At 63.0% G+C, this 57,342-nt stretch carries 49 protein-coding genes (1 of these 49 only partly in view); 28 read left to right on the forward strand and 21 right to left on the reverse strand.

Annotation, left to right across the window (positions count from 1 at the left end; all coding sequences use genetic code 11):
- Positions 1-359: 359 nt before the first annotated feature.
- Positions 360-1,214, reverse strand: a complete 855-nt coding sequence (locus tag JQ600_RS32620; RefSeq protein ID WP_212389176.1) for an SDR family oxidoreductase — start codon at positions 1,212-1,214, stop codon at positions 360-362.
- Positions 1,215-1,431: 217 nt separating this feature from the next.
- Between JQ600_RS32620 and JQ600_RS32625 the strand changes: the two genes are divergently transcribed.
- A complete protein-coding gene (locus tag JQ600_RS32625; RefSeq protein WP_212389175.1) occupies positions 1,432-2,928 on the forward strand; it encodes an aldehyde dehydrogenase family protein in 1,497 nt (498 codons plus the stop codon).
- A 156-nt stretch (positions 2,929-3,084) separates the two neighbouring features.
- On the opposite strand, the gene JQ600_RS32630 is transcribed toward JQ600_RS32625, so the two are convergent.
- The gene (locus tag JQ600_RS32630) at positions 3,085-3,462 is read right to left on the reverse strand and encodes a winged helix-turn-helix domain-containing protein (protein ID WP_212262959.1); all 378 of its coding nucleotides are present in this window, start codon (positions 3,460-3,462) and stop codon (positions 3,085-3,087) included.
- Positions 3,463-3,599: 137 nt separating this feature from the next.
- Here JQ600_RS32630 and JQ600_RS32635 point away from each other — a divergent pair, with 137 nt between their 5' ends.
- The 3 genes from JQ600_RS32635 (at position 3,600) to JQ600_RS32650 (ending at position 7,557) form a co-directional block, all read left to right on the forward strand.
- Positions 3,600-4,727 (forward strand): alkene reductase, encoded by a 1,128-nt coding sequence (locus JQ600_RS32635; protein WP_212389174.1) that lies wholly within the window; start codon positions 3,600-3,602, stop codon positions 4,725-4,727.
- 162 nt (positions 4,728-4,889) lie between these two features.
- Positions 4,890-5,402, forward strand: coding sequence for a GFA family protein (locus JQ600_RS32640; protein ID WP_249136204.1), 513 nt, complete (start codon positions 4,890-4,892; stop codon positions 5,400-5,402).
- Positions 5,403-5,892: 490 nt separating this feature from the next.
- Entirely contained in the window at positions 5,893-7,557 is a 1,665-nt protein-coding gene (locus JQ600_RS32650) for a thiamine pyrophosphate-binding protein (protein WP_212389172.1), read from the forward strand.
- Positions 7,558-7,676: 119 nt separating this feature from the next.
- Here the strand turns inward: JQ600_RS32650 and JQ600_RS32655 are convergent, their stop codons facing one another.
- Positions 7,677-9,065, reverse strand: coding sequence for an LLM class flavin-dependent oxidoreductase (locus JQ600_RS32655; RefSeq protein ID WP_212389171.1), 1,389 nt, complete (start codon positions 9,063-9,065; stop codon positions 7,677-7,679).
- Positions 9,066-9,249: 184 nt separating this feature from the next.
- On the opposite strand from JQ600_RS32655, the gene JQ600_RS32660 reads away from it, so the two are divergent.
- The 10 genes from JQ600_RS32660 to JQ600_RS32705 all read left to right on the forward strand — a co-directional run bounded on the left by JQ600_RS32660 (position 9,250) and on the right by JQ600_RS32705 (position 18,499).
- Entirely contained in the window at positions 9,250-10,635 is a 1,386-nt protein-coding gene (locus tag JQ600_RS32660; RefSeq protein WP_212262955.1) for a M20 family metallopeptidase, read from the forward strand.
- A gap of 164 nt (positions 10,636-10,799) precedes the next feature.
- Complete coding sequence (locus JQ600_RS32665) at positions 10,800-11,645, forward strand: IclR family transcriptional regulator (RefSeq protein ID WP_212389170.1); 846 nt, start codon at positions 10,800-10,802, stop codon at positions 11,643-11,645.
- Between the two features lie 205 nt (positions 11,646-11,850).
- Positions 11,851-12,264, forward strand: a complete 414-nt coding sequence (locus JQ600_RS32670; protein WP_212389169.1) for a hypothetical protein — start codon at positions 11,851-11,853, stop codon at positions 12,262-12,264.
- Positions 12,264-13,118, forward strand: a complete 855-nt coding sequence (locus tag JQ600_RS32675) for an alpha/beta fold hydrolase (protein WP_212389168.1) — start codon at positions 12,264-12,266, stop codon at positions 13,116-13,118. Before JQ600_RS32670 ends, JQ600_RS32675 begins: the two co-directional genes overlap by 1 nt.
- 20 nt (positions 13,119-13,138) lie before the next feature.
- A complete protein-coding gene (locus JQ600_RS32680) occupies positions 13,139-14,050 on the forward strand; it encodes an amino acid ABC transporter substrate-binding protein (protein WP_212262952.1) in 912 nt (303 codons plus the stop codon).
- Positions 14,051-14,130: 80 nt separating this feature from the next.
- The gene (locus JQ600_RS32685) at positions 14,131-14,862 is read left to right on the forward strand and encodes an amino acid ABC transporter permease (protein ID WP_212262951.1); all 732 of its coding nucleotides are present in this window, start codon (positions 14,131-14,133) and stop codon (positions 14,860-14,862) included.
- 4 nt (positions 14,863-14,866) lie between these two features.
- Positions 14,867-15,559, forward strand: coding sequence for an amino acid ABC transporter permease (locus tag JQ600_RS32690; protein ID WP_212262950.1), 693 nt, complete (start codon positions 14,867-14,869; stop codon positions 15,557-15,559).
- A gap of 9 nt (positions 15,560-15,568) precedes the next feature.
- A complete protein-coding gene (locus JQ600_RS32695; RefSeq protein ID WP_212262949.1) occupies positions 15,569-16,300 on the forward strand; it encodes an amino acid ABC transporter ATP-binding protein in 732 nt (243 codons plus the stop codon).
- 180 nt (positions 16,301-16,480) lie between these two features.
- On the forward strand, positions 16,481-17,338 hold the full coding sequence (locus JQ600_RS32700; protein ID WP_212262948.1) for a D-amino-acid transaminase: 858 nt from the start codon (positions 16,481-16,483) through the stop codon (positions 17,336-17,338).
- 177 nt (positions 17,339-17,515) lie between these two features.
- On the forward strand, positions 17,516-18,499 hold the full coding sequence (locus JQ600_RS32705) for a tripartite tricarboxylate transporter substrate binding protein (protein ID WP_212389167.1): 984 nt from the start codon (positions 17,516-17,518) through the stop codon (positions 18,497-18,499).
- A 5-nt stretch (positions 18,500-18,504) separates the two neighbouring features.
- Here JQ600_RS32705 and JQ600_RS32710 read toward each other — a convergent pair whose 3' ends face one another.
- From JQ600_RS32710 to JQ600_RS32720, 3 genes are read right to left on the reverse strand one after another with little or no spacing between them, the layout of a single operon-like run.
- The gene (locus tag JQ600_RS32710; RefSeq protein ID WP_212389166.1) at positions 18,505-19,290 is read right to left on the reverse strand and encodes a fumarylacetoacetate hydrolase family protein; all 786 of its coding nucleotides are present in this window, start codon (positions 19,288-19,290) and stop codon (positions 18,505-18,507) included.
- A gap of 15 nt (positions 19,291-19,305) precedes the next feature.
- Positions 19,306-20,673 (reverse strand): LLM class flavin-dependent oxidoreductase, encoded by a 1,368-nt coding sequence (locus JQ600_RS32715; protein WP_212389165.1) that lies wholly within the window; start codon positions 20,671-20,673, stop codon positions 19,306-19,308.
- Between the two features lie 31 nt (positions 20,674-20,704).
- Positions 20,705-21,757, reverse strand: coding sequence for an Ldh family oxidoreductase (locus JQ600_RS32720; protein ID WP_212389164.1), 1,053 nt, complete (start codon positions 21,755-21,757; stop codon positions 20,705-20,707).
- Positions 21,758-22,138: 381 nt separating this feature from the next.
- Between JQ600_RS32720 and JQ600_RS32725 the strand changes: the two genes are divergently transcribed.
- Positions 22,139-26,242, forward strand: a complete 4,104-nt coding sequence (locus tag JQ600_RS32725) for a GAF domain-containing protein (RefSeq protein WP_212389163.1) — start codon at positions 22,139-22,141, stop codon at positions 26,240-26,242.
- Here the strand turns inward: JQ600_RS32725 and JQ600_RS32730 are convergent.
- Positions 26,216-26,557, reverse strand: coding sequence for a hypothetical protein (locus JQ600_RS32730; RefSeq protein WP_212262942.1), 342 nt, complete (start codon positions 26,555-26,557; stop codon positions 26,216-26,218). The genes JQ600_RS32725 and JQ600_RS32730 overlap by 27 nt on opposite strands.
- Before the next feature lie 338 nt (positions 26,558-26,895).
- Here JQ600_RS32730 and JQ600_RS32735 point away from each other — a divergent pair, with 338 nt between their 5' ends.
- The gene (locus JQ600_RS32735) at positions 26,896-27,825 is read left to right on the forward strand and encodes a DUF6492 family protein (protein ID WP_249133088.1); all 930 of its coding nucleotides are present in this window, start codon (positions 26,896-26,898) and stop codon (positions 27,823-27,825) included.
- A gap of 77 nt (positions 27,826-27,902) precedes the next feature.
- Here JQ600_RS32735 and JQ600_RS32740 read toward each other — a convergent pair whose 3' ends face one another.
- The 7 genes from JQ600_RS32740 to JQ600_RS32770 form a co-directional block, all read right to left on the reverse strand.
- Positions 27,903-28,370: a cupin domain-containing protein gene (locus JQ600_RS32740; protein ID WP_249133072.1), complete on the reverse strand. Its 468-nt coding sequence runs from the start codon at positions 28,368-28,370 to the stop codon at positions 27,903-27,905.
- A gap of 185 nt (positions 28,371-28,555) precedes the next feature.
- A complete protein-coding gene (galE, locus tag JQ600_RS32745; RefSeq protein WP_212389161.1) occupies positions 28,556-29,566 on the reverse strand; it encodes a UDP-glucose 4-epimerase GalE in 1,011 nt (336 codons plus the stop codon).
- Positions 29,566-30,387 carry a WecB/TagA/CpsF family glycosyltransferase gene (locus JQ600_RS32750; RefSeq protein ID WP_212389160.1) on the reverse strand — a complete coding sequence of 274 codons (822 nt, stop codon included), beginning with the start codon at positions 30,385-30,387 and terminating at the stop codon, positions 29,566-29,568. The genes galE and JQ600_RS32750 overlap by 1 nt, the downstream gene beginning before the upstream one ends.
- Positions 30,380-32,683 carry an exopolysaccharide transport family protein gene (locus tag JQ600_RS32755; RefSeq protein ID WP_212490308.1) on the reverse strand — a complete coding sequence of 768 codons (2,304 nt, stop codon included), beginning with the start codon at positions 32,681-32,683 and terminating at the stop codon, positions 30,380-30,382. The genes JQ600_RS32750 and JQ600_RS32755 overlap by 8 nt, the downstream gene beginning before the upstream one ends.
- 156 nt (positions 32,684-32,839) lie before the next feature.
- Complete coding sequence (locus JQ600_RS32760) at positions 32,840-33,592, reverse strand: polysaccharide deacetylase family protein (RefSeq protein WP_249136207.1); 753 nt, start codon at positions 33,590-33,592, stop codon at positions 32,840-32,842.
- 2 nt (positions 33,593-33,594) lie between these two features.
- A complete protein-coding gene (locus JQ600_RS32765; RefSeq protein ID WP_212389158.1) occupies positions 33,595-34,401 on the reverse strand; it encodes a bifunctional 2-polyprenyl-6-hydroxyphenol methylase/3-demethylubiquinol 3-O-methyltransferase UbiG in 807 nt (268 codons plus the stop codon).
- 6 nt (positions 34,402-34,407) lie between these two features.
- On the reverse strand, positions 34,408-35,847 hold the full coding sequence (locus JQ600_RS32770) for a lipopolysaccharide biosynthesis protein (RefSeq protein WP_212389157.1): 1,440 nt from the start codon (positions 35,845-35,847) through the stop codon (positions 34,408-34,410).
- Between the two features lie 514 nt (positions 35,848-36,361).
- On the opposite strand from JQ600_RS32770, the gene JQ600_RS32775 reads away from it, so the two are divergent.
- From JQ600_RS32775 to JQ600_RS32790, 4 genes are all read left to right on the forward strand, one after another.
- Positions 36,362-38,257: an acyltransferase family protein gene (locus JQ600_RS32775; protein ID WP_212389156.1), complete on the forward strand. Its 1,896-nt coding sequence runs from the start codon at positions 36,362-36,364 to the stop codon at positions 38,255-38,257.
- On the forward strand, positions 38,244-39,248 hold the full coding sequence (locus JQ600_RS32780) for a glycoside hydrolase family 26 protein (protein WP_212389155.1): 1,005 nt from the start codon (positions 38,244-38,246) through the stop codon (positions 39,246-39,248). Before JQ600_RS32775 ends, JQ600_RS32780 begins: the two co-directional genes overlap by 14 nt.
- A 169-nt stretch (positions 39,249-39,417) precedes the next feature.
- Entirely contained in the window at positions 39,418-40,419 is a 1,002-nt protein-coding gene (locus JQ600_RS32785) for a glycosyltransferase family 2 protein (RefSeq protein WP_212389154.1), read from the forward strand.
- The gene (locus JQ600_RS32790; RefSeq protein ID WP_212389153.1) at positions 40,416-41,729 is read left to right on the forward strand and encodes an O-antigen ligase; all 1,314 of its coding nucleotides are present in this window, start codon (positions 40,416-40,418) and stop codon (positions 41,727-41,729) included. The genes JQ600_RS32785 and JQ600_RS32790 overlap by 4 nt, the downstream gene beginning before the upstream one ends.
- 66 nt (positions 41,730-41,795) lie before the next feature.
- On the opposite strand, the gene JQ600_RS32795 is transcribed toward JQ600_RS32790, so the two are convergent.
- On the reverse strand, positions 41,796-42,887 hold the full coding sequence (locus tag JQ600_RS32795) for a glycosyltransferase (protein ID WP_212389152.1): 1,092 nt from the start codon (positions 42,885-42,887) through the stop codon (positions 41,796-41,798).
- Between the two features lie 261 nt (positions 42,888-43,148).
- Between JQ600_RS32795 and JQ600_RS32800 the strand changes: the two genes are divergently transcribed.
- Together JQ600_RS32800 and JQ600_RS32805 are read left to right on the forward strand one after the other, a co-directional pair.
- Positions 43,149-44,087 carry a hypothetical protein gene (locus tag JQ600_RS32800; protein ID WP_212262930.1) on the forward strand — a complete coding sequence of 313 codons (939 nt, stop codon included), beginning with the start codon at positions 43,149-43,151 and terminating at the stop codon, positions 44,085-44,087.
- A 13-nt stretch (positions 44,088-44,100) separates the two neighbouring features.
- On the forward strand, positions 44,101-45,297 hold the full coding sequence (locus JQ600_RS32805) for a GNAT family N-acetyltransferase (RefSeq protein ID WP_212389151.1): 1,197 nt from the start codon (positions 44,101-44,103) through the stop codon (positions 45,295-45,297).
- A gap of 134 nt (positions 45,298-45,431) precedes the next feature.
- On the opposite strand, the gene JQ600_RS32810 is transcribed toward JQ600_RS32805, so the two are convergent.
- A complete protein-coding gene (locus JQ600_RS32810) occupies positions 45,432-45,743 on the reverse strand; it encodes a hypothetical protein (protein WP_212262928.1) in 312 nt (103 codons plus the stop codon).
- 66 nt (positions 45,744-45,809) lie between these two features.
- Between JQ600_RS32810 and JQ600_RS32815 the strand changes: the two genes are divergently transcribed.
- Positions 45,810-46,664, forward strand: a complete 855-nt coding sequence (locus tag JQ600_RS32815; RefSeq protein ID WP_212262927.1) for a protein-L-isoaspartate O-methyltransferase — start codon at positions 45,810-45,812, stop codon at positions 46,662-46,664.
- Positions 46,665-46,912: 248 nt separating this feature from the next.
- Here JQ600_RS32815 and wrbA read toward each other — a convergent pair whose 3' ends face one another.
- The 3 genes from wrbA to JQ600_RS32830 form a co-directional block, all read right to left on the reverse strand.
- Positions 46,913-47,512 carry an NAD(P)H:quinone oxidoreductase gene (wrbA, locus tag JQ600_RS32820; RefSeq protein ID WP_212389150.1) on the reverse strand — a complete coding sequence of 200 codons (600 nt, stop codon included), beginning with the start codon at positions 47,510-47,512 and terminating at the stop codon, positions 46,913-46,915.
- A gap of 186 nt (positions 47,513-47,698) precedes the next feature.
- Positions 47,699-48,397, reverse strand: a complete 699-nt coding sequence (locus JQ600_RS32825) for a pirin family protein (RefSeq protein ID WP_212389149.1) — start codon at positions 48,395-48,397, stop codon at positions 47,699-47,701.
- 70 nt (positions 48,398-48,467) lie between these two features.
- Positions 48,468-49,220: an SDR family NAD(P)-dependent oxidoreductase gene (locus JQ600_RS32830; RefSeq protein WP_212262924.1), complete on the reverse strand. Its 753-nt coding sequence runs from the start codon at positions 49,218-49,220 to the stop codon at positions 48,468-48,470.
- Between the two features lie 276 nt (positions 49,221-49,496).
- Here JQ600_RS32830 and JQ600_RS32835 point away from each other — a divergent pair, with 276 nt between their 5' ends.
- From JQ600_RS32835 to JQ600_RS32845, 3 genes are all read left to right on the forward strand, one after another.
- Positions 49,497-50,351 (forward strand): hypothetical protein, encoded by an 855-nt coding sequence (locus JQ600_RS32835; protein WP_212389148.1) that lies wholly within the window; start codon positions 49,497-49,499, stop codon positions 50,349-50,351.
- Between the two features lie 41 nt (positions 50,352-50,392).
- Complete coding sequence (locus JQ600_RS32840; RefSeq protein WP_212389147.1) at positions 50,393-51,304, forward strand: LysR family transcriptional regulator; 912 nt, start codon at positions 50,393-50,395, stop codon at positions 51,302-51,304.
- A 261-nt stretch (positions 51,305-51,565) separates the two neighbouring features.
- Positions 51,566-52,555: a tripartite tricarboxylate transporter substrate binding protein gene (locus tag JQ600_RS32845; protein WP_212389146.1), complete on the forward strand. Its 990-nt coding sequence runs from the start codon at positions 51,566-51,568 to the stop codon at positions 52,553-52,555.
- A gap of 9 nt (positions 52,556-52,564) precedes the next feature.
- Here the strand turns inward: JQ600_RS32845 and JQ600_RS32850 are convergent, their stop codons facing one another.
- Positions 52,565-55,195, reverse strand: coding sequence for an autotransporter domain-containing protein (locus tag JQ600_RS32850; protein WP_212490309.1), 2,631 nt, complete (start codon positions 55,193-55,195; stop codon positions 52,565-52,567).
- Positions 55,196-55,480: 285 nt separating this feature from the next.
- On the opposite strand from JQ600_RS32850, the gene JQ600_RS32855 reads away from it, so the two are divergent.
- Both JQ600_RS32855 and JQ600_RS32860 read left to right on the forward strand, forming a co-directional pair.
- A complete protein-coding gene (locus JQ600_RS32855; protein ID WP_212262920.1) occupies positions 55,481-56,461 on the forward strand; it encodes an AraC family transcriptional regulator in 981 nt (326 codons plus the stop codon).
- Positions 56,462-56,700: 239 nt separating this feature from the next.
- A complete protein-coding gene (locus JQ600_RS32860; RefSeq protein WP_212262919.1) occupies positions 56,701-57,069 on the forward strand; it encodes a hypothetical protein in 369 nt (122 codons plus the stop codon).
- On the opposite strand, the gene JQ600_RS32865 is transcribed toward JQ600_RS32860, so the two are convergent.
- On the reverse strand, positions 57,066-57,342 hold the 3' portion of the coding sequence (locus tag JQ600_RS32865) for a YbaK/EbsC family protein (protein WP_212389144.1). It continues 209 nt past the right edge of the window; the window shows 277 of its 486 coding nt (coding positions 210-486); the start codon falls outside the window, past its right edge — the gene reads right to left on this strand; its stop codon occupies positions 57,066-57,068. The genes JQ600_RS32860 and JQ600_RS32865 overlap by 4 nt on opposite strands.

Consider the following 57,342-nt stretch of genomic DNA (forward strand, 5'->3'; position numbering starts at 1 on the left):
GAGAGCACGGCATAAGCCGTAAAGCCATTGCGCAGGGAAGGCCGGGTGTTCTCCGCTGCCCTGTATGCTCGTGTGCACTTTGTTTTGTGCAAACCGCACACGGGACCGCGGGTGCAGCGCGCATCCGGTCTTCCCTGCGCCCTCTCATTGAAGAGGGTAAGGAATTTCTGGCAAAGCTCGGGCGCAATACGTCGCGAGAATGCGAAGGCGTGTTTGCGATGCCCATCCACGTCGTCCCGGCCTTGAGCCGGGACCCATACGCCGCGGCCCATCGGTAAAAGCGCAGGCGTTAGAGACCTCCCGCAACAATAACCGTCACGGAGTATGGGTCCCGGCGTTCGCCGGGACGACACCGAGTTTTATCGCTCCCCCTTCACAAACCGCGCAAACGCCTCCGCATAATCCTTGTGCCAGCGCGACAGCGCGGGGCGGTTATCAACGATGTCGCCGGCGGCCCACAGCATGCGCCGTTCGTCGAGTTGCCGCGGCACGTCATTGTCAGGGCACAGGATGTAGAAATCGCCGGCATCGATGCGTTCAATCATGAAGTCGACGGTCTGCTCGGGCGTCCAGGCACCATCAGGTTTCTCGGTGCGGCCGCGGGAGGTGAGGGCAGTGAAAACGTGACCGGGGATCATCAGGTGCGCGCTGATCTGGCAGCCATCGGTGTTACGCAGCTCATGCTGCAGCGCCTCGGTGAGCGCTTTGACGCCGGCTTTGGAGACATTGTAAGCGGGATTGCCGGGTGGCGTTGTAATGCCTTGCTTGGAGCCGGTGTTGATGATGAGCCCGGGCCGGCCGCGTTCGATCATGTGCGGCGCGAAAACCTGGGTGCCGTGGATGATGCCCCAGAGGTTGACGTTGAGAATGCGCTGCCAGTTCTCCAGCGGCCCAAAGCTGTTGCTGTCGGGGCCGATGCCGGCATTGTTCATCAGGATGTCGGTGCCGCCGAACCGCTTCTGCACCGCAGCTTCGAGCCTGGCGACGTCCTCAAACCGGCTGACATCGACCTCGGCGGTCATCACATCGGCGTCGCCGCCCTTGGCGACAGACGACAGTTTTGTGGCAACCTCCGCCAGCCGCGCGGCGCCGATATCGGCGATACAAACCTTCATGCCGAGGCCGGCGAACCGCATCGCGGTCGCAAGCCCGATGCCGGACGCGCCCCCGGTGATCACGGCGACATGATTGGCGGACATGGCAGGGTGGGGCATGCAGACTTCCTCCGGACACAAATCGGGTTACACTACTTATCAGCCCAAATCTTCATCAGGACAATATCGGCACGTACGAACCGGCATGGCAGGTCTTCATTTCCCGTCCCGCTTCCGGCGGCTCATTCCGCTTTACGGTTCGGAGCCCAACGATATAGTTATACAGATATAACGATCTTCATCACAATAACGGCTATCGATCCAAGGGAGTAAATACATGGCTGTATCACAGGCAATTCCGATCACGCGCCACCCCTATGCGGATGGTTCCTACAAGAAGATGCTGATCGACGGCCAATGGGTCGATGCGGCCTCCGGCAGGAAGTTCGAGACCCATAACCCGGCGACCGGCGAACTGCTCGCCACGGTGGCCGAGGGCGACGCCGAGGACATCAATCGCGCGGTGGCGGCCGCCCGCCGCGCCTTCGAGGGTCCGTGGAGCAAGGTCAAGCCGTTCGAGCGGCAGAACCTGCTGCTGAAGCTCGCCGATCTCGTCGAGAAGAATTTCGAGGAGCTGTCGCAGCTCGATACGCTCGACATGGGCGCGCCGATCAGCCGCACCCGCGGTACGCGGCTGCGCGTGCTCGGCATGCTGCGCTTTTATGCCGGGCAGGCCACCGCGCTGCATGGCGAGACCATCGAAAACTCGCTGCCCGGCGAGATATTCTCCTACACGCTGAAGGAGCCGGTCGGCGTCGTCGGCGCCATCATCCCCTGGAACAGCCCGCTAACCGCCAGCGTCTGGAAGATCGGCCCGGCGATTGCAACCGGCTGCACCGTGGTGCTGAAGCCGGCCGAGGAGGCGCCGCTGGCACCGCTGCGGCTCGCCGAACTCTGCATGGAAGCCGGCATTCCGCCCGGCGTCGTCAACGTGGTGCCGGGTTACGGCGAGACCGCGGGCGCGGCACTGTCCTCGCATTCCGGCGTCGACAAGGTCGCCTTCACCGGCTCGCACGTGACCGGGCAAGCCATCGTCAGGGCCTCCGCCGGCAACCTCAAGCGCGTGTCGCTGGAGCTCGGCGGCAAATCGCCTGATATCGTGTTCGCCGACGCCGACCTCGATGCGGCGGTGCCGGGTGCGGCGATGGCGGTGTTCGCCAATTCCGGCCAGATCTGCAGCGCGGGCACGCGGCTGTTCGTCGAGCACAAGATCTATGACGAGTTCGTCGGCCGCGTCGCCGAATTCGGCAAGAAGCTGCAGGTCGGCAACGGCCTCGATCCCAATACCCAGATCGGACCGCTGGTGTCGGCGGAGCAGATGAAGCGCGTCTCCAGCTATCTCTCGATCGGCCAGGAGGAGGGCGCCAAGGCGCTGACCGGCGGTACGCCGCTGACCGAAGGCGCGCTGTCGAAGGGCTATTTCGTGGCGCCGACGGTGTTCGCCAATGTGCAGGACAATATGCGGATCGCGCAGGAGGAAATCTTCGGCCCGGTGATTTCGGCGATCTCCTTCAAGGACACCGACGAGCTGATCGCGCGCGCCAACGCCACCACGTTTGGATTGGGCAGCGGCGTCTGGACCACCAATGTCAGCAAGGCGCATCAAATTGCAAAATCGCTGCGCGCCGGCTCGGTCTGGGTCAATTGCTACCAGGCGATGGATCCGGCGGTGCCGTTCGGCGGCTACAAGATGAGCGGCTACGGCCGCGAGTCAGGCAAGCAGCACCTTGAGGAGTATCTCAACGTCAAGGCGGTCTGGATCAAGACGGGTTAGGGCGTTAAGTCGTCCCGGCCTTGAGCCGGGACCCATACTCCGCGGCCCATCGGTGTGAGTGCTGGCGTTAGATGCCTTCTATAACAACGAGCGTCACGGCGTATGGGTCCCGGCCCCCGTGCGCAATTGCGCACTAGGCCGAGACGACGAGTAGTACTACCCCGCCCGCTTCTTCCGGCCGATCTCGCTGCGCAGCGCCTGCAACTCCTTGCGCGCCGCGCTCGCGGCGTTGCGTTCGATCTTGCGGTAGCGCTTGACCAGCGAGATGCCGAACGACGTCAGCACCGCGCCGCCGCCGTTCTTGCCGCCGGTCTGCCGCTCGACGGCGGCCTGCCGGCAGATGCGGTTGATCTCGTCGACCAGATCCCATGCCCGCTTGTACGACATCTCCATCGCGCGGCCGGCGGCCGAAATCGAGCCGCATGTGTGGATATTCTCCAGCAGCTGGATCTTGCCCGGCCCGATCCGGGCGTTTGCATCCAGATCGATGCGTACGCTGAGCGAAGGAAGCGATTTGGCACTCGATTTCGGCATGAAATGCTTGCTCACTACATCGGTTCGAGCGGGCTACCGCTTCGCTTTCAAAACAAAAGCTGCTCCAGTCTTTTACGGGCAAGCGGAACCGGTTACATACTCGTATGAATACGGAGAAGTTGGAGTTCCACACCGGCATGAATTACCCATCATTGTTTTCCCCGCTGCAGATCGGTCCCTACCAGCTCAAACATCGTCTCGCCCTGGCGCCGCTGACGCGGATGCGGGCGGAAAAGCCCAGCCTCGCGCCGCGGCCGCTGAACGCGGAATATTACGCCCAGCGCGCGACGCCGGGCGGATTGCTGATCGCCGAGGCCTCGCCCGTGATGGCGACGGGGTATGGCAGCCCCGGCGTCCCCGGAATCTATACCGAGCAGCAGATCGCCGGCTGGCGAAAGGTCGTCGATGCCGTTCACGCCAAGGGTGGCGTGATCTTCCTGCAGCTCTGGCATGTCGGCCGCGTTTCGCATTCCTCGTTCCAGCCCGGTGGCGTGCTGCCGGTGGCGCCCTCGGCGGTTACGATCCCGCCCGATCTGAAGACCGGGACGGCGGACGGCAAGGCCGTGACCTACGAGACGCCGCGCGCGCTCGAGACCTCCGAAATCCCTGATGTGGTCGATGCCTACCGGCAGGCGGCGAAGAACGCGCTTGCCGCCGGCTTCGACGGCGTCGAGATCCATGGCGCCAACGGTTATCTGATCGAGCAGTTCCTGCAGTCGCACACCAATCTTCGCACCGATCAATATGGCGGCGGAATCGAAAACCGCACGCGCTTCCTGATGGAAGTGACGCAAGCCGTGATCGAGGTCTGGGGCGCGAGCCGCGTCGGCCTGCGGCTGTCGCCCTACGGCATCGCCAATGGCAGCGGCGAGCCCGACCCGATGCCGCTCTATAGCCATGTCGTGCAATCGCTCAATCCGCTCGGGCTCGCCTATCTGCATTTCATCGAACCGCGCTCCAGCGGCGCCGGCCGCGCCGAGGTCAACCATCAGAACGTGCCGTCGGCGATGGTGCTGTTCCGCCCCATTTGGAAAGGCGTGCTGATCACGGCCGGCGGCTTCACCGGCGAGACCGCGAATGCCGCGATCGCGGCCGGCCATGCCGACGCGATCGCGTTCGGGCGGATATTCATCTCCAATCCGGATCTGCCGCGCCGCCTGCAACGCGGCTTCCCGCTGACGCCCTATAACCGCGCGACCTTCTATGGCGGCGACGTCGCCGGCTACACCGATTACCCCGCGCACGACGAGTTGGCGCAGGCGTGACCGTCATTGCGAGCGAAGCGACCTGTCCGCCGTAGCTCGAAGAGCGAAGGCGGAAGCAATCCATCTCACCGCGTAAGGAAGTATGGATTGCTTCGTCGCTTCGCTCCCTTGCACAAACGCTTTGCGTTTGTTGCAGGCAATGACGAAGCGTGAGGATCGAGCATGTTTCCGGAAGAGGAAACCGAAAAGAAAAAGGCAAAACCGGTGGCGGTGGGCAAACCCGCCGCCGGCCAATGCCTGTGCGGAAAAGTCTGCTTCGAGATCGACGTGCCGGCGCGCTGGGCCTGGCACGATCATACGCCTTCGAGTCGCCGCGCGCACGGTGCGGCCTACGCGACCTATGTCGGAAGCTGGCGCAAGCGCTTCCGCATTACCAAAGGCAAGACCTCCATCACGCGCTATGAAGACAAGGCCACGAAAGCCGCGCGCAGCTTCTGCAGCAGCTGCGGCACGCCGATCGCCTACGAGCGGCCGCGCTCGCCGCACATGGTCAACATCCCGCGCGCGCTGTTCACCGGCCGCACCGGCCGCCAGCCGCTCTATCACATCGCGATCGAGGAGCTACAGGAATGGGCCTATACCGGCGAACCGCTGGTGCCGCTGAAAGGCTTTCCCGGCGTGGTCTGGCAGCGCTCGAAAAAGAAGAAACGCGGTGGTCGCGAGGGGATGTTCTGATCTGCAACCCTTCGCGCGATGCCGAGTCCAGTAACTCGGGGTGCGTCTTACGGCTGATGTTCTAGAGGGCAAAATGTATGAAAAGTATACCTCCCATCCAATTGATCCCTGAGCCGTTAACCGATGAGGCTCGAAACCTGCCAAAATTCAAATGGGCTTCTAAAGAGATCGGGGCGAGGCATCGGCTTGGCGGCGAGCCGCAGTTCCTGCAAAATGAACAATGGCCAAATTGCCCGGCTGGGCACGGAAGGATGACATTCTATGGCCAACTGGATTCCATAAATGACGACATCTGCATTGCTGACTGTGGCATGATCTACGTGTTCATGTGTTTCGATTGCTATGAAGCGACGTCGATAGTTCATTCAAATTGAGCCCGGGGCACTGGCCACGCAATGCAGCCATGACCGCGCTCCATTTGATCTCACCATTGCCGATCGTCATGATGGCTTGATCCCGAAAGGTCAACGAGCCGCGGGCAGGAGGAAATATGAAGAATCGCATTACCGGGCGCTCGGCCTTTCTCGCGTTGCTGAAGGACGAGGGCATCACGCATCTGTTCGGCAATCCCGGCACCACCGAACTGCCTATCATGCACGCCCTGAAGGATCATCCTGACCTCACCTATGTGATGGCGATGCAGGAGAGCCTGGTGGTCGCGATCGCCGATGGTTACAGCCGCGCCTCGGGCAAGCTTGTCGCCTGCAACGTCCACGTCGCGCCCGGCCTCGGCAATGCGATGGGCTCGCTGTTCAACGCGGCCTTCACCGGCACGCCGATGATCCTCACCGCGGGCCAGCAGGAGCAGGGCCACGGGCTGATGGAGCCGGTGCTGTATGGCCCGCTGGTGCAGATGGCGGAGCCCTTGGTGAAATGGGCGGTCGAGGTAACGCGGCTGGAGGATCTGCCGCGCATCGTGCGCCGCGCCGCCAAGATCGCAACCACGCCGCCGACCGGGCCGGTGTTCATCTCGCTGCCGGGCGACATCCTCAACGCCGAAGCCGGCATTGAGCTCGGCCGCTCCACCCGCGTCGATACCCGCGTCAAACCGTCGGACGAAGCGCTCGGGGCGCTGGTCGCGCGCATCCTCAAAGCCGAGCGGCCGGTCATCATCACTGGCGACGAGATCGTCAAGAGCGACGCGCTAAAGGAAGCCGCGCAGTTCGCGGAAACGATCGGTGCGCCGGCCTATCAGTGCTCGACGCCTTACGGCGCACACTTCCTGTCGGAAAGCCCGTGCTTCATGGGCGCGCTGTCGCGCCTGCAAAAGCAGGTCCGCGAGGTGCTGTCGCCCTACGACCTGATGATCGTGCTCGGCGCAGATCCCCTGCGCATGTCGGTCTACAGCGAGGTTGATCCGTTGCCCGATGGACTCGGCATCGTGCAGATCGGCCTGGTCGACTGGGATCTCGCCAAGAACTACGGCGCCGAGATCGCGCTCAAGGCCGATGTGAAGGAAACCCTGCGCGCGCTGGTGCCGGCGCTGAAGGCCGCCGGCGGCGGCGCGCTTGAGACGCGTGCGAAGCAGGGCGTGGCCGCGCTGGCGCCAAAGAACTGGACCGCGAAGCGCAAACCGCTGATCGAACAGATTGCAAAAGCCAGCACCAAATCGCCGATCGATCCGGACTGGCTGGCGCTGCAGGTGGTCGAGGCGATGCCGGACAATGCGATCCTGGTCGACGAAGGCCTGACGTCGTCGCGCCAGATCCTGGCGCTGCGGCCGCACCGCGACCGCTACGGCTATCACGCGCTGGCCTCGGGCGGCATCGGCTGGGGCCTGCCGGCTTCCGTCGGCGTCAGCCTCGCCAATCCCGAGCGGCCGGTGGTGTGCTATTCCGGCGACGGCAGCTCGATGTATTCGATCCAGTCGCTATGGACCGCGGCGAACCACAAGCTGCCGCTGACCTTCGTCATCGTCAACAATGGCGGCTACCGCATCATCAAGCAGCGCCTGCTCGCCTTCCACGGCGACGATCATTATGTCGGCATGGACTTCGTCGATCCGCCGGTGGATTTCACCGGCGTCGCAAAATCGCTCGGGCTGGAAGCTATACGCGTCACCGATCCCGGCCAGTTGAAGTCCGTGCTGTCGTCGGCGATCGGTCGCCCCGGCACCAAGCTGATCGAGGTGGTGGTGAGTAATTCGGTGAATTGATTGAATGCTGTCGTAGGGTGGGCAAAGGCGCACTTGCGCCGTGCCCACCATCCATCCAGATCTCGGTCTCCAATGGTGGGCACGCTTCGCTTTGCCCACCCACGGACTACGGAGACGTTCTACTCCGCCGCCTTCACCCGCACCCCCGGCCGATACTGGCTCGCCGGGTGCTGCGCCGTCAGCCGCGCGCGGCCCTCGCCGAACAGCTTCTCGCGCAGCGTGCCCTCGGCATACGCGCTCTTGTATCGTCCGCGCCGCGTCAATTCCGGCACCAGCATGTCGGCGATATCCTCGAAATCGCCGGGCGAGGTCGCGAAGGCGACGTTGAGGCCGTCGACGTCGGTCTGCTCGAACCAGGCCTCGATATCGTCGGCGACCTTCTCGGGCGTGCCGACCACGACGGGTCCGGCGCCGCCGATGCCGACATGCTCGACGACTTCGCGCACGGTCCAGACCCGGTCCGGATCGGCGCGGGTGACGTTATCGAGCGCGGTGCGGCCGGCGTCGTTCTGGACGTGGCGGACCTGCTGGTCGAGGTCGTAGCTGGAGAAATCGACGCCGGTCCAGCCCGACATCAGCGCAAGCGCACCCTCGGGATTGATGTGCTTGCGATAGTCGGCGTATTTCGCCTTCGCCTCCGCCTCGGTGCGCCCGAGGATGATCGTCATCATGCTGAACATCAGGATCTCGGCCGGGTTGCGTCCGATCTCGCGTGCCAGGTCACGGATCGCCGCGACGCGCGGTCCGATGATCTTGGCCGACGGGCCCGACATGAACACGCATTCGGCGTGCCGGGCCGCGAACTGCCGGCCGCGCGGCGAGGTGCCGGCCTGGTACAGCACCGGCGTGCGCTGCGGCGACGGCTCGCTCAGATGAATCGCGTTGAGCCGGTAATGATTGCCCTCATGCGAGACGGGATGCACCTTCGCAGGGTCAGCGAAGATGCCGCGCGCGCGGTCGCGCAGCACGGCTTCGTCCTCCCAGCTGCCTTCCCAGAGCTTGTAGACCAGCTCCATATATTCATCGGCGATCTCGTAGCGGTCGTCATGCGCGGTCTGCTTGTCCTTGCCGGCTCCGCGCGCGGCGCTGTCGAGATAGCCGGTCACCACGTTCCAGCCGACCCGTCCCTCGGTGAGGTGGTCGAGCGTCGACATCCGGCGCGCGAACGGATAGGGCGGCTCGAACGACAGGTTGCTGGTGACGCCGAAACCGAGATGTTTCGTCACCGCCGCCATCGCCGGGATCAGCATCAGGGGTTCGTTCGCCGGGGTCTGCGTAGCGTTGCGCAGCGCCGCGTCGGGGCTATTGCCGAACACGTCATAGACGCCGAGCACGTCGGCGAGAAACAAGCCGTCGAACCGCCCGCGTTCCAGCGTCCTGGCGAGATCAAGCCAATAGGGCAGGCGGTTATAGTCGAGGGTACGGTCGCGCGGATGGGTCCACAGCCCGGGCGATTGATGCGCCACGCAGTTCATGGCAAAGGCGTTGAGCCGGATCTGTTTCTTCATGATGGTGGAACCTTGGGTATTCCCGGATACGCCGCCGGGTCGGGTACCGGGCTGTTGGCGGAAACTGTTGCATTCCATGAGGGTTAGCAAGGCCCTATTCGGCGCAACTCGCGCTACTTCCAGTAGATGAGTTGTCTGGCTACACTAACGAGTGATACGTTCGCGAGCGCGAAAGGAAAAAGACATGGCAACGAGAGCCGACGCGATTGAAAATGTGCGTCAGCAGTTTCACTCCGGCGAATTTCTCGCCGAGCTCAACCGCAGGGTCGGTTTTCCTACGCAGAGCCAGGAACCGTTGCCGGGCGATCCCTTGCGCGCCTATCTCGTGGAAGGACTGCAGCCTGCCTTTGAAGAGCTCGGGTTTTCGACCCGGCTGATCGAGTCGCCGATCGGCAAGGGCCCGTATCTGCTGGCAGACTATCGCGAGGATCCGTCGTTGTTGACGGTCCTCTCCTACGGCCATGGCGACGTCGTGGGTGGCATGGTCGGTGAATGGCGCGACAATCTCAACCCGTGGCAGACCACGACCAAGGGCGATCGCGTCTACGGCCGCGGCACCGCCGACAACAAGGGACAGCACAGCATCAACATGGCGGCGTTGCGCGCCGTCCGCGAAGCCCGTGGCGGCAAGCTCGGCTTCAATGCCAAGTTCATCATCGAGACCAGCGAGGAGATCGGCTCGCCGGACCTGGCTGAGGTCTGCGAATCGCTGCAGCAGGAACTTAAGGCCGACCTGTTGCTCGCTTCCGATGGTCCACGGCTTTCGGCGGATCGTCCCACCATCTTCCTTGGCTGTCGCGGCGGCGTGCGAATTCATCTCGACGTCAACCTGCGCGAAGGCGGCAATCATTCCGGCAATTGGGGCGGCCTGCTCGCCAACCCCGCGACCATCCTGGCAAACGCCATCGCCGCGCTGGTCGATCACAGGGGGCGGATGAAGCTCGACATCATGAAGCCGCCGCGCATCTCGAACCTGATCCGCGCAGCACTTGCCGATGTGGAGGTCGAGCCCACGGCGGATGAGCCGCAGGTCTCCGAGAATTGGGGCGAGGATGGCCTGTCGGCCGCCGAACGGGTCTATGCCTGGAACACGCTGGAAGTGCTGGCGATGTCATCGGGCAACATCGAGCAACCGGCGAACGCCATCCCGGGCGTAGCTCGCGCCGTGCTGCAGCTTCGCTTCGTGGTCGGCACCGAATACGAAAAGGTGGTCGACGCTGTCAGGACCTATCTGCACGCCAATGGCTTTCCGATGGTGGATGTCAGCGGCCAGCAGAGGTTTGGCGCGTCGCGTACCGATTTGGATAGCCCCTGGGTCAACTGGGCGGCGAACTCGATCCGGCAGACCACCGGAAAGGCGCCGGCGATCCTGCCGAATATTGGCGGTTCGCTGCCCAACGGCGTCTTTGCCGAAGGGCTCGGTCTGCCGACGATCTGGATTCCGCATTCCTATCCCGGCTGCTCGCAGCACGCACCGGATGAACACATCCTCCTGCCGGTCACCGAGGAAGCGCTGGCCATCATGGCGGGCCTGTTCTGGGACTTGGGCGAGATGCCGCGTAGACCGTGATGCCGGCAATGGTTCGCGTGACGGAATAAGAACGATGCTGCGGCGCGAAAATGCCGTTTCGTGCTATAAAATTTAGCTCAGCGTATCGTCAGGCGAAATATTGCTCTGTCGCCCGCGCGCCGCGCTCTCTAGGATCAGGGGAGCGCGATGCGGGGAAGGGCGGCATGAACGCGACGTCACCTAAGAAGAAGCCATCGCTGTCCGTCGTCGGGCAGCCGGCCAATTTCAACGCCATCCAAAAAGTCTGCGCGATCCTGCGTGTGCTGGCGCAGAACGCTCCGCTGCGGCTGACCGAGATCGCCGACGTCACCTCGCTGAACAAGGCGACGGCGCTGCGCATCCTCGGCTCGCTGATCGAGGAGGGCTTTGTCACCCGCGTGACCGGCGCAAAAACCTACGAACTCGGCCAGGAGGCGCGGGTGATGGCGGTCAGCGCGCGCCGCACTGTCGACATCGCCGAACTGGCGCAGCCGAGCCTGCTGCGGCTTTCGGAGCGATCGGCCGATACCGCGCTATTGTCGGTGCGCAGCGGCGTCGAGGCGCTGTATCTGGCGCGTTCCGTCGGCAGCCATCCGTTGCAGCCCAATTACCTGCAGATCGGCAGCCGGCGGCCGCTCGGGGTCGGAGCCGGCAGCCTTGCGCTGATGGTGTGGCTGCCGGACGCCGAGATCGACGCCATCATCGAAATCATCATGCCGCGGCTGGCGAAATCGCCGCGTATCACATCGAAGTATCTGCGCGAGCGGATCGTCGCGGCGCGCAAGCATGGCCACACCGTGCAGATCGACGTCGCGCTTCCCGGCATGGGCGGGGTCGGCGTGCCGATCCGCGACGATGCCGGGCAGGTGATTGCGGCGCTGAGCGTCGGCGCCTCCAGCGACCGGATCAGGCGGCGCGAAACCGAGCTTGCGGAGATGTTGAAGAAGGAAGCGCTGATCCTGACACGGGCAATGGCGCAGCCGGCGAAACCGGGTGCGCTCAAGGTGATCAAGCCGAGCCAGGGGGCTTGAGGGATCAAGCCCCTTCATCCAGCGCGACCAGCTCGCGCATGCTCAGTCTGAGCGTTCAACTGACCTGGGCCTATAATCAAGGTAAGCTATAGGTCGCGGTGGCTTGCGAAGGCCTAGGCTTTCAGGCCATCATAGGTCCGGTCGGACGGGGTGGTTCCGTTCAGTTTGCCAATGTGGGCATTGCAGGGAATCCTGCCTGGAGCGCATGAGTTCAGCTTCGAACGCAACCGACGCCGCGGTTATCAAGGCATTCGCCGCAATCCCTGCGCTTCTCGAACAGACGCCGGCGCTGATCGTTCGCGGCCGGTTTCTCGATTGCGAATGCCTGCTCGGGCCGATCGGCCATCCCTTTCACGCCTCGATCCGTGCCGGCCGGATCGTCGATCTGACGCCGGCGCCGGTGCTGATGCGGTCGTGGCGGTTTTCCTATCGCGCCTCGCCTGCGGCCTGGGCGGCGTACTGGCAATCCGAGCCGCGGCCGGGCTGGCATGATCTGCTCGCCCTGACCAAGCGTGGCGGAGCGGCCCTTGAGGGCGATCTGCATCCCTTCATGGCGCATCTGCAGTATTTCAAGGATGTGCTGGCCTTGCCGCGGCACCATTTCGCGGTGGCTGCCTGATGAGCGGTTACGTCGAGCCGATGATCGGCCGCTATGTCCATGTCGACATCGGCGGCGAACTGCATCGGGTCTATTTCGAGGAAAACGGCGCCGGCATTCCGCTGGTGTGCCTGCACACCGCGGGCTCCGATGCGCGGCAATGGCGGCATCTGCTCGCCGACGAGGAGTTCGCGAAGAATTTTCGGATCATCGCCTTCGATATGCCCTGGCATGGGAAATCGAATCCGCCGGCGAGCTGGAATGGGGACGAGTACCAGCTCACCACCGCGCGCTACACAGAGACTATCCGCGCCTTCTGCAAGGCGCTGCGGCTGGAAAAGCCCGTGGTGATGGGCTGCTCGATCGGCGGCCGCATCGTGCTCAACCTTGCGATCGACCACGCCGCCGAATTCCGTGCGCTGATCGGGCTGGAGGCGGCGGATTTCCAGGCGCCGTGGTATGACACCACATGGCTCAACCGCCCCGACGTCCATGGCGGCGAGGTCTGCGCAGCCTTGGTGTCGGGTCTCATTGCCCCGCAGAGCCCGCAAGCCTCGCGAGCCGAAACGCTATGGGGTTACAAGCAGGGCGGTCCGGGGATTTTCAAGGGCGATCTTTATTTTTATCGGGTCGATGGCGACTTGCGCGGCCGGGTGGAGAGGATCGATACTAAAGTATGCCCGCTGTTTCTGCTCACGGGCGAGTATGATTTCTCCTGTACGCCGGAAGACACGACGAGGACTGCTGCCGCTATCGGGGGCGCCAGTGTTACGATAATGGAGCAGCTTGGTCATTTTCCGATGAGCGAGAACCCCGAACAGTTTCGCCGCTACATTTCGCCGGTGCTCGGCGAAATCCTCGAACGATCGACGTAAACCACACAAGGAGTACAAGTATGAACCGCAATTACATGATTGGCTACGCGCTGGCCGGCGCGTTGTGCGCCACGCCGGCGATGGCGCAGGAACTCACCGGAACGTTGAAGAACATCAAGGATACCGGGGCCATCACGCTCGGCTTCCGGGATTCGTCGATTCCCTTCTCCTATCTCGATGACAGCCAGAAGCCGGTCGGCTACGCCATGGACATCTGCTACAAGATCGTCGATGCCGTGAAGAAGGAGCTCAAGCTCGACAAGCTCGAGGTCAAGCTCAATCCGGTGACGTCGTCGACCCGGATTCCGCTGCTGGCCAACGGCACCATCGATCTGGAATGCGGCTCGACCACCAACAACGCCGAACGCCAGAAGCAGATCGCCTACACCAACACCCACTTCCTGACCGCGAGCCGCTACGTCTCGAAGAAGTCGAGCAAAATCAACTCGATCGACGATCTGAAGGGCAAAGCGGTGGTTTCGACATCGGGCACCACCAACATCAAGCAGCTGACCGAAGCCAATGCGGAGAAAAAGCTCGGCGCCAACATCATTCCGGCCAAGGACCACGCCGAAGCCTTCCTGATGGTCGAGACCGACCGCGCGGTGGCGTTCGTGATGGACGATATCCTGCTGGCGAGCCTGGTTGCCGGCTCGAAGGCGCCGGATGACTACGTGATCTCCAAGGACGCGTTCTCCAAGCCGGAGCCCTATGGCATCATGCTGCGCAAGGACGACCCGGCCTTCAAGAAGGTGGTCGATGCCGCCACGTCAGCGCTCTATACGGGCGGCGAGGGCCAGAAGATCTACGACAAATGGTTCACCCAGAAGATCCCGCCCAAGGGCTTGAACCTGAACTCGCCGATCAGCGCGGAGCTGAAGAACCAGTACGCCAAGCCGTCTGACTCGCCGGATCCGGACGCCTACAAATAAGCAAATAGATGCTTCTGCCCATGCAATGGCCCAACCATTGCATGGGTACGTTTCGGTGACGCAGCGGACGGTAGGCCTTCGTGAATTATAATTGGAACTGGAGCATCTTCTTCGAGCCGGCCCCGGGCGGGACCGGCACCTATTTCCATATGCTGCTGTCGGGACTGTGGCTTACCATCCAGACCGGAATCTTCGCCTGGATCATCGCGCTGATATTCGGCTCTGTCATCGGCGTGTTGCGGACGCTGCCGTCGAAGACCGCCTACTGGATCGGCTTCGCCTGGGTCGAGTTCTTCCGCAACATGCCGCTTCTGGTGCAGCTGTTCCTGTGGTTCTTCGTGCTGCCCGAATTGCTGCCGCGCAGCTGGGGGCTGTGGCTGAAACAGATGCCCAATGCGCCGTTCTATACCGCGGCGATCGGGATTGGCCTGTTCATGTCGGCGCGCGTCGCCGTGCAATTGGGCGCCGGCATCGCCTCGCTGCCGCGCGGGCAAAAGCAGGCCGCGACCGCGCTCGGGCTGACGACGTTGCAGGGTTATCGCTACGTGTTGCTGCCGATTGCGTTCCGAATCATCATGCCGCCGCTGACCTCGGAGTTCCTCAACACCATCAAGAACACGGCGGTCGCGATCACCATCGGCCTGATCGAACTGACCGGCCAGGCGCGGTCGATGCAGGAATTCTCGTTCCAGGTGTTCGAGGCTTTCACCGCCGCGACCGTGATGTATCTGCTGATCAACATCGTCGTCGTCACCGGCATGCGCTTCCTCGAACGCAGCCTGGCGATCCCCGGCTACATCACGGGGAAATAGCCGCATGTTCGCCAATTTCGATTTCGACGTCATCCGCCGTTCGCTCGGCTACCTGTTTCTCGACGGCATGGCGTTCACGCTGACGCTGACCGGGCTCTCTGCGCTCGGCGGGATCATTTTCGGCACGCTGATCGCGCTGATGCGGCTGTCCGGTTTCAAAGTGCTCGGCCGGATCGCCGGGCTTTACGTCGACTTCATGCGGTCGCTGCCGCTGGTGCTGGTGATCTTCTGGTTCTATTTCCTGGTGCCTTATGTCGGGCAATGGCTGACCGGCGCGTCGCGCCCGATCAGTGTCGGCGCCTTCACCTCCGCGCTCGTCACCTTCATCATGTTCGAGGCGGCGTATTTTTCCGAGATCATGCGCGCCGGCATCCAGTCGATCTCCAAGGGCCAGCCTGCCGCGGCCAATGCGCTCGGCATGACCTACGCCCAGACCATGCGCTACGTCGTGCTGCCGCAGGCGTTCCGCAACATGTTGCCGGTGCTGCTGACCCAGACCATCGTGCTGTTCCAGGACACTTCGCTGGTCTACGTGCTGTCGATGCCGGATTTCCTCGGCGCGGCGAGCAAGGTTGCGCAGCGCGACGGCAGGCTGGTCGAGATGTACCTGTTTGCGGCGGTGGTCTATTTCACGATTTCCTGCGCCGCCTCGTTCGCCGTCCGGCGCCTGCAGGCGCGCATCAGTATTGTCCGTTAGGGAACGCGCATGATCGAAATCAATCACGTCAATAAATGGTACGGGCCGACCTTCCAGGCGTTGAAGGATTGCACGACGAAGGTCGCCAAGGGCGAAGTGGTTGTCGTGTGCGGTCCGTCAGGTTCGGGCAAGTCGACGTTGATCAAATGCGTCAACGCGCTGGAGCCGATCCAGGAAGGCGAGATCATCCTCGACGGCATCAAGGTCAATGATCCCAAGACCGACCTGCCGAAGCTGCGCGCCCGCGTCGGCATGGTGTTCCAGCATTTTGAACTGTTCCCGCATCTGAGGATCATCGAGAATCTGTGTCTGGGGCAGGAGAAGGTACTGGGCCGGTCCCATGACGAGGCGATGGCCAAGGGCGCCAAGCTACTCGACCGCGTCGGATTGAAGGTTCATGCCAACAAATACCCGGCCGAATTGTCAGGCGGACAGCAGCAGCGTGTGGCGATTGCACGCGCGCTGGCGATGGATCCGATCGCCATGCTGTTCGATGAACCGACCTCGGCGCTCGATCCCGAAATGATCAGCGAAGTGCTGGACGTGATGGTCGATCTGGCCCGCGAGGGCATGACCATGATGGTCGTGACCCACGAAATGGGCTTTGCCCGAAAGGTGGCGCATCGCGTTATCTTCATGGACCAGGGCGAGATCGTCGAGGATGCGCTGAAAGACGACTTCTTCGGCAAGCCGCGCAGCGACCGCGCGCAGAAATTCCTGTCGAAGATTCTGTCGCATTAGCCGCCACCGTCATTCCGGGGCACGCCGTTTGGCGCGAGCCCGGAATCCATACTCTCGATCGTGGTTATGGATTCCGGGCTCGTGCTTCGCACGCCCCGGAATGACGCTGAGGGTTTATCAGCACTAACAATTTGCGTATATGAGTCCCCAACACCCCTTCGCGCCCTCAGGAGACTTCGCTTGGAACAGATCGCTTACGTCAACGGTTCATTCGTGCCCATGGCCGACGCCAAGGTGTCGATTCTCGACCGCGGCTTCCTGTTCGCCGACGGCATCTATGAGGTCGCCGCCGTGCTGGACGGCAAGCTGATCGACAATGCCTCGCATCTGGCGCGGCTGGAGCGTTCGGTCGGCGAGATCGAGCTGGCGTTGCCAGAGACCATCGAACGGATTCAGGAAATCCAGAAGGAACTGGTGGCGCGCAACAATCTCGTCAACGGCATGGTCTATCTGGAAGTGACGCGCGGCGCCGACACCGGCCGTGATTTTGCGTTTCCAAAGGGCGTCAAGCCGACGCTGGTCATGTTTACCTCCGTCAAGGACATCATCAACGCACCTTCGGCCAAGACGGGGATTGCCGTCATCACCGTGCCCGATCTGCGCTGGACCCGCCGCGACATCAAGAGCGTGGCGCTGCTGGCGCAAGTGCTGGCAAAGCAGGCCGCAGCCGTGGCCGGCGCCGGCGAGGCCTGGATGATCGAGGACGGCAAGGTCACCGAGGGCGGCTCGTCCTCGGCCTTCATCCTGACGCAGGACGACGTGCTGGTGACGCGGCAGAACGGCAGCGAGATCTTGCCGGGCTGCACCCGCAAGGCGGTGGTCAAGCTGGCCGAAGAACGCCAGCTCCGGATCGAGGAGCGCGCGTTTACGGTGGAAGAGGCGCTGGCCGCGAAGGAAGCCTTCATCACCAGCGCCACCGTGTTCGTGCAGGCGGTGGTATCGATCGACGGCAAGAAAGTCGCGACCGGCAAGCCCGGCCCGATGACCGATCGCCTGCGCGAAATCTATGTCGAGTTCGCCAAGGCGACCGCGGTTTAACTGATTGTCATTGCCGGGCTCGACCCGGCAATTCATCCTTTCGAAAGGCTCATTCTAGACGGAGGCGCGGGTCCCAAGCCCGCGCATGCGAAAAGGGGCGATGAAATCGCGGCGTTCCCCTTCACCAGGCGAATAGCGCGGACGGTCCGGATAGGCCAACCTTTAGCGGACTCAAACATGCAAATTCGACGCGCCACGAAGAATCTCGTGATCCTGTTCGGGTTCGTAGCGTGCGTCGTGCTTGCAAGCCCGCCCGCCTTCGCCGCCTATCCCGACCGCATCATCAGGATCGTGGTGCCGTTCGCACCGGGTGGCGGCACCGACGTGATCGCGCGGACGCTGGCGCAGGAGATGGCCAGGGATCTCGGCGCCTCCATCATCATCGAGAACAAGCCCGGGGCGGGCACCATCATCGGCACGCAGTCGGTCGCGGCCAGCGCGCCTGACGGTTACACGCTATTGATGGGAACCTTTGCTAACGCGGTCAATCCAAGCCTGAGCGCGAAGCTGCCTTACGATGCGCATAAGGATTTTGCGGCAGTTGCGTTGATCGCGCGTTCCTTCAACCTCGTCGTGGTCAATCCGGCGTCGCCGATCAAATCGATTGCCGACCTGATTGCGGTGGCCAAGGCCGAGCCCAATAGATTGTCATACGGCACCTATGGCACCGGGACCTCGGCGCATCTGGCCGGCGAATTGTTCAAGCACATGGCCAAGGTCAACCTGACCACCGTGCCGTACAAGGGCGCGGCACCCGCGATCACCGACCTGCTCGGCGGACAGATCCAGGTGATCTTCACCACGGTCGCCAGCGCCGCCTCGCTGGTCGCGGCCGGCCAGTTGCGCGCGATCGCGGTGACGTCGGCCGAGCGCTCGCCGGCCTTCCCGGAATTGCCGACGGTGTCGGAAGCCGGTGTTCCCGGTTACGCGGCCGAAGCCTGGTACGGCCTGTACGCGCCCGCCAAAACGCCGCCAGAGGTCATCGACCTCCTGAACAAGTCGGCCGCCAAGGCCGTCCAGTCAGAGGCGTTCAAGAAGCTCGGCGTCAACGAAGGCCTCGTGATGGTGGCAGAGCCGCCCGAAGCACTCGACCGCTATTTCAGCGTCGAGGAGGCGCGCTGGCGCAAGGTGATCCAGGACGCCGGGATCAAGATCGAGTAGGCATCCTACCGCTTCTCCGCCACGAACCTGTTGCGCAGGGTGCCGATGCCGGTGATGTCGATCTCGACGACGTCGCCGGCCTTCAGATCCGGCGAAGCGCCGTCGGTGCCCATCCAGATCACGTCGCCAGGCCACAGCGTGAAATATTTCGTCAGCTCGACGATGAACGGCACGATGCCGAAGATCATCTCGTTGGTACGGAAGCGGCCGGTTTCCTTGCCGTTGACGCGGATCGCGGTCTCCATCCGGTCGAGGTCGACGTCGGTTTCGATCCAGGGGCCCATCGGCTTGAAGGTGTCGGCGTTCTTGGATCGCCACAGGCTGCGATCGGCCTTCTGCCAGGTGCGTTCGCTGACGTCGTTGCCGATGGTGTAGCCGAACACGCAGGACAGCGCGTTGGCCTCGGTCAGGTGCTTTGCCTTCTTGCCGATCACAACGACCAGTTCACCCTCGTAATGGATTTTCTCGGTCGCGGTCGCCGGGATCACCACATCCTCATCGTGGGCGATCAGCGCGTTCTGCGCGCGGTAGCCGATCTCGGGACGATCAGGCACGTTCGGAACCGTGCCGGCCTTGTCGGCGGCTTCCTTGAGATGCTTCAGATAGTTCAGGCCGACGCAATAAAAGGTGCGCGGGATCAACGGCAGTTCGATCTTCACGTCCTTGAGCGCATGGGTTTGCGCGCCGCGCTGCCATTCGCCGAAGGGATCGCCGCTGACTGACATGACCTTGTCGCCCTCGACGAGGCCCCAGGATGTGTTGCCGGCGGCGGTGAATTTGAGCCAACGCATGAAGTGTCCTTTGCTTTATTCGGCTGCGGCCTGCGGCTTGGCCTTCCAGGCGCCGGCGGCGGTGCGCGGCAGGCCTAGATTCTCGCGCAAGGTCTTGCCGGCATAATCCTTGTGAAACAGGCCGCGGCGCTGCAGTTCCGGCACGACATGCTTGACGAAGTCGGCGTAGGAGCCGGGCACGATGGTGGCGGCGATGACAAAGCCGTCGCAGCCGCGCTCGACGAACATCTCCTCTAGCTTGTCCGAAATTTCCTTCGGGCCGCCGACGATTGCGTCCTGCACCTGGCCGCGGCCGGAGAAGGTGACGAAGTCGCGCGCGCTGGGATTGGTCTTGCCTGAATTCTTGAGCACGCCGTCGCGAATGCCCAGGATGCCCTGCATGCTCTTGAGCTCTTCTGTTGTCAGGGGTTCGTCGAGCGGCTTGGAGGCGAAGTCGTAGTTCAGCGCCTCCGCGAGCAGCGACAGCGCATCGATCTGCAGCGGCAGCTTGTTGATGACAGCCATCTTGTCCTCGGCCTCGCTCCTGGTCGCGCCGCAGACGGGTGTGGTGAGGTTGCAGAGGAACATCTGGTCGGGATCGCGGCCGGCTTTCGCGGCTTCGTTGCGGACCGCCGCATAGCCTTCCTTGGCGGCGGCCACGTTGCGCGCGGCGGTGAAAATCACCTCGCCCCATCGCCCCGCAAAGCGCTGGCCGCGGCCGGACGCGCCGGCCTGGATGATGACGGGATGGCCTTGCGCCGAACGCGGCACGGTGAACGGCCCGCGCGACTTGAAGAATTGGCCCTTGTGGTCGAGCCGCCTGACCTTGGCCGGATCGGCAAAGCGGCCGCTCTTCTTGTCCATGATCAGCGAGCCGTCTTCCCAGGTGTCCCAATGACCGAGCACGACCTCCATGAACTCGTCGGCGCGGTCGTAGCGGTAGTCATGTTCGAGATGGGCATCCTTGCCCATGTTGTGGGCCTCGCCGTCATTGAGCGAGGTGACAACGTTCCACCCCGCGCGTCCGCCTGTCATCAGATCGAGGGTGGCGAAGCGGCGCGCAACGTCGAAGGGCTCGAAATAGGTGGTCGAGCAGGTCGAGGCCAACCCAAGTTTCTCGGTTACCATGCCCATCGTGGTCAGCACCACGATCGGGTCCATCTTCACGCAGCGGATGCCGTATTCGACGGTGTGGGCGTGGTCATTGCCGTAGCGGTCCGGCATTGCCAGGCGATCGTCGAAGAACGCCATGTGGAATTTGCCGGCTTCCAGAATCCGGGCGATCTCCTGGTAGTAGTCGGCCGACATCGAATCGTCGCGCGATTCCGGGTGCCGCCAGGAACTCGGCAGATTGGTGCAGTTCTGCGCCTGCAGGAAGCCGACCATCGCCATCTGCCGTGTCATCTTGTTCTCCTTGTACCGGCCAAGCGCTGCTTCATCTAAAATCGAGCTCGGCGCCGAGTTGGTATTCGGCGGTCAGCTCGCGCAATTTGTCCCAGGTGGCATCCTCGATTTCGATGCCGGAAAGCTTGCGCTGCTGCTCGCGGATATATTCGACTTCGCCGGGATAGAACACGCCGGTGGAGCCTTCGGATGGCGGCGTCTCTTTCAGATAGCGCGCGAATTCGGCGACTTCCTTTTTGAAATCCTTCAGCGGCCGGAACGCGGCGACGTTGAACACCGCCATGAAGCATCCGTCATTGTGACGCCCGGTCGGCTCGACACCGAAACCAAGTCCGGTCAGAAGCCCGCACAGCACCTCGACCATCGCGGCAAGGCCGCTGCCCTTGTAACCCTCGCTGCCGCCGAGCGGCAGCAGGGCGCCGCCCTTCTTGTACTCCCCGGGATCGGTGGTGTGCCGTCCCTCGGCATCGACGATCCATCCCTTCGGGATTTCCTCGTTGCGCGACACGGCCAGCGCAATCTTGCCCGCGGCGACGGCCGAGGTCGCCATGTCAAGATAAAACGGTGCGTCGAGGTCGGAGGGAACGGCAATCGAGATCGGGTTGGTTCCGAGCCGTGCCTCGCGGCCGCCGAACGGCGCCACGATCTTCGGCGAGCGGCCGGAGTCGGCGGTCGCGATGCCGATCATGCCCTCCTGCATCGCCATCAATGGATAGGCGGCGAGCCGACCGACATGGCTTTGGCGAAACACCGTGCAGGCCGCGACGTTGGCGGTCTTCGCCTTCTCGATCGTGAGCGCCATCGCCTTGGCGTTGACGTGAAACCCAAAACCCCAATGGCCGTCGATCACGGTCGTGGTCGGCGATTCCTGCACGATGGTCCACTTCGCCCCGGGCACGATATGGCCGGCCTTGACGCGGTCGATATAGGTCGGGATCGCGATGATGCCATGGGAATCGTGGCCGGCGAGGTTGGCGTTGACGCAGCCGACGGCGACCGCTTTGGCTTCCTCATCCGATGCGCCGGCAGCCCTGAGCAGTGCCGCGCCGATGCGTGTGAGACGGTCGGCCTGTACGATCGGCATGGGTTTCCTCGTCGAATGCCCGCGAGCAGCGAGTCTTGCTTGTTGTTGTCGAAGCATGGTCTCAAAGCGGTGGCGGGAGAGCAAGGGCAGAATATCCGTACCGGGCATGCCCGTGAGGCGGGCTCGCGCGGTTCGGATTTCATCAGACGAAAATTGGCTACCGCGCCGCCCAGGCCCTTGGCCCGCCGGAGGCACCGCCGCTGCCATGGCTGATAAATCGTGAACGGACCGTAGTTCTTCGGAGGACGGCCTTGCGATGTTGGGCAGGTATTTACTCTGAATCGCAACTTCCGGCCGCCAATAACGACCATTTAGGCCTCTCCCGCGCATAAAATTCCGTGGGGCAGCAGGCCCTTATTGTCTGCTGGGAGCTCGAGAGCCGTGAAGACCAGTATCGCGCGTACATTTGCGGCGTTGAATGCGACCAACGAAGCGATCCTGTACGCGAAATCGCCGGAAGAACTGTACGAAAAGGTCTGTGAAGCCGCTTTCTCCAGCGGAGACTTCCTGGCGACCGCCGTCTTTTTGCTGGACCACGATACCAATCTGCTTCGGTTTGCGGCCGGCTTCGGCGAAGACACCGCAAGGCTGCGCGCCATCGACATTTCGATCCTGGCTGATACCCCGGAGGGCTCGGGGGTTTGCGGGCAGGCTTTCCGCGATCAGAAGCTGTGCATCAGCAACGATTACCTCAACGACGCGCATTCGCTGGCCTGGCGCCAGGGTGCCGCTGCCGGACAGGTCGGCGCGGCCGCCGGGTTGCCGCTGACCTGCAACGGCCGCAGCATCGGCGTCTTCCTCGTCACGCGGCGCGAAGTCGGGTCGATTGACGCCCCGGTCGTCGCATTGCTCGAACGCATGTCGGCGAACATTTCATTCGCCCTCGACAATTTCGATCATGAAGCTGCGCGCAAGGATGGCGAGCGGACGATGCGGCGGTTGAATCGCATGTTCGGCGCCATCAGCGCGACCAACGAAGCGATTCTTCGCGCCAAGACCGAACAGGAACTTTATCAGCGCGTTTGCGATGCCGCCGTTTACAGCGGAAAGTCGGTCGCGACGGTGGTCCTGCTGTCAGAGCCGGATTCGATCTGGCTGAAGCCTGTGGCCGGCAGCGGCGAGAGCCTCGATCTGCTGACCCGGACACGCTTCTCGACCGATGCAGACAATGACTACGGCAAGGGGGTTGCCGGTCAGGCGTTCCGGACGCAGCGGCTTTGCGTCAACCACGACATCTCGCAGGGTGGCCCGTGGCAGCAGGCCGGACGTGAGGCCGGCGTCGTTGCCTGCGTCGCCGTGCCCCTGATCAAGGCGGGACAAAGCGTCGGCGTCGTGATGTTCTTTGTCGGCATGGCATGGGCGGCGGATGAAGAGATCATCGCGCTGCTGGCGCGGATCGGGGAAAACGTCTCGTTCGCCCTCGAAAATTTTGAACGCGCCAACGCCAAGGCGAAAGCCGACGAACAGAAGGAGCGGTTGACGCGGATGTTCGCGGCGCTCAGCGCGACCAATGAAGCGATCATGCGGGCCCGGTCGCGCACCGAGATGTTCGAACTGGTATGCGCTGCCGCAGCACAGGGGGGCCGCTTCAATTCGACCAGCATCCTCCTCGTCAGGTCAGACAGTGATTCCTTCAACATGGTTGCCTCGGCCGGGCCGACGGCGGAAAACGCCCGCCGTCTGCAGGTCTCGATCAGCGCGGCAGTTCCGGAAGGCCGCGGGGTTTGCGGGACGGCGTTCCGTTCCGGGCAGGCCTGCATCAACAACGATTTCCTGGCAGGCCCGCGAAACAATGCGTTCGATCAGGTGATTGACAACGACGGCGCAAGGTCAGGCGCCGCATTTCCGCTGCTGGTCGAGGCGCGGATCGTTGGCGTGATGCTGTTCATTTCCTCCCAGGCGGACACGTTTACCGCGGAGTTTGCCGAGCTGTTGCAACGGCTGGCCGACAATGTGTCTTTTGCGCTCGAAAGTTTCGATCGCGCCGACGAGAAGGCGAAGACCGAGCGCCAGAAGGAGAGCCTGACACGCATGCTCGCCGCGCTCAGCGCGACCAATGAGGCGATCGTTCGGGCGGGATCACGCGACGAACTGTATCAACTGGTTTGCGAGGCGGCGGCGACCGGCGGCGGGTTCACCTCCACTACCATCGCGCTGGCAAAGCCCGGCAGCGATTTCATGGAAATCGTGGCCGGCGCGGGTCCGACCGGCCAGAGCGCGCGGCAGGTCACCCTGTCGATCAATGAAGCGCATCCGGAAGGCCGCGGTGTTTGCGGGATAACGTTCCGCTCGGGCCAGGCCTGTATCTTCAACGACTATCTTACCGATCCGCGCGCCGCGGTATTTCACGCCAAGGCCCGCGAACTCGGCTCCAGATCAGCGGCCGGCTTTCCGCTCTTCGTGCGCGGGCAGGTGGTAGGCGTCATGCTCTACGTCTCCTTGCAAAGGGATGCGTTCACGCCTGAATTCACCGAACTCCTGCAACGGCTCGCCGACAACGTGTCGTTCTCGCTCGAGACGTTCGAGCGCGCCGACGAGAAGGCGAAGACCGAGGAGCAGAAAGAACGTCTGACGCGCATGCTGGCGGCACTCAGCGCGACCAATGAAGCCATCGTGCGGGCAAGTTCGCGCAACGAGTTGTTCGATCTGGTGTGCCAGGCCACCGCAAACGGCGGCAAGTTTACCGCCACTTCCATCGCGCTGACGAGAACCGACAGCGATTATCTGGACATTGTCGCGGCCGCCGGACCGACCGCCGCCAGTTCGCGCGAGGTGCGGGTGTCCGCCAATAAGGCCCATCCGGAAGGACGCGGGTCCACCGGCATGGCGATTCGCTCGGGCAAGCCCTGCATCATCAACGACTACCTTGCCGACCCGCGTAGCCAGGTGTTCCATGCGCGCGCCCGCAGGGATGGGACCCGTGCGAGCGCAGCCTACCCGCTGCTGGTGCGGGGGCGGGTCGTTGGCGTCATGATCTTCGTTGCGATCGAGAAGGATACGTTCACGCCGGAATTCTCCGAACTGCTGCAGCGGCTCATCGACAACGTATCGCTGGCGCTGGAGAATTTTGACCGCGCCGACGAAAAGATGCGGGCGGACGAGCGGATCGAATATCTGGCCTCGCATGACAGCCTGACCAACCTTCCGAACCGCGAGATGTTCAACGGCATGCTGCGCCGGACGATCGATGCCGCGGAACGCTATCAGCGGTCGTTTGCGGTGCTGTTCATCGATCTCGACCGGTTCAAGATCATCAACGACTCGCTGGGCCATGACGCCGGTGACATGCTGCTGGTGGAAATCGGAGGCAGGCTGCGTGGCGCGCTGCGTTCGAGCGACGTGGTGGCGCGGCTCGGCGGCGACGAATTCGTCGTGATTCTGGAAGAGGCCGCCGAACCGCACGAGGTCGAACGCATCGCCGGCGGGCTCTTGTCCGTGTTGAGCCAGCCCTTGCAGCTCAGCGGGCATGAGTGCCACACCACGGCCTCGATCGGCATCGCGATGTATCCGTCTGACGGCGCCGACATGCAGACGCTGACCAAGAACGCCGACATGGCGATGTATCTTGCCAAGGAGGACGGCAAGAACAGCTTCCGCTTCTTCACCAGGGAGATCAAGGCGCAGTCGATCGAGCGTCTGACGCTGGAGAGCGCCCTGCGCCGCGCGCTGGAGCGCGACCAGTTTTCGCTGCACTACCAGCCGAAGGTCGATATGGCGAGCGGTCAGATCACCGGCGTCGAGGCGCTGTTGCGCTGGAATCATCCCGAACTCGGCCTGGTATCGCCGGGGCAATTCATTCCGCTGGCGGAAGAGACCGGGCTGATCGTGCCGATCGGCCGCTGGGTGCTGACGGAAGCCTGTGCGCAGAACATGGCCTGGCAACGCCGCGGCCTGCGGCCGGTGACGATGGCCGTCAACCTGTCGCCGCGACAGTTCGCCGACGCCAATTTGTTGCATGATGTCGACGAGGCGTTGCTGGCAAGCGGTATGTCGCCGGTGCTGCTGCAACTCGAAGTCACGGAAAGCATGGTGATGCGCAACGTGTCGCGGGCGATCAAGGTGCTCGACGCGATCCAGAACCGCGGCATCCGGCTTGCAATCGACGATTTTGGCACCGGCTATTCGTCGATGTCGCTGATGAAGCAATTCCCGATCGACACCATCAAGATCGACCGTTCCTTCGTCCGCGATCTGCCCGTTGATTCAGAGGACCAGGCCATCACACAGGCGATCATCAGCATGGGCAAGGCGTTGGGGATGACCGTCATCGCCGAGGGCGTCGAGACCATCGAGCAGCAGACGTTCCTGCGCAATCATGCCTGCGATGAGATGCAAGGCTTCCTGTTCAGCAAACCGCTGCCGCCGCGGCAGATGGCGGATATGCTTCGGACCGAGCCGCTGCTGGCCTCGCCGCCGCTGCAACCCGACACCGGCGATGCGCGTGAATCGGCTTCGCCTTCAGGGTTGGAAAGCGCTGTCGTCTGACGGCTGCGCATGCAAATCGCGCACGTCCGAATCCGTGGACCTCACCTTGCGCGAAAAGTCATAAGGCCAGGGCTGGATGACCTGGCCGGCGAGGGAATGGAACAGGACGCCCGCGCCGTCGGCGTAAGTCGCGCCATCGGGCAAACCCAATCTGGCGCTCCAATGCGCCGGTAGCGTCAGGGCGATATCCCGTACCTCGACCGCCGGTCCCCACCACCAGGCCGGAGCGGGCGGCCGGTCATCCTCGGCGAGCACCCGCCACCGCCCAAATTCGACGACAACGCGCTCAAACTGCAGTTTTGCCGCCGGATGCATCGGAACTTCCCTTGTCCTGGCGATGATATCCGCATCTGTGGCCGGCGCAATGCGCGCCGGTTAACCATTCAATAACCATACCTTCACATGGGCATACCCCCGCCGGAAATCAGGCATCGTTTTCACGAAATTGACCGTTGGAATATCGCAGGCGTTCCACGCTTTTTTCTTTGGAAATCCGGAGTCAGCCTAATCAGTCGCTGTTTATCTTAACGGCGAAGCGTTGTTTGAAGCGCTAGAGCGATCATCTATTATATCAATCTAGTCGGGATCGATCTCTATCGCCGGACCCACAGTACATCATGACAGGAAGTGGCGTGCTCAAAAACGTGGCCTTGATGACCCCGACCTATCGCGGCGACCTCGAGCGTTTCGAATTGCTGTGCGAGAGCATCGATCGGTTCGTCAGCGGATACGAACGGCATTACGTTATCGTCAATGACGATGACGTGCCGTACTTCGCCCGGTTCGAGAATAGCCGTCGCACCGTGCTGCCGAGTTCGCACTTCTTGCCGTCCTGGCTGCGGGCGTTGCCGCCGTTTGTCTCGCGCTCGGGGCGCAGGACGTGGTGGTCGTTCCGGTCGGGTCCGCTCCACGGCTGGCATATCCAGCAGCTTCTCAAGATCGCGGGCGCCCTGCACTTGCCCCATCAGCGCTATTGCATCGTCGATTCCGATAACACGTTCTTTCGTCCGTTCGATGTGGCCGCCTATGCCGGCGCGGATTTAACCCCGCTCTATGTCGACCGCCTGGCGATTCCGGCGGATAAGCCGTTGCATCCTGTCTGGGTCCGAAACAGTGATCGCCTTTTGGGCGGCAGCAACACTGCGTTTCCCGCCGATGACTATATCGGCAACGTGCTTGTCTGGGACAAGTCGACTTTGCGCGACATGACCGCCACGATCGAAGCCGTCACTGGAATGCCCTGGGCGGTGGCGCTCGGCAAGGCGCGCTCGTTTTCCGAATACATCCTCTATGGGTACTTTGTGAACCAGTCGCCGACCCACAGGGCGACGCACCGGCTGACCACGCAAAGCCTCGCGACGTCCTACTGGGAACCGGATCAATTGGACGAAAAGGCCGTGATCGCCATGGTCGACAGCTCACCGCCCGAGGTCGTAGCACTCTGCATCGAGTCGTTCTCGGCAACCCCGGTATCGCTCATCCGCAAGGTCGCGGGTTTGTCGAACAACGACGCGCCGTTGCAACCGCAAGGTCCCGCTTCGGCGCAAGGCGCGAATGCGGCCATGACCAGGGAAGCCGTCTGAGGCCGTCGCTTCCGCTTAGAACGCCGGACACGTCCGCGAACGAAATTAGTCGCCGGAATAGATTTGCAGCACTGCGGCTATTTCTCTTCCGCTCCAGTCGAGGTCGCCGGACCTTCGCCCATGATCAGGAGAACGGCATCTTCATCCTTGGCGCCGTCCCAATGCACTTGTTTGGCGAAATGCGTGACGAAACTTCCGGCCGGCATCGGCGTCGTGTTGGCGGGATCGAATTTCGGGCCTGAACCGACCCACCAAGTACCCTGCAGCACGACGATGTAGCGGTCGTTGGGATGGAAATGCGGGCGGCTGAAATGATTGCCCTTGGTCCATTTGTTGTAGACCACATAGAAGCCCGGCTTGCTCGGATCGCCAACGACGACGGCACTTTGCGCGCCCGCGGCGTTGACCGGGCCCCACGGAATCTGGTCCGGCAATTTGTAAGTGACGGCGGCGGGATTGAGTTCAGCCGCGGAGGAGATGCTGAGCATCCCGGCGAGAGCAAGGGGCGTCACGAGGTATCGCCAGAACCGGTTGGTCGCCGTCATGGTTTGCTCCCTTTTGTCATGCGTGAGCTGAAATGCGCTCATCTGTGTTGTCGTGGATGCTAGCCGGTCTCGTTCCCACGGGGCAAGCCGCGTGCCTGCATGCGTGACAGGCGAGAGACGATAATCGCGGGCGTACAGGGCCGCAGGAACAATGCGGCTTAGACCGGTCGCACTTCCGTGCTTACTCACCCGTTTTTGAGCGGGTGAGCTTTCTTGTGCCAGGCCCAGGCGGTGCGGATGATGGTCGGAAGGTCCGAATAAGCAGGGCGGAAGTGCAGCGTTTCGTGCGCGGCGGAAGCGTCCGCGACCAGATAGGTCGGGTCGCCGGCGCGGCGTGGCTTGACGACGTGTGGCACTTCGCGCCCGGTCTCGCTCGCGATCGCCGCGAGGATCTCCCGCACCGAAAAACCCTTGCCGGTGCCGAGATTGAAGACGCCGCCGGAATGCCCTTCGAGCAAGAGCGTCAGCGCCAGCACATGGGCGGCGGCAAGGTCGGTGACATGGATGTAGTCGCGGATCGCGGTGCCGTCCGGCGTCGCGTAATCGTCGCCGAATACGGCGAAGTCCGGCACGTGTCCCTGCAGCGCCATCATCGCGCGGGGAATGAGATGGGTTTCCACCTCGCGCTGCTCGCCGATGCCGCCGGCGGGGTCGGCGCCGCTGGCGTTGAAATAGCGCAGCGCGAACGAGCCGAGCCCGTAAGCCCCGCGATAATCTGAAAGCACGCGCTCGATCATCCATTTCGAGGCGCCATAGGGATTGATCGGCGCGCAGGGATAGTTTTCGGGCAGCGCCTTGCTGTCGGCATTGCCATAGACCGCGCCGGTCGACGAGAACACCAGGCGGCTGCAGCCGGCCTCGCGCATCGCATCCAGCAGCGCCAGCGTGCCGGCGAGGTTGTTGACGTAGTATTTCTGTGGGTCGACCACGGATTCGCCGACCAGGCTGGACGCGGCGAAATGCATGACTGCGACGATGTCGTGCTCGGCGAAGGCGCGCGCCAGCGTGGCCTTGTCGGCGATGTCGCCGGTAACCAGCGCGCCTGCGACGAAGCTGTGGTGGCCGGTCGAAAAATTGTCGTAGCAAACGGGAAGATAACCGGCCGCATCAAGCGCCCGGCAGCAATGCGAGCCGATGTAGCCCGCGCCGCCCGTGACCAGGATGGCCGGACGATCGCTCGTCAGACCGGCGCCCATCAATCCCGGGTCCGTTCGGTGGCCGAAGGCCGGCTCTTGTTGAACAGCAGATAGAGCGCGCGCGGATTGGTGGTGAAATAGCGCCAGAACAGCCGGCGCGGTTCCAGCCAGATGCGCCAGGCCCATTCGAGCCCTGTCGCCTGCATCCAATACGGTGCGCGGGCCCGGCTGCCCGACAGGAAGTTGAACAGTCCGCCAGAGGTCTTGATCACGCCGACCTTGAACAGGCGCGAGGTGTATTCCTCGACAAAGGCCTGCTCATAGGGAACGCCAAGCGCAAGCCAGAGGTAATCGGGCGCCAGCGCGTTGATTTCGTCGAGCTTGGCCCGCAGCGCGTCGCCGCGGAGGAAGCCGTGCGAATGTCCGATGATCTTCAGGTCCGGATAGAGCTTGCGAACGTTGGCGACGGCAGCGGCGTTCTCCGCCTCATCGGCGCCGAACATGTAGAAGGTCAATCCGGCCGCCTGCGCCTTGCGGGCGACGACGTGGAACAGATCTGTGGTCGCCACGCGCTCGGGGAGCGGCGTCGACGATTTCAACCGGGACACCGTCACGAGCGGCTGGCCGTCGGCATTGATCAGGTCGGCGGAGCGAAACAGCCGGTCGGTCATCGGTTCGGTGGAGCAGCGCGCCAGCACTTCGCCATTGGCCGAGGTCAGATAGAGCGGGCGAGCGAGCCGGCGTTGCGGGAACACCATCTCGATCATGAAGTCCGCGGTCTGCTCGAGGTCGAGCACGGCAAGCCGCAGCCCGCCCAGTGTGATTCGGGGAACGCCGGCAGTAGCGGCTCTCCCGAGGGGGTTTAAGCGACGCTCACGCATACTGTTTGTCTCGCTGACGGTTGACGGCCGTGGGGTTGAGTTCGTTGATGACGACACCGACCAGCTTGCGCTCGGTCTCGCCGAGCGCGGTGATGATGTCTTCCATGCTCTCGTTGATGTCGAGCTTGACCGGCAGGATCGCGACCAGCCCATCGGTGGCGTCGAACAGTGCGTGGTCGGCCGGGCTCCACGGCATGGCGGGCCCGTCGAGGACCACCAGATCGTAGTCGCCGCCGATGCGCGCCTGCGCAATCGCCTTGCGGATGGTGTCGCTTGCCTTGATATCCGAGGCCTTGAGGGCCGGCAGGATCGAAATTCCGTTCGCGCTCTTGATGGCGCGCGCAGCCTTGGCGCCAATATTGAGCCAGCCGAGACGGCCGGTCTCTTCCTTGCCGAGGTGGGCCACCTTGTTCGACAGTGTATAGGTCTTTTGATCGGCGTCGATCAGCAGCACCCTGGCGCCATCGCGGGCGGCCGAGAGCGCGACGTTGAGCGCGGCAATGCTGCGGTTCTCGCCATTGCCGGCGCCGATCACGGCCATGACGGGCGCGGTGTCCTTGGCCGCGCGCGTCGCCATTGCGGTCCGAATTTCGCGCATGCTGTTGAGGAACGTCATCAGCGGGAAACCGGCGCGCAGCGTCGGCCAGCCGAGGCGGGTGACATCGAGGGTGCCGCCCGTCGCCAGGATTCCGCCGAGGGTGCGCACCACGTCCGATTCCTGCAGGCGGGTGATCGACGGCTTCGCGATCAGGCTGACGGCGGGCTGCGGGGTGGCAGACGGTTGCCTCGTGGCCGCGGCAAGCGTCCGATTTCCCGTGGCGGACGAGGCCGATGTCCTGACCGGCGTGTTGGGTCGAACCGGGTTGGCGCCAGGCGTCAACCGCTCGACGGCGATGATCCATGCGGCCGAGGCGAGCCCGCCCAGCATAAAGCCGATTATGGCGAACAAGGCCATCCCCGGCGGGAAAGTACGCCGCTGCGGCACGGTGGCATCGCCGATGATGCGGGCGCTCGAGGTGTTCAGGGTTTCCTGCTCCTCGGTCTCGCGCGAGCGCTTGAGGAACGACTGGTAGACGTCGCGGCTGGCTTCCACGTCGCGTTCGAGCTCGCGCAACCGGACCGCGGCCTGGCTCATCTGGACGCTCTGGCGCTTCTGGGTTTCGAGCGCCTTGTTCAGGGAAGCTTCGTAATCCCGGGCGCGGGTCAGGTCATTCTTCGCCGCCTGCAGAAAGCGATCGGTTTCCTCGCCGATGGTCCGGCGCAGATCCTCGACCTGCTTCTCCATCTGGCGCAAGGCGGGATGACGCGGCCCCAACTCGCTCTGCAATTCGGCCTGGCGCTTCCTGGCTTCGGCATATTGCGAACGCAGATTGGCGATGGTTGGCGATTGCAGCGCCTCGGGAATGGCGCCGGCGTCCGCCGATGTCTTGCGGCTGGCGGCGATCTGATCGTGTTTGGCCTGCGCGTCGAGCGTCAGCGCCCGCGCCGCGGCAAGCCGCTGGTTGCTGGCGGAGAGCTGCTGATCGCTGATCAGCGTGTCCTGCGTGCCGACGAAGTTGTTCTGCGCCTTGTAGACCGCGAGCGTGTTCTCGGCGTTGCGAAGCCGTTCCTGCAATTCCGTCAGCCGGCTGGAAAGGTCGCTGGTGGCGCGACGGACCCTCGCGGCCTGCGATTGCGTGGATTCGGTCAAATAGGCCTTGGCGATCGCATTTGAGAGCATCGCCGCCTTCACCGGGTCGATCGACCAGACGTCGATGTCGACGATGAAGGTCTTGTCGGTCTTTTTCACATTGATGTGGCGGATCAGGTTTTCCAGCGCCGCCATTTCAACGAGCTTGCGCTGTTCGGCGGTCGGGCGCAGATCGATCCCGAACAGGCCGAGCAGCGTTCCGAACAGGCTCTTGCCGTCGCCGCCGCCGAACTCAGGGTCCTTCTCGAGATGGGTCTCGCGGATCACCTGCAACAGCACATTGTTCGAGGTGATCACGCGCCCCTGGCTCTCGACCACCATCGCAAGGCCGGAAAGGTCCGGGGCGCGCGGCGTGAGTTCGCGATCGACCAGCTGCAATTCGCGGGGATCGACGTAGAGCTGGGCCGTTGCGGTATATTTCGGTGTCAGGCTCTTGCCGATCGCCACGGCGATGCAGGCGCAGAGCAGCGCCGCCGAGGCGATCGCGATCTTCCGCCGCCACAGCAGTTGAACCAGATCGAGCACGCTGAAGCCACCCAATGCCGGCGTTGCGGCGGGCCGGGGGTCAAGCTTGGCCTGGTTTATCGGCTCGTCATAGATAAGCATCGACCCCAGCTTCCATTCCACCTGCCGCACACATCGGCTGAGGGGTTACTCTTCGCCTTACGCCACGCGCGCCAGACTTCAACGCGCCAAAAACGCAACAGGGAAAATTAACCATACTCATTGAGGGACTATTCACCGAAATGGCAAACAAAGCGTTTATGCGCGGGCGCATCGCAATGCCTCCGCCATTGTCATAGCCGGGATTTTCCGGCGCGCCGCCGCCTCGAGGGCGTGGTTGAGCAGCGCTGGTGAGCAACCCCAGGGGCTCGGCCGTTCAGCGACGTCGTGGCCGTAGAAAATTAACCATCCGTTATTGGTTTCCGCCTCGTCGAACATGCGTTCGATCCCGGCGCGGTCCATCTGGCCATCGATCAGCGGCACGGCGCGAAGAAGCTGTAAATCGACTGTGCCGCTGTTGATGCCAGGTTCGATGCTGCGGCAGGTCTGGAACTGATCCTTGAGCTGGTTCTTCCGTCCAACCGATCCCAATCCGTAAGGATAGGCAAAAGTCTCGGTTTCGATCGAGGCGTCCAGCGCGCGGAGGTAGCCGCGGTTTCGCATGATTTCGTTGGCAAGGGCGGCCACGTCGAGATCGCTGGCGCGCCGGTGCGAGAATGTATGACAGCCGATTTCGTGGCCACGGCGATGTAGGGAAAGCAGGTCGTCGGCGTCGCCCGTCGGCCATTCCCGCGTTTCGCCGCCAATCAGGCCTCCCGATACATAGAAGGTGCCCCGCGCGCCGTGTGTTTCGAGCAGATCCGCGCCTGTCGTCGCCGCGCTTTTCGGGAGATCGTCAAAGGTAAAGCTGACCATCGGTGTGGTGTTGCGCATCTGGAAGGAATTGGCGTGCAGATACATCGCCAGCCGGTGGCTGACCTTCGCTTTTGCCTCTGAGAACATCGCGTTCATTCTCAGCGCTTCCTCAAGATCACGTGGTAGTCGCCGTGCCGCACGTCGGTCTTTCCGGGCAGGAAGACGTTCATCACCTTGGCGGCCGCGTCGATCAGGCTCGCGAACAGCGGCTTGCGCCGGCGCATCTCCGGATAGCGCGGGCTCTCATACTGCTTGCAATAGATCATCTGCAGGCCGTGCTTGTCGGCGAAGGCATCCAGGTTCGCCAGCGTGACAAGCGGATGAAAATGAGTCGGGAACGGCGCGCAGCCGGGCAGGCCGGCGTTCTTGTCGCCGCGGATATGGCGGTAGAACCAGACATGGAACCAGTGCGGCGAATATTTGGTGACGACGCCGGACAGCGACCCTGGATTCGGTGCGCCGATCAGGATCAATCCGTCGGCCTTTAGCGACTGGCAGAAGCCAAGCAGCGCCGCTTCGACGTCGGGCACATGCTCGATCACGTTGTAGCAGATCACGAGATCGAAACTGTCGGGCGCGAAGCGATAGGTCTGGATGTCGCCGAGGAGCGTTTCCTGCGCGTAGTCGTTGTTGCGGATCTGGTCTTCGTCGATATCGACCACGGTGACGTGGGCACGCTTCAGCACGCTGAGCGGCAGGAAGCTGGTCGAGCCGCCGCCGGCCTCATAGATTTTAAGGCCGGTCGCGGGCAGTTTCGCCTCGAGAATGCTGTGAACCGTCAGCAGGCTCTGCCGGGCCTCGCCGGGCGGCAGTTCAAGCAGCGACTGCGGATGCAGCGCGGCCGGCTTGTCGGCGGCGTCAGTGAAAGCCGAATGAAGGGGATCGAGGGCAAATGTCTTGGTCATTTGTTCTTATCCGTTGATGTTTGCGAATTTGGCCCGGAACATCGCGAAGCCGGTTTTCAGGCGGCCGCGAATCCGGGAGATGTCGAACAGCCAGCACAAGGCGGCGTAGGTGATGAGTCCGGCGCTCGCCAGCACGGCGCAGGCAGTCAGATCGGCGACGTGCAGGTTTCTGTCGAGCGCAGCGACGGTCAACGCCATGATCAGTCCGGCGATCATGATCAGCGCCAGCCGGCCGAGCGGCAGCGGGACCTTGAATGCAAAGCGGCTGAGAATCAGCGCACAGGTGAATCCAATTATGTCGGCGCCGAGCCGCGCCCAGGCCGCGCCGACCGTGCCGTAATGGCTGACCAGGACGTAGGAGAGGATCACATTGGCCGCGATGATCGAAGCCGTGTTGATCAGATAGAACGAGTTGCGCCCGGAGAGCAGGAAGCTGGCGTGCAGATATTGCTGGGTCAGGATCTGGAAGACCACGGCTACCGCGATGATCGGCATGGTCTGCGCCGCCAACTCGCGGAAGTCCGGTCCGAGAATGATGTTGGCGACATGGGCGGAAATGACCGCGAAGCCGAGGCAGGCCGGCAGCGTGATGCTGAGCAGCAACTCGACGCAATCGGAAAGATGCGACCGGACCGCCGCATCGCCCTTGCTGGCGTGAATCTGAACCGCCATCGGAAAGAATGCCGCGGCAGCGCTCATGGCCGGCATCATCAGGGTCTGCCGGACCAGATCGAGCGCGGCGACATATTTGCCGGCGTCCGCTGCGCCCACCAGATTGGCGATCATGAAGCGATCGGTGACGCTGGAAATCGCGAGCAGGGTAAGTGAAAGGGTGAGGGGCAGGCCGGTCTTCGCCAGCGCCGCAAGGCCGGTACCGTCGAATTTGACCTTGGTGCCGCGCCAGGCGGTGCGCGACTGGACCAGCACCGCAAGCAGGTAGGCGAGCGCGGACGACAGCAGCAGCAGGAAGCCGCTCGGGCTGACAAGTGCTACGACCGCACCGAGGCCGAGCACGGCAACGGCGCGGACCAGGGTCGCCTTCATGACCGAAAGTGCCATCAGCCGGGCGCGAACCAGATCCTGGGTCAGTTCGAACAGCCCGATCGCGACGGAAAGCACGACCGCCGCCAGCGCGGCATTCGTATCCAGTCCAACCAGTCGTCCCAGGACATAGGCGATCGGCGCGGTGAGGCAGCAGATCAGGTAACCCGAGATCACGCGGCCGCGCACATCGGGGCCGTCGTCGCGGGCGTGTCCGCTCAGAATGAGATTACGAAACCAGCCGACGAGGAAAACGCTGATGACGGACGCAAAACCGATGCCCAGCAGATAGACGCCATAATCGTGCGGCGAGAACAGCCGCGTGAAAATAAACACGCTCAATAGGCCCAGCAATGCCGAGAGGATATTGGCAGTCAGGTTGATGCTGGCTTGTCCGATCAGCATGGCGCTGCGAGCCCCGCGGGCTTGCCCGTGACTCCGCGCCCGAGCATGGCGTCGCACGACGCTACTCGGTTGATGTCGGAAATCTCGTTGGCGATGACGTTCAAGGCGGGCGCTTTCTGGACTCGGAATCCCTTTGCCAGACCATTGAGCAAGATCGGTGCCGGACGGTTCCGCTAACGGTCGCGGCGATTTGATGTGGTTAATTCTGCGTTTCGTTCACCGTCGCAAGCCGGTTAACCGTTCGCGCTAACCACGATGCAAGCGCAATTCGTGCGCGAAGCGGCGGTTTTGCGGAGCTTGCCCGGATATTGCAGAGCACGATTCCGCATCGCCGATGTTCATCGCCATGAGTGTTACCCATGACAGATTGTCCGCCATTCCAAGCCAATTTCCCGTTGCCCGCGGAGATCTCCGAGGCATCAACCCGTTTCGGCACACCTGGACTGTCCAGAGTGTCCGTTTTTGAAACGGTGAGGGGCGGTCGCGGTTACGGCAGCGTCGCGAGGGCTCGGCAATGAAGTACCGCGCTGATATCGACGGGCTGCGGGCCCTCGCTGTGGTTCCGGTGGTTCTTTACCATGTCGGTGTACCCGGATTCGCAGGCGGCTTCGTCGGCGTCGACATCTTCTTTGTCATCTCGGGTTATCTGATCTGCGGCATGATCGATGCGGATATCCGCAACGGATCGTTCTCGCTCGGAAATTTCTACAAGCGCCGGATCCTGCGAATCCTGCCGGCGCTGTTTGTTATGTTCCTGGTGACAAGCATTTTTGCCTACATCTATTTGCTGCCGGCCGAACTGATCGGCTATTCCAAGAGTCTTGCCAGCGCCATTGGCTCGATTTCCAACGCCTATTTTGCCCAGACCGCCGGATATTTCGATGCGCCGGCCGAAACAAAGCCTCTGCTGCATACCTGGTCGCTTAGCGTGGAGGAGCAGTTCTATTTTATCGCGCCGTTGTTGATGCTGTTTGTCTATCGCTGGGTCCCGAAGGGCGCCAAATTTTTGTTCGCGGTTGTCGCTGTGCTGTCGTTTGCCGCTGCCATCGCCATGAGTACGAGAAATCTCACCTTTACATTCTATCTCACGCCGTTCCGCGCCTGGGAGTTGGCGCTGGGTGCGATGCTGGCCCTCAAATTTATCCCGGTGCCGGAAACCAGATTCTGGAAGAACATTTGCGGCGGAGCCGGGCTGCTACTGCTGCTCGGCGTGATCCTGCTTGGATCGGCCTCGGCGCCGCTTCTCCTGATGACGTCGCTCGCCTGCCTCGGCGCGGTGCTGGTGATCGCTTCCAGCGAGAGCGGGGCATCGATGGCCGGACGATTGCTGTCGCTGCCGCCTCTCGTAGCGATCGGGCTGCTATCCTATTCGCTCTATTTGTGGCATTGGCCGCTGATCGTGTTCCAGCGCACCGACATGGTGTTCGGCGCGGAATCGGCAGCATCGACCAAACTGACGTTGATCACGCTGTCAGTGGGGCTCGCCTATCTGTCGTGGAAATTGGTCGAACTGCCGTTCCGTTCGATGGCGCGGGAGACATCGAAGGGGGCCGTCTTCGGCGCCGCATCAGCCGCGATCGGCTCGACGTTCGCGCTGTGCGCGCTGGTATTCTTCGCGAGCGGCGCGCCATACCGCTTTCCGCAACGCGTCGTGGATATCGGAGCTTATCTTGCCTACGATTCGTCCGCCGCGTTCCGGACCGGACGCTGCTTCATATCGGCCAACCGCCAGCGATTCGACGCCGAAACCTGCCTGAAACTGGATCCGGCGCGGCCGAACTATCTGCTCATTGGCGACAGCCATGCTGCGCACCTCTGGTCCGGGCTGTCCGTCGCCATGCCGCAGGTGAATATCCTGCAGGCAACGGCAAGCGAATGCCGCCCGGCTGTTCCGGCGGGGGCTCGGGTCGAAATGAAAGCCTGTCGCGATCTGATGGAACTCGCGTTCAATGATTTCCTCGTCAACAACCATGTCGACAAGGTCATTCTCTCCGCGTCATGGAAGGATGAGGATCTGCCGAACCTGTCGGCCACGCTGGATACCCTGAAATCCAGAGGGACCGATGTCATCGTGCTTGGACCGATCGTCGAATACGATGCCCCTCTGCCGCGGCTCCTGATCGACGGGATTTTGCGCGACCATCCGTCCCTTGCCAGCACAAGGCGCACACCCGGAATTCGCGAGCGCGATCTCGCCATGGGCGCTTTGGTAAAGGCTCGCGGCGCGACCTATTCATCCGTCTACGATGCGGTCTGCCGGGATGGTCGTTGCGACGAGTTCGTCGAAGCCGATATTCCGATGCAGTTCGACGCGGGCCATCTCACCGACAAGGGCGCAGCCGAGGTCGGCCGAAGGCTGTCTGCTGTCTTCGGCAACAAATTGACAAGGACGTCTAATGTTTCGAACTGACCGCCCCGCGCCTCGCCGCCGGGTGGGCCTCAAGCGCCTGGTATTTTTCCTGGTGGCCTTTGTCTTGAGCCTGCTGTTGCTGGCCCGCGTCGACACCAACGCCGCTCCGCGCGTCAATTCGAGTCCTGTCAATTCGAGTCCTGCAAAATTTGCCGGCGCGTTCGTCGATTGGGGTCCCGTTGGGCGCGAGCATACCCTGCAGACCTGGGAAAAATGGCTGAAACAACCGCCATCGTCGGTGGTGGGCGTTGATTTCTACGGCCAGGCGAATTGGGAAGACTTCCATAAACTGACCTGGGTTCCCGGCATCTGGAAGAAGCTCAACCCGTCGCGGAATGTCGTCTGGTCGGTGCCGCTGACCGTTCCGGGAACGCCGCTCGCCGACGTCGCCAACGGCTTGCACGACGGTGAGTTCGAAGCGGCGGCGCGTGCGATCGCCGATGCGCAGCCAAGGGCGATCATCCGTCTCGGCTGGGAGATGAATCTGTCCCAGATGGCGTGGTTCGCCAAGGATCATGAAGCCGATTACATCGCGGCGTTCCGGCGCGTGGTCGGAATCTTCCGGCGCCACTCCAGCGAGTTCAAATATGATTGGTGTCCGGGATGGGGAACGCAGGATACGCCGGCGGACCTGGCCTATCCGGGCGACGATGTCGTCGACTACATCGGTCTGGATATCTACGATTTCAAACATGAGGGCTCGCCGGAAGAGCGTTGGAACGCCTTCTATCTCAAGGCTCCGTTTGGCCTGGAATGGCACCGCGACTTTGCCGCCAGGCATGGCAAGCCGATGAGCTATCCCGAATGGGGCGTCGGCAATTTCGGCGACAATCCATACTTCATTCAGCAGATGCACGACTGGTTCGTGAAGCATCGGAACAACATCGCCTACGCGGCCTATTTCGACGTCGACGGATTGTGGCCCACGCGGATCTCCAACGGGCAGTTTCCCAAATCCCAAAAGCTGTTCGGCAAGCTGTTCAGCCGCTGAGCCCGGAGCCTGAACCTGATTTAATTCAAACTTAACCCCGTCCATTAACCGTCGGGAACAATTCGGCACCACCAGGCCTCCTGTCGGACCGGATATTGCAGCAATGCTCTTGTATCGTCTGGACCCATAGCAAACGTCATGCGCCAGAGTTTGAACGGATTGCCCGCCGATGGAAATCGCTGACACCATGCCGAACGCAGCCCGCGCCCTGGCGGCGATCTCGCCTTCCCTCGATCCTTCTTCAATCGGGATCGTCGTCTGCATTCCCTGCTTTCGCCGGCCGCAGCATCTGCGGCAGACGCTGGAATCGCTGGCCAGCCAGCGCACCGGCCACCGCTTTGCGGTGGTCATGGTCGAGAACGATGCGTTGCGGAGCGAGAGCGTTCCGGTTGCGACCGAATTCCTGGCATCGAACAAGTTCCCCGGTCTCTGCGTGGTCGAGCCGCGCCAGGGCAATTGCCATGCGATCAACGCCGCGTTCGAGACGGCGCTGGCAACCTTCCCGGCAGCGGCAAGTTTCCTCATGATCGACGATGACGAAATTGCCTCGCCGGACTGGCTGGAGCGCATGATATTGACGGCCGAAGCCACCGGGGCCGACATCGTCGGCGGGCCGGTCATGCCCGACTTCGATGACGCGCGAAAGCGCGGGCTGCGTCGTCATCCGGCCTTCGCCCCGGCCTACGACACGTCAGGGCCGGTTCCGGTGATTTATGGCTGCGGCAATTGCCTGATCAGGCGCTCGGTGTTCGAGCGCGTCGACGCCCCGGCGTTCGATCTGCGTTTCAATTTCCTCGGCGGCGGCGACACCGATTTCTTTTACCGCTGCCTCCGCCTTGGCATGCGCTTTCACTGGGTGGCGGAGGCCACGATCAGCGAGACGGTGCCACCGAGCCGGACCAAACTGAGCTGGCTGATCAGCCGCGGCCTGCGGATCGGCGCGATCAATTATCACGTCCAGCGCAAGGCGACGCCGACACTCTGGTTGCGCGCCAGGCTGACGCTCAAATTGCTGGCGGCGTTTCCGCTTTCGTTTCTCCATGCCGCGCGGGCTGCCCTGATCGAGCGCGACCGCATCATTGCGATGCATCCGATGACGGTAGCGATCGGGAGCGTGCTGGCGGCCGTTGGCATCGAACCTCAACCCTACAAGGCCTCGAAGATCACGTGAGCCAACTCGCCATCACGTCTCAGCTTCGTATCGTCGCAGGAGGGGTTTGGCGGCAGCAAGTGCTGGATGTCGTCCGCTGCGCCGCGTTCGTCGGAGCGCTGGTGCTGGCATGGATTTCCTTGCGGCCGTTCGCCGATCTCGGCGAAATACAAATCGGTGAAGTCAGTACCGGCAATGAGGCGCCGACCTATCTGGTGTTCGGCGGCCTTGCAGTGCTGATGATTGTGCTCGCGGCGCGTAACAACATGCGCGGGCTGGCGACTTTGCTGACGCCATCGTTCCTGCTGTTTGCCGGATGGGTCTGTGTGACGGTGGTTTTGTCGGTCGATCCTGCCACGTCGATGCGGCGGTTTGTTTTGACGGCGTGCGTTATCGCTGTGACGTCGACCATGCTGCTGCTGCCGAAATCGCAAAGCGAATTGATGCGGTTCCTCAGCATCGCGGCGCTGATCCTGCTCGCGGTCTGTTACCTCGGAATCCTGCTGGCGCCGCAATTTGCGATCCATCAGGCAACCGACCCGCAGGAGCCGCTTCTTGCCGGCGACTGGCGCGGTGCCTTCGGTCACAAGAACGTGGCCGCCGGCGTGATGGCGATGCTGCTGTTCCTGGGGATCTACATCGCGCGTTCCGGCGCACTTCTGTCCGGCGCGGTCATTATCGGCCTTAGTTCGTTGTTTCTGTTTCATGCCGCCGGCAAGAGTTCGCTGACGCTGTGCTTCGCCGTGCTGCTTTTGACCTCGCTTACTTCTGTGTTTCGCTCGTTCTGGGTGCGGGCGATCCTGCTCCTGACGCCGCTGCTGTTGCTGAACATGCTCAGCGTCGGCACCGTCATGAGCGATGGCCTGGCTGCGGTCGCCAAGCTGCTGCCGCTGGATTCGACCTTCACCGGCCGTACCGACATCTGGAATTTCGCGCTGGACGCGCTGCGGCAGCGGCTGGCAACCGGCTATGGCTTCGTCGCTTTCTGGGGCAGCAAGGCGTTCGAGGATTTGCCAGCGGGCAAGGAATGGGCCGCGTTCGCGGCACACAGCCACAATGGTTATCTCGATACCGCGCTCGGCATGGGCCTGCCCGGACTGATCCTGCTCATCGTGGTGCTGGTGATCGTGCCGCTCCGGAATTTCCAGCAAGCCGATCAGGGCGGCAATAACGGTCCGCTGGCGATGGCGCTGTTGCGCATCTGGCTGTTCGGACTTTATTTGTCGGCGATGGAGAGCTTCTTCCTCGACCGCGCCGATCCCCTGTGGTTCACCTTCCTGGTGGCGGTGTTCGGCTTGCACTTTCTGGCGCGATTTCGTGTCCGGGAGTGAGGCTCAAAGCGTTTTCCAGCGAAGTGGGCACCGGTTCGCGTCAAGAAAACGCGTCAAATCAAGAATCTAGAGCTGCGCGCGAACCGCGCTCGCGACGTCCTGCCACCACCCATCGAAGTCGAACGCGGCCTGCACCGGCGGCCGTTTCAGCGCGGCAACGATGCCATCGGCGTAGGTGTCCGCGCTCGATCCCCGCGGCACGAGCACGATGGCGCCGCGATCGATCAATTCCTTGAAGCGCAGATGATGGTCGAATTCGTCAGGCATCTCGGGGCCGGTTACGATCAGCGGCCGGCCGGCCTGCACGCAGGCAAGAACGCTGGAGCGGCGCGCAGTGAGACCTTCATCGAGCGGATAACAGAACCCGTCGACCGCGCCGAACAGCCCGAACACCTCGTGATCGGAGGCGACAAAACCGGATACGATCACATCATCGGCGATCCCGAGTTCCGCGGCGCGGGCGTGGAATTCCTCCTCGACGTTGTCGGTGCCGCGGATGAAGGAGCCGACATAGACGATTAGCGGCCTCAGCCCACGCTGCTTCAGGATCGCGCCGATCTCTAGCAGCGCATTGGGTTGCTTGGCCGGATAGATCGAACCGAAATGACCGATCACCAGCCGTCCATCCTGCCTTGCAGCCGTGAGACGCCGGCGCAATTCCGAATCCGCCATCCCTGCAGGCGCCTCGATGTTCGGCGGCAGCGGGGCCAGCACGAGTTTTTTCGCGGTCCAGCCCACCAGGGAATCCTCGGCGAGTTCCCGTCGCACCAGCGGCGAGAACATGACGATGGTGTGGGCGAGCACGAGAGCCGGGATATAGGTGATCCGGCGCAGCCAATGCAGCCCGGCCCATTCGTGCTGAATCAGGACAGTTTTGCGCCGGCGCAGCCGCGCCATGGCCATCGCCAGCAGCGGCGCGAACATCACGCGCTTCCAGGCCACGATCGGAAAGTTGCAGACCACGCTCCGTGCGGAGCCGACGGCGCGCCAGATATCGGTGAATGACCCTTCCGATCGCGTCAGGGTTAACGTCGTGCAGCTGCCGGGTTCAGCCTTTTCGATCCACTCTCCCAGCAATCGCGTGAATTGCCCGACGCCGCACTGCATTTGCGGTCCCGCGCCGAGAAACAGCGCCTGATATTGCGGTTCTGAAGCCATCGTGGGGATCGCCGGTGCTTTCTAAGGTAGACCAGCGTTAGCCATACATCCCAGACATTATCGTCCGGTAAGCGGGTGCGACACCCCTGCGGCATCCTTCTTGCCAGTTAGAGCGTGAAGGTTGTCCGGCCGTCTCATAACGGGACATCGGATGATCGACGGCGTGGCAGCCATCTGAGATTTCGGGACAGCGTGCAGGACGCAGCCGAAATCGGTCGTCATCCGGGCGAAAAAAATATTTGGTAAAAAAGGAGTTGGACGATGGCAGCAGATCGCATTTTCAGCAATTGGGACGACACCCATTCGGTGCTGTGGGGACACGCACCCATCCGGCTTGCGCACAACATGCACAAGTCGCCGTTGTTCTCGATGGATCATCTTGCCGAACTGATCGAGCACTATCCGCGCGAGCACTACAGCCTGATGCAGACCGGCGTGAAGGAAGGCAAGCGTATTTGGCGGCAGGGCGATATCGGCAATTTCAGCGGTCGTCAGGTCATCGACGCGATTTCCAGGGGCGACCTTTGGCTCAACCTGCGCATGGTTTCGGATATCGACTCCCGCTACAGCGACCTGCTGGCCCAGATGTTCACCGAAATCGGCGAGAAGGTCCCGCACTTCGCGCTGCCGCACCAATACAACGCCGGCATTCTGATCTCGGCGCCGAAGGCGCAGGTTCACTACCACGCCGATCTTCCCGGCCAGAGCCTGATTCAAATCGCCGGCCGCAAGCGCGTCCATATCTATCCGTCGAACCCTCCCTTCGTGACTCCGAAGAACCTCGAGGACATCCAGCTGTTCGAGCTCGAACTCGATATGCCCTATCACGAATGGTACGATCGCTATGCAACGGTGCTCGATCTCGAGCCCGGGCAGATGCTGAACTGGCCGCTGAACGCGCCGCATCGCGTCGACAATCTCGGCACCGTCAACATCTCCATGACGGTGGGTTACGAGAATGAAGAGATCAGGCGGACCCGGATCGTCAATCTGGCCAACGGTCTGTTGCGCAATCGCTTCGGATATACGCCCAAGAGCCGTTCGCTCAAGGGTCCGGCGTTCTGGGGCAAGGCGGTGATGCAGAAGGCGTTGCGCAACACTTCCTGGGTCAAGCGCGAGCGCAAGGCGCGCAACGAGATCGAATTCCGGCTCGACCACGACCATCCCGAGCAGGTGGTCGATCTTTCCAAGGCGGCATGAAGGCGGCTTGATCGTGACGACACTGACGAACGACGCAGCACGGCACGTGGGGCGGAACCGCACGTCGCAGGTTGCGGCGTTCTCCGTGGAATTCGACAATTGGGATACCGTCGCAGGTAACTGGGACGGTGCGTATCGTCGTGGACAGGCGACCATCTTCCAGCACGGAAAGTGGCTCGCAGCATGGTATGGCGCGTTCGCCGGACAGCCCGGTATCGAGCCATTCATTGCAACCGTCAGGGATCGTGCGACAGGGGAAGTCGCACTGCTTCTGCCGCTGATCAGGCGCAAGCTGAAGCGCATTTGCGTCGTGGAGTTCGCCGACCTCGAACTGACCGATTACAATGCGCCGCTGCTCGGTCCGGCCGCGCCGCGCGAACCTAAGGCGGCAGCCATCCTGTGGCGCGAGCTGCGGCTGGCGTTGCGCCGGCTGCCTGGCGGCGCTGATCTCATTCGATTCAAGAAAATGCCGCTCGATCTGCAGGGCGGGTCCAACCCGCTGGCGATGCTGGATGGAGCCGGGCCGTGCTCGCTGAACGGTAATCTCGTCACCACAGGCGAGGATTTCGATCAGTACAAGCGTTCGCTCAAGCGCGACGTCCGCAGGGTTCTCGAACGGAGCTGGCGCGCGTTTACGGCGTATCCTGCCGCTGCATTCAAGATTGCAGGAGAGAACGACGAAGCCTTGCGCGTTCTTGCGACCCTGGATGCGCAACAGAGCGCCCGCATGCAGCATCTCGGAGTGAACTTCGTTCTCGGCGACGGGGCCTGTGCCGATTTCTATCGAAACCTCGTGCGTGATGGCGTCGGCGATGGCTATGCCGTGTTGTCGGCGCTGACGGTCGGCGAGGAAGTCGTCGCGACCTTGCTCGGCGTTCGTAGCGGCCCGCGCTATGTCATGCTGCGGGTCAGCAATGCCGGCGACAAATGGTCGGCTTGTTCGCCGGGCCGGCTGGTCATCGAACGTACCATGGCCGCCTTGCACAGAGACGGCGTGCGCGAGTTCGATTTCAGCGTGGGCGACTATGACTATAAACGGCGTTTTGGCGTGACGCCGCTGCCGCTGGTCGACATCAGCGCCGCCTTGAGCCTGCGCGGATTGCCTTACGCATTGCGCGACCGCGCCGCGCGCGAGCTGCGCAAGCATCCGAAACTCGGCGCCTATCTGAAGCGGGCGCCCGCTAAACCATCGCCGCGCGAAGAGAACTGATGCGCTGTGGCAAGAACGCCACGCTCGTGCAAATCTGTCACACTCGGCAGGATTGTGCGGCTGTTCTACCTGTGTTCGCAAGAGTTCATGATCGCGTTTACGGCAGCGGCGTATGCTGATGGTCGGGTCAAGGGCTACAGCTGAATGCTTCCGTGGGGAGTGCCGACATGCCAGCCTATATCCACCATCACGACGACATCGAGCCGGCTTTCGTCATTTGTCCGAGCTGCATCGGGATTCCGATGTTTGTAAGGGACGTCGAGCCGCATTGGAGCATGGCGAAGATCGACTTCACCTTTGAATGCGCCGACTGCGGCGCCGAAGTTCGCCAGACCATGGTCAAGCCACAATTGCAGCATTAGCGCCGTTTCATTCCGATTGGACTTGGAACGCATATCGCGATCCCGTTTCGCCGTGATGGCGGCGCTTCCCGGCTTTTTGCCCATCGTGCGGAGCTTCCTGCAGGCGACAGCCTCGAATAGGATCGAGCATCGCAATGCCGGAAGTTGATCATGCAAGAGCGGTCGGAAAATCTGCATTCATTCTATGCCAGCCTTGTCTGCGCCGCAGCCAAGGTCCGGGATTCCCGGATTGAACAGGCCTTTCGCGCGGTAAAGCGTGAACCGTTTGTGGGGCCGGGGCCCTGGCTGATCACGCTCGGCGCGCATGATTACGTGACGACCCCGAATGATGATCCGGCATTTATCTATCAAAATACACTGGTCGCGCTGGATAGCGCGCAACGTCTCAATATCGGAATGCCCAGCGCTCATGCCTACTGGCTCGGTGCCTGCGAATTAAAGGAAGGCGAGATTGTCCTGCAGGTCGGCGTGGGTACGGGGTACTACACAGCTATCCTCGCACAACTCGTCGGACCGAGTGGTCAGGTGCACGCCTATGAGATTGACGAAGGCCTGGCGGATCGCGCGCGCGGCAATCTGAAAGACCTGCCACAGGTAAATGTTCAGTCTAAATCGGGCATTGCGGCGGATTTGCCGAAAGCGGATTTGATCTACGTTTGTGCCGGTGCAGCCCAACCAGCCAAAGTGTGGCTCGATGCATTGCGTCCCGGTGGCCGGCTGTTGTTTCCGCTGGCGCCCGAAGGCGTGCTGGGAGGGATGCTGTTGGTCAAACGTCCCAGTCAGAGCGCGGCTTGGCCAGCGATGTTCTTTGGCCGGGCCCAGTTCATCGGCTGTGTCGGCCTTCAGGACGAGGATGCCGGCCGCCGTTTGACGGAGACGTTTCTGCACGGCTGGGAACTCGTGCGGTCTCTCCGGCTCGATAACGCCGTCGATGATACCTGCTGGTTTGCGGGCGATGGCTGGTGGCTTTCAACGGCAGAAGTCAGCGCTGTCCACGAGAATTGATCCGCGCCTGGACCTGCCGCAGCGTCCCGCCGATTTCACGATTTAGTGCACTCCGGGCAGCGCCGCTGCCCGCGCGAGGCGCGGTAGAGACTGCGGCACCACCAGCGCCGTGCAATCGCCTGCAGCGGACGGCGCACCAGTTGAGCCATAAAGAGAAATTCGACCATCGCTAAATCCATCGTCCCTGATGGATAGCTAGGGCGGCAATCCAGAATGAGAATGCCGCCCATCTCGCATCAGCCATGCAGTTAGCTATGGAGTTTCTTGGCGGTCTCGGCGATCGCGCGTCCTTGATAGCGCGCGCCGGCGAGTTCGTTGTCGCTCGGCTGACGGCTGCCGTCGCCGCCGGTGATCGTGGTGGCGCCATAGGGCGCGCCGCCGGTGATTTCATCGAGCTTCATCTGGCCGGCAAAGCCATAGTTGAGGCCGACGATCGTCATGCCAAAGTGCAAGAGGTTGGTGATGATGGAAAACAGCGTGGTCTCCTGGCCGCCATGTTGCGTGGCGGTCGCGGTGAAGGCGCCGCCGACCTTGCCGTGCAGGGCGCCCTTGGCCCAGAGACCGCCGGCCTGATCGAGAAAATTCGCCATCTGCGAGGCCATCCGGCCGAAGCGGGTGCCGGTGCCGACGATGATGGCGTCGTAATTGGCAAGTTCTTCGACCTTGGCGACGGGGGCCGCCTGATCGATCTTGTAATGCGAAGCATTGGCGATCTCGGTGGGCACCAGTTCGGGCACGCGCTTGATATCGACGGTGGCGCCGGCTTCGCGCGCGCCCTCCGCGATGGCGTTCGCCATCGCCTCGATGTGACCGTAGGCGGAGTAATAGAGCACGAGTACTTTGGCCATGATGGCTCTCCTGAGTTTGTCGGTGGGTTGTTGATTGGGAGGTTGTCATTGCCGGGCATAGCCGTCTGAAGGACGGCGTCGCTTCCGCTCGCCTATACCCGGCAATCCATCGTCTTCGAAAGATTCTCGCGAAGCGGGATGGATGCGCGGGTCAAGCCCGCGCATGACGAGTTGTGTGTTTGGCGCCTACGCCGCGTCGACCAGCACCAGGTCGGAATCTTCCAGTGCCGTAATGATCAGCCTGGCCTCATCGCGGATCGCGGCACCATCGCGGGCGTTGACGCGCACGCCGTTGACTTCGATGCTACCGGCCGCCGGCACCAGATAGAGATGGCGCGTCTTGCCGGCTTCGTATTCCGCGCTCTCGCCGGCCTTCAGCGTGGTGGCGAGCACGCGGGCGTCGGCGCGGATCGGCAGCGCATCCTTGTCGCCGGCAATACCGCTGGCGATGGTGACGAGCTTTCCGGAACGGTCCGACTTCGGAAACGGTTTGGCGCCCCAGGTCGGCTGGCCACCCTTGGTGGTCGGCTCGATCCAGATCTGGAAGATCCGGGTGTTGGTCGGCTCCAGATTGTACTCGGCATGACGAATGCCGGATCCCGCGCTCATCACCTGCACGTCGCCGGCTTCAGTACGGCCTTTGTTGCCAAGCGAGTCCTGATGGGTGATCGCACCTTCGCGCACATAGGTGATGATTTCCATGTTGGCATGGGGATGGGCGGGAAAGCCGGTGTTGGGGGCGATCTCATCATCATTCCACACCCGCAGCGAGCCGTGACCCATATTGTCGGGGTCATAATGGCTGCCGAAGGAGAAGTGATGCTTTGCCTTCAGCCAGCCGTGGTCGGCGCCGCCGAGTTTTGCGAAGGGTCTGAGTTCGATCATGGGAATATTCCTTTGAAAGTGTTTGCGGGGGCCAGGCGCAACGCGCCCGGCCTCTGTTGGTTGGATTGGATCAGGCGCCGAAGCCGCCATCGACGTTGAGCACGGTGCCGGTCACGAACGACGCGTCCGGGCTGGTGAGGAACACGACGCCGGCCGCGATCTCTTCGGCGGTGCCGTAGCGTTGCAGCGCGTGCTGCGTGCGCTGGGCTTCGGCGAAGTCGCCGCCGTCCTTCGGGTTCATGTCGGTATCGATCGAGCCCGGCTGCAGCACGTTCACGGTGATGCCGCGGGGGCCGAGGTCGCGCGATGCGCCCTTGCTGTAGCCGACGATCGCTGCCTTGGTGGCGGCGTAGTCGGCGAGGCCCGGGAACGAGGCGCGGGTCGCAATGCCCGAACCGATGGTGACGATGCGTCCGCCTTCGCCCATCAGCTTCGAGGCAGCGCGGATCGCGGTGACCACGCCATGCACATTGATCGCGTCCTGGCGCGCCAGTGCCGCGGTGTCGGCGTTGGCATCATCGACTGCGCCGCTGACGGCGACGCCGGCATTGTTGACGAGAATGTCGAGCCGGCCGAAGTGCTTGGCGACGTCATTCACCAATTGCTCGACCTCGAGAGACGAAGCCTGGTCGGCCTTGAAGGCGCGAGCTTCGACACCCCTGGCTTTCAGTTCCTTGACGACGGCTTCGGCCTTGTCAGGGGAGGCGACATAGCTGATGGCGACGTTGGCGCCTTGATCCGCGAGGGCGCGGGCGCTGGCCGCGCCGATACCGCGCGAGCCGCCGGTGACGAGGGCAACCTTGCCCGAAAGTTTCTTGGCCATTGGATTTCTCCGTTGCTTGAATTCCGATGGCCATTGGATATGCCTCCCGATGTGGTATATAAATAGAAACTATTGAAACACATTGTTTCAAGTTATGATCTAATGGAAAGACCGCCTGTGTCGGACATCCATATTTTCGACCGCCCAAGCCGCGGAATCGGCCTCCTCGACCGAACCGCCGGGCGGGTTGCCCAGACTGATGCCAAGTCACTCGGGCGCGAGCCACCGGGGGAGGGGCATGGCACCGTCATTCGGCGCCGTATGGAGGAGTTGCGCATGAACGCCGTTCGCCGCGGAGTATTGGGATTGATGGGAGCGCTGCTAGTGGCGGGACCGTCAGACGCTGGCGGCCGGAAGCCGGCTTCGTCCGGTCAGGATGCCGCTGCGAAAGCGCGGCGATTGGCGGTGAAACCTCGCCACGTTGTTTGCTTCCTCGGCGCTGCGAACGGCCTGGCGAAGCTGTCGGACGCGGCTTCAATGGCGATCCGCGATTTCGCCACCGGCTTCAGCATCGACCACACCTATTCCCAGGACAAACCGGATCCGCGCATGAGCCGCTCATTTGGGGTTTCCTGGGATCGCGTGCATCCCAATGCCCGCTCCAGCGCCGATGAGGACGCGGTGGAAAATCACCAATCGGTGCTGTACGTGCTGGGCCCGCCCATGACGACGGAAACCGCCATGGTCGTTTCCACCGGTGCCCTGATGCTCGTCCACCAGGTCATCAAGGCGGGGGCTATCGCCGTCAAGGGCGAGAGCGCCGGTGTCGCGCACGGCCTCGCCAGGTGGAACGAACTCATCCTTCAGGCCAGTGCCGCGCTGAAATCCGATGATGACTTCGCGTTGCGCCGCGTTTGCCGCCTGGCATTTGCCAAACGGCCGCTGGCCTCGGACGATTATCTGGAGAGCGTCGGTTTTCACCTCACCGGATTGCCCGAAGTGTTTGTGCCGAAGTCCCATGGCAGTGAACGCGAAGCCGTCGCGACCATGGATGCGGTCGCTGACGAGATCGCGCGGCAAGGACTGGAGGCAACGCTCAAGTCGCGGCGCGCCAAACTGTCCTTCGAGTCCGATTACGCGGAAGGCGATTTCAAATTCAATCCGTATGGTATCGTCAAGCTTGCATCCTGATTTCGGGCGAGGCTCGAATCCGATCCGACAAGGCGGGCCGAATGGCGAAACTCCCGGATTTCGAAGCGCTCGCGATTTTTGCAAAGGTCGTGGAATTGCGGTCGTTTGCGGCGGCCGCAACCGAACTCGCGCTGTCCAAGGCCACGGTATCGAAGGCGGTGAGCCGGCTCGAGCAACGGCTCGGCGCGCGGCTGTTCAACCGCACCTCGCGGCGGCTAGCGCTGACCGATGCCGGCCAAAAACTGGCCGAACGCGCGACGCAGCTTCTGATCGACGGCGAGGCGGCAGAGAGCGAGACGTTGTCGCAATCGATGGCGCCGCGCGGGCTGGTGCGGCTCGCGGTGCCGATGACGTTCGGGGTCAAGGCGGTGGCGCCGCTATTGCCGGAATTCCTGAGCCAGTATCCGGAAGTCTCGATCGACCTGCATCTCAGCGACGCGACGGTGGATCTGATCGGCGAGGGCTTTGATGCCGGCCTGCGCATCGCGCGGCTGCCTGATTCTTCCCTGATCGCACGGCGGCTCTGCGCGATGCCGCGCTACACGGTGGCCGCGCCGGCCTATCTCAAGCGCCACGGCCGGCCGACGCATCCGATGCATCTCTCCCAGCACAGATGCTTCGGCTACGCCTATCTCTCGACGCCCGGCGTCTGGCACTACACCAACGCCGCTGGCGAGCAGGCCAGCGTGCGCCCGGCCGGGCAGCTTCGCGTCAACAATGGCGAGGCGGTGTTGCCGTCGGTGATTGCCGGGCTCGGCATCGCCGATCTGCCCGACTTCATCGTCGGCGATGCAATCGCCTCCGGCGAGGTCGAGGTGATCCTCAAGGGCTGGAAGCAGCCGGAAGGCGCGGTGCATCTGGTGACGCCCCCCGGCGGCCCGCGCCCCGCCCGCGTCGAGGTGCTGGCGGAGTTTCTGATGAAGCATTTTGCCAAGGGGAAGAAGCGGACGTAGCGTTCACCCTCCCCTGGAGGGGGAGGGTCGTCGAGCACCGTGCGAAGCACGATGCTCGGCGGGGTGGGGTGGCGTCTCAACTCGGGCACTGTTCGAGGGGAGAGACCTTCACCCCACCCCGTCTCACATTTCGCTACGCTCCATGTGAGTCGACCCTCCCCCTCCAGGGGAGGGTGAAAAAGAGCAGGCCCCTCGCAACGTCAGCAGCTTCACGCTAGGCTACCCCCAATAACCAAAACAATAACTCCGGGGGAAATGCCGATGAATCGCCGCGAACTTCTCAAAGCCGCCGCCGTGCTGCCGCTCGCGCAATCTGCGCTCTCGAATGCGAGCTTCGCGCAAGGCGCGTACCCCTCGCGCAACATCACCATGATCGTGCCGTTTCCGCCCGGCGGCCAGGCTGATCTCGCAGCGCGGCCGGTGGCGCAGGCGATGGAAAAAATCCTCGGCAAGCCTGTGCTGGTCGACAACCGCGCCGGTGGCGGCGGCGGATCGGTCGGCAATGCGGCGGCGGCGCGCGCCGAACCCGACGGCTACACATTGTTGATGACGCTGTCGTCGCTGGCGGTGCTGCCGGAAGCCGACCGGCTGTTCGACCGCCCGGTGGCCTACGAAGTCTCGCAATTCGCGCCGGTCGCGCGCGTGCTGGCCGACCCCACGCTGCTGGCGGTGCCGGCCTCGGCGCCATGGAAGACGCTGCAGGATTTCGTCGATGACGCCAAAAAGCGTCCCGGCCAGATTCCTTACGGCTCGTCGGGCCCCTATGGCACGCTGCATGTGGCGATGGAAATGTTCGCGGCGAGCGCCGGCATCAAACTGCTGCACGTGCCGTTTCGCGGCGCCGCACCTGCGTTGACCGCGCTGCTCAGCGGCACGGTGCAGGCGGTGGCCTCGGCGCCGGGCACGCTGAAGCAGCAGGTCGACGACGGCAAGATGCGCGTGCTCGCGAACTGGGGCGCCGCGCGCATCGCAAGCTTTCCCGATCTGCCAACCTTCCAGGAACTCGGCTACAAGGACGTCGAGTTCTACATCTGGGCGGGATTGTTCGCGCAGAGCGCGCTGCCGGCGCCGATCATGACGCAGTTGCGCGGCGCGATGGCGCAGGCGGTCAAAGCGCCCGAGGTGATCAGGACCTTCGAGACCGCGGGCAGTCCGGTCGCCTACATGGACGCGCCGGAATTTGCAAAATTCGTCGCCGACGACAGCGCGCGGCTGGTCGCCGCGGTGAAGAAGATCGGCAAGGTGGAGTAGGGGCCTGCCTCAGAATTCGCTGCGGATCGCGCCCCGCAATGTGTGCCGGTCAAGGCCCGGTGCGAACGCGCCCTCGTAGGAGGCCTTGAACGACGTCGTGGCCGTGAGGTCCCACCGCGCCTCGACGCCGGTGAGCGCAGTGGTGCGGGCGCGTTCGACGCCGGTGATCGCGAATTGAATTCCCGGCGCGCCTTCGAAGGCCGCAAGCATGCCTGGCGCGTTGCCGGAAAACTCATGCCGCGCGCCGAGCGTGACGCCGAATTGCGCCGGAAGGCCATTCGCCATCACGGTTTGATGCATCAAGCGCAGACCCGCGGTGCCGAACAGCGCGTCGAAGCCACCGGCCTGTACGCTCTGGTTCACGCCGGGTGCGCCGGTTTCGCTGAAGCCGTTCTGCCTCGTCGCATACCAGTCGAGGTTGGCAAAGGGCTCGGCCTCGAAGCCGCCGAACTGGAACGGCCGCGCGATGCCGAACGTGGCGGCAAGCGTGTTGGCACGGGACTGGCCGGCGGCGGTTTCTCCCAGGAACGAGATCGTGCGCGAGGATTCCAGCGCCGCGAAGGAATAGCTGATGGCCGATGCGACGTTGAACCCGTAGCTCTCGCCGCGCGCATAGAACCCGGCATGGCCGGCATTGGCATCGATCCGGTCGGCGCGAACAGCCGACCGGATCTTGCCGGTCGATGCGCCGACTGCGAGGCCGATTGTGGCACCGGGGCTGTTCCACAGATCGACACCGAGCGCGGCGCCGCCGATGCTGGTGTTGGTGCCGAAGGCGATGTCGGTCGCCGCCACCCTGTCCCAATTGCCATAGCCGCCGAACCACACGCTCTGCACTGGCGCGGCGCGGCGCGCGGCAAGCGCCTTGCCGATCGGGTCGGTCGGCTCCGGCGCGTAGGACGACGCCGACATCCGCAAGGTCTCGCCGCGCGACTGGGTACCGGCGTTCCACATGAAGTTCTGGAAGGAGCCGGCTTGATCGGTGGTGAAACGGCGCCCGTCGGCGTGAATTTGTCCGGCGAGATCGTCGAGGCCGGCCTTGATGCCGGGCGTGTTGAGCGCGGCGAGCGTGTTGATGGCGGTGGCGAGTGGCCCGGACGCACCGCCGAGTTGGGCGTTGTCGAGCGCACCAGCCACGGCGGCCTGGTTCGGAGTCAAACCAGACATCGACAGCGACAGCGTTCCGAAGCCTGCGATCTGCTGCAGCGTGAAATACGCATTGTTGGCGTCGTAGCTGAGCTGCCCCGACACCAGCGGCGCGTTCAGTGGCGCCAGCGATGCGAAGGTGCCGGTGACGCCGCCGGCCGCGGTGACGATCGTGTATTGGGTGTTGGCGACAAAGCCGGTGCCGAGCGGCACGATCTGCACGGTGCCGCCATTGAGGGTCGCAGTGCCGGTTGCAGCGATCCTGTCGGATTGTCCGGCCGCGTTGATTTCGACCTGGTAGGTCGAGCCGGCATTGAAGGTGACGTTGCCGTTGACGTTGATGGTGCCGATTGAATTGCCGGGCGCGACCGTACCGAAGTTGTTGACGACGAGACCGCCGATCGTGCCGCTGCCGCCGAGATACCCGCCATGGACGGTGACGACGGATGGCAATGTGCCGTTCACGATCAGGCCGCCGGCTTCCACCGTCGTTGCGCCGTTGAAGGCGGTGGTGCCGGTCAGCGTCCAGACCGACGTGCCGGTTTTCCGCAGCAGTTCGAACTCATCATACTGCAGGCCGGTGCCGAGATTGCCGAGGTTGAACGTCGCGCTTCCGTTACCGCCAAATCCCAGCGTGTCGGTGCCGGTACCGCCAAATACAAGCCCGGTGATGGCGGATCCTGGCGCCAGCGTGAGCGAGTCCGCGCCACCCGACAAATTGATCGCGGTGCTGCCGCCGCCCGTGATCGTGCCCGAATTGAAGACGGTGTCGATGCCGGTCGATCCCGTGATTCCCACAGCGACGGTCCCGGAAATCGTACCGGCATTGTTGATCGTGTTGCCGCCGGCGCTGAGAAAAATGCCGTCAAAGCCGATGACGGATCCGCCAGCGAGCACATTGATTGAGTTTGAAGTCGATGTCCCGCCAACATATGCACCTTGCGCGCTGATGGCGTTACCGAACACAGTGCCGCCGACGTTGATGGTGTTGTTGCTGGAATCGAGAACGCCAATGGCAGGCCCGCCGATGCTCGTGGTCGCGACAAGCCCTCCGGCTGCAATCGATATCGTGTTGCTGGCGGAGCCGTTGAGGATCAGGATTCCACTGCTGCCGGCGTGCTGAATCGTTCCCTGATCATTGACATTCACCTGCGATGAGGAAGTGTTTGACAGACTAACCGCAGAAAAGGCGGCGGCTGGCGTAAGCGAAGCCGGGGCGCCTCCCGTGCCGATATCGACCGTGACATTGGTCCTGCCCATAGCGTTGATGTTATCGGTGTTGCCCAGGCCGGTGCAGGTCGCCACGTCGCCGGAGTCAAGTGCGCCGATGGCGCCGGTGCCGGCCACCGTACAGGCGGCGCGCGCCGGGCCGGGTGCCAGCGCGAGCAGTCCCCCGAACAGGAGCGGCGCCAGCGCGGTGGTGACGAGCAGCCTGTTGCGCAAGTCATTCGGCATCACGGCGTTCTGGGCGCGGTCCTGTATTCCAGTCGGCATCGACAATTCCTTCGTTGCAGTATCTGAACTGCTAGCGGGAACGTCGCGGCGCTTCTTGGAGCCGGGCGAAACGCATTATGGCTGAAGGCGCAGGACGCTGGTTTGTGCCGGCCTGTTGCGGCGATGACACGGACGGCCGGGCCGGCGGCGCGACGCGTTGCCGCACCGAATGGACTACAGCGCAAATTTCCATGGCCTGGCGCGCAACTGTGCTGGAAGACGTTGCGCCGGGCAGCCAACGCGATATTGGTGTTCCGTTACACGAGCCTGGAGACGCGCGCGCTTATGGCGGCCGACAGCCAATCGATCCGCGGCGCACCGCGCCTCGGCTATACCGGCGACCCGCATGGGCCTGCCTATGACGCCTGGCGGGAGGAGTTTTGCCGCCGCGTGATGTGCGGCGATGTCGCGCCGCTCGCGGCCGGGCCCGTGCGATGCGACGTGACCGCGGTGCCGCTGCCGGGTCTCAAGATGTCGGGGGCAGCAGGCTCGCCGATGCAGTTCGTCGCGACCGGCGCCGACCGCGACAGCGCGCTCGCCTTCGTGCTGGCCACGGCCGCGCCGATGCGCATCACGGTCGGTGGCCGGTCGGTCGATCTTGAACCGATGGGCACCGGCCTTGCCGATGCGGCGCATGAAGGTGCCGACGTCTCGCAGCTGGCCGAAGGGCGCTTCAAGTCGCTGTTCATCGAGCGCCGGACGCTGCTCGCCTACTGTCCCGATGCGGAAGATCGCATTGCGCGGCCGCTCGCGCCAAACCCCGCGCTCGCGGCGATGCTGCACCAATATTACGACCTCGCGGTTCAGCATGCCCCGGGTCTCGACGCACTGGCGCAGAGTGCCGTCTCGCAGCATCTTCTGGACCTGGTTGTCCTGATGCTGGGGACAGGACGCGACGAGACCGAACTCGCGCAAGACCGCGGCCTTGCGGCGGCTCGCCTGGAAGCGATCAAGGCCGACATTCTGTCGCGCCTCGGCGACGGCAGGCTCACGCTCGCCGACCTCGCGCAGCGCCACCGCGCCAGCCCGCGCGCCATCCAGATGCTGTTCGAACGCGCTGGTACCACGTTTTCGGAATTCGTTCTGGAGCAGCGGCTGATGCGGGCGGCACGGCTGCTGCGCGATCCGCTGCGCCGGGCGAGCAAGATCAGCGATATTGCCTATCTCTCCGGCTTCAACGATGTCTCGTATTTTCACCGGTCGTTTCGCCGGCGTTTTGGCATGACGCCGCTGGACGCGAAAATGCGGCGCTCGGAAAAAGAGTAGCAAGCTAGCGGTCCCTGTCCTGCATCACATGGCGATGCGACGTCGCGCAGTCGGGGCGCTCATGACGCGCTTTCCTCGACTGGTCGCCGCGGCGAGGGACATCGGAGGCGGAGTAGGGAACTCCATTCACATTTTTTTGTCTGAGCGAACGTTGGGTGGCCGCATTCATTGGAGAGTGTTTTGGGAGCGGTGCGAGTTGGAACCCGTATCGCCACACCACTCGAATGAAAGGACCGGACATGAAACGAGCGGACCCGGCCGTGCCACGCATCGGGCTCAGCCTTGCCCTCGCGATCGGAAGCGTTGGCGCCCTGCAATCAACAGCATTCGCCCAGGAATATAGGGGAACCTGGGAACAACAGATGGCCTGCACCCCCGACGTATGGCGACTGTGCAGCGATCAGGTTCCGGATGTCAGCCGGATCGTGACGTGTTTGCGGCAGAATACGCCGCAGCTCTCGAACAATTGCCGCGCCGTATTCGAATCGCAGGCGAATGCGCAACAGCCACCGGCCGGCCGGGCGCCACAACAGCAAATCGCGCCGCGCGGCCGTGCAGCACCGCTGGTACAGCCCCAGCCGCCGAGACCCTACGACGACGACGATTAGGCCGTCGCTTCGCTTTCGGTTCTGACCTCGCAGACATCGACCCATTCGGCCGAGGTCAGTTCCGCCATGCGCGTGGGTGTGATGCGCACCGCGCTGTGCGTTGAGCCCGCCGCGGGAACCACGACATCGAACGCCTTCAACGACACGTCGCAGTAGACCGGAAGCGGCGTCTTCAGTCCGAACGGACAGACGCCGCCGACTTCATGGCCGGTGATCTCGGCGACCTCGTCGAGCCCGAGCATCTTCGGCTTGCCGCCGAACAGCGCTTTCACC

The organism is Bradyrhizobium sp. AUGA SZCCT0176 (assembly GCF_018130145.1).
Lineage (GTDB): Bacteria > Pseudomonadota > Alphaproteobacteria > Rhizobiales > Xanthobacteraceae > Bradyrhizobium.

Coding starts and splice junctions, on each gene's coding strand:
- JQ600_RS32620 (WP_212389176.1), bottom strand. CDS start 1,214: ATGCCCCACCCTGCCATGTCCGCCAATCATGTCGCCGTGATCACCGGG.
- JQ600_RS32625 (WP_212389175.1), top strand. CDS start 1,432: ATGGCTGTATCACAGGCAATTCCGATCACGCGCCACCCCTATGCGGAT.
- JQ600_RS32630 (WP_212262959.1), bottom strand. CDS start 3,462: ATGCCGAAATCGAGTGCCAAATCGCTTCCTTCGCTCAGCGTACGCATC.
- JQ600_RS32635 (WP_212389174.1), top strand. CDS start 3,600: ATGAATTACCCATCATTGTTTTCCCCGCTGCAGATCGGTCCCTACCAG.
- JQ600_RS32640 (WP_249136204.1), top strand. CDS start 4,890: ATGTTTCCGGAAGAGGAAACCGAAAAGAAAAAGGCAAAACCGGTGGCG.
- JQ600_RS32650 (WP_212389172.1), top strand. CDS start 5,893: ATGAAGAATCGCATTACCGGGCGCTCGGCCTTTCTCGCGTTGCTGAAG.
- JQ600_RS32655 (WP_212389171.1), bottom strand. CDS start 9,065: ATGAAGAAACAGATCCGGCTCAACGCCTTTGCCATGAACTGCGTGGCG.
- JQ600_RS32660 (WP_212262955.1), top strand. CDS start 9,250: ATGGCAACGAGAGCCGACGCGATTGAAAATGTGCGTCAGCAGTTTCAC.
- JQ600_RS32665 (WP_212389170.1), top strand. CDS start 10,800: ATGAACGCGACGTCACCTAAGAAGAAGCCATCGCTGTCCGTCGTCGGG.
- JQ600_RS32670 (WP_212389169.1), top strand. CDS start 11,851: ATGAGTTCAGCTTCGAACGCAACCGACGCCGCGGTTATCAAGGCATTC.
- JQ600_RS32675 (WP_212389168.1), top strand. CDS start 12,264: ATGAGCGGTTACGTCGAGCCGATGATCGGCCGCTATGTCCATGTCGAC.
- JQ600_RS32680 (WP_212262952.1), top strand. CDS start 13,139: ATGAACCGCAATTACATGATTGGCTACGCGCTGGCCGGCGCGTTGTGC.
- JQ600_RS32690 (WP_212262950.1), top strand. CDS start 14,867: ATGTTCGCCAATTTCGATTTCGACGTCATCCGCCGTTCGCTCGGCTAC.
- JQ600_RS32695 (WP_212262949.1), top strand. CDS start 15,569: ATGATCGAAATCAATCACGTCAATAAATGGTACGGGCCGACCTTCCAG.
- JQ600_RS32705 (WP_212389167.1), top strand. CDS start 17,516: ATGCAAATTCGACGCGCCACGAAGAATCTCGTGATCCTGTTCGGGTTC.
- JQ600_RS32710 (WP_212389166.1), bottom strand. CDS start 19,290: ATGCGTTGGCTCAAATTCACCGCCGCCGGCAACACATCCTGGGGCCTC.
- JQ600_RS32715 (WP_212389165.1), bottom strand. CDS start 20,673: ATGACACGGCAGATGGCGATGGTCGGCTTCCTGCAGGCGCAGAACTGC.
- JQ600_RS32720 (WP_212389164.1), bottom strand. CDS start 21,757: ATGCCGATCGTACAGGCCGACCGTCTCACACGCATCGGCGCGGCACTG.
- JQ600_RS32730 (WP_212262942.1), bottom strand. CDS start 26,557: ATGCATCCGGCGGCAAAACTGCAGTTTGAGCGCGTTGTCGTCGAATTT.
- JQ600_RS32735 (WP_249133088.1), top strand. CDS start 26,896: ATGACCCCGACCTATCGCGGCGACCTCGAGCGTTTCGAATTGCTGTGC.
- JQ600_RS32740 (WP_249133072.1), bottom strand. CDS start 28,370: ATGACGGCGACCAACCGGTTCTGGCGATACCTCGTGACGCCCCTTGCT.
- galE (WP_212389161.1), bottom strand. CDS start 29,566: ATGGGCGCCGGTCTGACGAGCGATCGTCCGGCCATCCTGGTCACGGGC.
- JQ600_RS32750 (WP_212389160.1), bottom strand. CDS start 30,387: ATGCGTGAGCGTCGCTTAAACCCCCTCGGGAGAGCCGCTACTGCCGGC.
- JQ600_RS32755 (WP_212490308.1), bottom strand. CDS start 32,683: ATGCTTATCTATGACGAGCCGATAAACCAGGCCAAGCTTGACCCCCGG.
- JQ600_RS32760 (WP_249136207.1), bottom strand. CDS start 33,592: ATGAACGCGATGTTCTCAGAGGCAAAAGCGAAGGTCAGCCACCGGCTG.
- JQ600_RS32765 (WP_212389158.1), bottom strand. CDS start 34,401: ATGACCAAGACATTTGCCCTCGATCCCCTTCATTCGGCTTTCACTGAC.
- JQ600_RS32770 (WP_212389157.1), bottom strand. CDS start 35,847: ATGCTGATCGGACAAGCCAGCATCAACCTGACTGCCAATATCCTCTCG.
- JQ600_RS32775 (WP_212389156.1), top strand. CDS start 36,362: ATGAAGTACCGCGCTGATATCGACGGGCTGCGGGCCCTCGCTGTGGTT.
- JQ600_RS32780 (WP_212389155.1), top strand. CDS start 38,244: ATGTTTCGAACTGACCGCCCCGCGCCTCGCCGCCGGGTGGGCCTCAAG.
- JQ600_RS32785 (WP_212389154.1), top strand. CDS start 39,418: ATGGAAATCGCTGACACCATGCCGAACGCAGCCCGCGCCCTGGCGGCG.
- JQ600_RS32795 (WP_212389152.1), bottom strand. CDS start 42,887: ATGGCTTCAGAACCGCAATATCAGGCGCTGTTTCTCGGCGCGGGACCG.
- JQ600_RS32800 (WP_212262930.1), top strand. CDS start 43,149: ATGGCAGCAGATCGCATTTTCAGCAATTGGGACGACACCCATTCGGTG.
- JQ600_RS32810 (WP_212262928.1), bottom strand. CDS start 45,743: ATGGGCAAAAAGCCGGGAAGCGCCGCCATCACGGCGAAACGGGATCGC.
- JQ600_RS32815 (WP_212262927.1), top strand. CDS start 45,810: ATGCAAGAGCGGTCGGAAAATCTGCATTCATTCTATGCCAGCCTTGTC.
- wrbA (WP_212389150.1), bottom strand. CDS start 47,512: ATGGCCAAAGTACTCGTGCTCTATTACTCCGCCTACGGTCACATCGAG.
- JQ600_RS32825 (WP_212389149.1), bottom strand. CDS start 48,397: ATGATCGAACTCAGACCCTTCGCAAAACTCGGCGGCGCCGACCACGGC.
- JQ600_RS32830 (WP_212262924.1), bottom strand. CDS start 49,220: ATGGCCAAGAAACTTTCGGGCAAGGTTGCCCTCGTCACCGGCGGCTCG.
- JQ600_RS32835 (WP_212389148.1), top strand. CDS start 49,497: ATGAACGCCGTTCGCCGCGGAGTATTGGGATTGATGGGAGCGCTGCTA.
- JQ600_RS32840 (WP_212389147.1), top strand. CDS start 50,393: ATGGCGAAACTCCCGGATTTCGAAGCGCTCGCGATTTTTGCAAAGGTC.
- JQ600_RS32845 (WP_212389146.1), top strand. CDS start 51,566: ATGAATCGCCGCGAACTTCTCAAAGCCGCCGCCGTGCTGCCGCTCGCG.
- JQ600_RS32850 (WP_212490309.1), bottom strand. CDS start 55,195: ATGCCGACTGGAATACAGGACCGCGCCCAGAACGCCGTGATGCCGAAT.
- JQ600_RS32855 (WP_212262920.1), top strand. CDS start 55,481: ATGGCGGCCGACAGCCAATCGATCCGCGGCGCACCGCGCCTCGGCTAT.
- JQ600_RS32860 (WP_212262919.1), top strand. CDS start 56,701: ATGAAACGAGCGGACCCGGCCGTGCCACGCATCGGGCTCAGCCTTGCC.